A 57671-nucleotide genomic window follows, 5' to 3' on the forward strand; every position below is an offset into this window, starting at 1 on the left:
AATACTTAGTATGAGTTCGCTCTAGCGCATTTTCTATATCAGTATTAAGTTGCGCTTGACCCATATTTGCTTCGATATATTGAAGCATATCTAAGCTTGTTGATTTAATACCATAGGCTTGTGCATCAAGAATACCTGGATTAACTCTAACGGGTTTTCCCTCAGAACTATAACCAAAAGCATAGTTGTTAAGCTTATCCTTTGGTACATCGACAAACGTATTAGTCATACCGAGCTTAGGCAGGATGAGGGTCTCCATCATTTCCGTATAGTCTGACTTCATACTCAAGGCACCGATGTAGCCAAATAGACCAATACTAGGGTTTGAGTACTTCCTCTTAGTACCGGCTTCGTACTCCGGTTTCCACGTTTTGTAGTACTGCATCATTTCAGCGTCGTTCGTTACTTCGCTAGGGAATTGCAATGGTAGACCACCTGCAGTGTAGGTTGCGACATGAACTAGCTTGGTATTACCCAGGACACTATTTTCTAATTCTGGAATATAATCTTTGACCTTGTCATCCATGTTCAACTTACCTTTTTCTTGGGCGTACCCAGTCAAAGTAGCGGCAAAAGTTTTACTGATAGAGCCGAGTTCAAAAATTGTGTCGTTAGTGACTAAACTCCCCTTACTTTCGTCAGCGAAACCGTAATTGTAAAAATAACGCTTACCATCAATCGTTACTGCAACAGCCAACCCCGGAATGTCGTATTCGTTCATTAATCCTTTAGCACATTCATCAACTACGCTCTTTAATTGACTGCTAACCGTTGACTCCGTTTTCGCAAACGTGACGAAAGAAGTGAGCGATAAAATGGCCACCAAGGCATTGTTTAATTTCATTGAACCCTCAATTTTTAATTTTCACTTATAATTAATTTCTAGTTTATTCCAAGGCTTTTAGCTTTTTATATAAAAGTAATCCTGACTTGAAGAACTCCAATCGTTAACCCCCGATGAATAACACTGTGTCTTCAAATTTTTAGTGCGATATAAACAGGTTTAAACCTGATCACCGTTGATAGGTAGGCCGATTAGATACGAATGTAAGTAACATCCGTTTGCAAAATGAGGAAATAGTGTACTCAAATGCGCTTTCTCCATATCACGATAACGGTATACTAGGTAGATATACCTAATGTATACAGATCCACATCCTCACAACGCTTTAGAACCACTTTTCAACGTCTACAGAGAAAACGATGCCATTTTCACTACACTTCGAAACTGGAAAAGTCACCAGCCAACAGCTTTATTCCGAGATATACCAAGGGATATTAGAAGGCAGATTACGATCAAATGAGAGATTACCGTCGACTCGCATGTTGTCAAAAAAGTTAGGCATAGCAAGAAACACTGTCATTTCGGTGTATGAGCGACTTCAGTTCGAGGGGTGGATAGTAAAAAAGGCAGGGTCTGGCACGTACGTAAGTAATGCTCTAGAACAAACGGTGAATCAAGATAAGAGACCAATAAAACACTACCAACTAGGGGTGTTTGGCACTAACGCAGCGAAGAAGCCAGAGATCATCGCACCAAAGAATCTAGACTATGACTTCACTTTAGGCGTTCCTGATCATCAGAGAATAGCAAAGCATATTTGGCGACACTCAAGACTGAGTAGGCTCAATGCATTAACTCCAGAGTTTGCACATGGTGGAGATTTGCAAGGGTTAGCTTGTTTACGAGAGTCTATCTGCGAGTATGTAAGACATTCGAGAGGCGTAATCTGTGATCCTGAAGACATCATCATTACGCAAGGGTGCCAGCAGGCAATAATGACGACTCTCTTTACATTACTCTCTCCGGGGGACCTCGTGTCGACGGAAGATCCAGGATATCCTGTTTTTCGAAATCAAGCTCGATTGCTTGGCGCGCAAATAGGCACCGTGCCGATGGACGACCAAGGCGTTGTCGTTGAATCAATCCCTTCTAATACCAAAATTATGTATACAACGCCTAGTCATCAATTCCCTTTAGGCTTTAGCTACTCCGTTGAAAGAAAGTTAGAACTGTTGAGATGGGCAGAAGTTAATAACGCAATCATTATCGAAGATGATTATGATGCGGAATATCACTATCTCAACACCAGTAAGCAAGCTCTCAAGTCACAAGACAAAAATGACTGCGTCATTATGATAGGCAGTTTCTCTAAAATACTATTTCCCGGCATACGCATTGGATATATGATTCCACCAAAGTCTTTAATAGAGCCAATTTCAAATATGTTATGGCACTTGGGAAGAAGTACATCTGTAGTGTCTCAAATCCTACTTGACGAATTCATGCGTGACGGTCATTTCTCTCACCATTTACTCAATATGAATAAAATCTATAGCGAAAGGTATCATAAACTCACTCAATTAATTGACAACATAGATTGCTTACAACGTATTCCAAGCCAAGGTGGATTGCATATAGCAACTGAAGTATCGGGGTGCGCGACACAAATGGTGAATAAGCTTGCTTCATCCAATGTAGCGGTTTATCCATCATCGCATTTTTCTATCAACAATCATTCTAATGCCATCTTATTTGGGTTTGGCATTATCCCTACCCCAAAAATAGAAGAAGCATTTGATATTATTCAATCAGTATTGGATTAAACCGAGATAGTAGCAAGTATCTCATCCTAAAGCAGATATAAAATTGCCTCTTCAAAAATGTCATAAACCTAAAAAGCAATAAACTTATGAAGAGGCAATATCAAACTATCGTCTTGATAGGTATCAATTTATCGTCGTGTTATCACCAGCAGAGTCAGAGCAACTGCGAGCTTGGAACGCTTTTCAACTCAATAAGGGTTCACTACGAATTGTGTCGCTCTAACCCGCTTGTTTTGCTTCAGCCCCAACACTATATTTCTTCGACTGTAAACGTACTAGGTTCAAAGTAAAGCGACGTATCACGCATTAATCTCCAGTAATTTACCATACCGCTTCATGATCACTTGGGATACAAATTATCGAAAAATACCAAACCATAAATTAATACACTGATAACGGCCCAAAAAAATAACGAAGTTGTAGCGCAATTATATCAACATCATTTTCATGTAAAAAATAACGAGCGCCTTGGACACCGATCTCCCAATTATCTGAGAGGTTGTAGCCAACTTCTGCACCAATATATCCATCAAAACCATCCACTTCCGTCGTTATCTTGCTGCCTTGATACGTACTTTCAATATCGGTATCCCAAAACAAGCCCCCTAAACTCAGTTTTGCGGACCATGAATTGTATTGCCAGAACTTATAACCGATGTCGAAGCCTATGCCCTTAACAAGGAGTGGTGCTATAGATGCGACACTAACGTGATAGTCTTCTGGTGAAGTAGTCGCACTACGCAATGTTGCACTGCCTTCACCCATATCAATATAACGGATAGTTCCTGACCATTGCTCAGAAAAAGCATATCCAAGCCCGATAGAACGGTAGAGCCCGGTGTTGTCAGTAGAGATTACGTTATCACCTTTAACAGCATCACGCTCATCTGCATGGCTTGACCCCATTTGAACATCAACATACCAACCAGCTTGACTACTAAAACTAAACACAGCAATTAGTGCTAGAGCACTGTTTCTTCCATAACGTTTCATGGCTCCTAACAAAATCAAAAGCATCAACACCATGCCACCCAATGATCCTGCTGAAGTATTTTCAACCTTTACATCTCTTACCAACTTAACTGTCACTATAACTTTCCCTGTGTCTTGCAGGCCTTGGTTATCTTGAATGATATATGTCAACACATCATTGCCTTCAAACCCTGAGGTAGGGGTATAGCTCACGCTCTGATCTGCATTCATGACCACCTGCCCATACTGCGCTTGGACTGAAACCAACTTCAATGTGTCGTTATCCGGATCGGTATCGTTAGCAAGGACATAAACCGTGACAGGGGTACGATCATCGGTGGTAATATTATCGTCCACCGCATTCGGATTCTGACTGTTTACCACATTTACCGTCACCTTCGCCGATCCTGTTCCACCATTACCATCCGTTACGCTATAAGTGATCAAAGCTTCCCCGTAGTACTGTGGTTGAGTGACATAACTTAGTTTGTTATCAACCACACTAACACTACCAATATCTACAGAAGCGCGACTTACCTTCAGCCCATCACCATCAGCATCGGTATCATTGCTCAATACATCGAGCGTCACCGTACCATTGAGACTAACAAACGCATTGTCGTCAATCGCTTTAGGTAGTGCATTATTGTTTACACGAGCGGCAACGACGCCAGGGTCAACGACACTGCCATTAGCCAATCCGTCATCATCGTTCGGACCACCGTCTTCAATGGTAAGTTGTACACACCAGTCACCTTCAGTCAGACCCTGTGACCATGAACTGTGCCCTGGTGGCGGACAATAACCAGCCTCGCCAGCACTAGAAGAAACTGTATTTTGAGCATCCTCAATAAAGTCTATCCACCCCTGTTCAGCGTTATACTTTCGGTACACTGCATTTGCTGGAACAGGTAAACGCTGAGGCAAAACTAATTGATAGCTTTGGCCGGGCAGCGGCAAATTAGTTACTACAAAATCAAAGATTCCCCCGATGCTCTTCATGTTGATATCTTTAGGAAGCTCCTCATCTAGCAATAAAGCTCCTCCTGTTGTGTTAGTCAGAATGGTTATTCCTTTGCGTAAACAGACACCTGGCTGCCCCTCAATGAGGAAGCGATCTTTTTCTGACACAACCTGTTGAATTACGTTACAGTCAGAAATTGCGTCAAGATAGTCAGGAATGCCATCACCATCACTATCATTATGACCTTCTTGATCATCCGGGATTAAGTCGCCATCACTATCTTCACTTCCGAGCTCCGCCAATGTTTGTACCACTTCTAAATAGACATTCCGTGTCACTGATAATGGTGGAGTGCCATTGTCAGTCACTGTCAATTGCAAATTGTAAATCGCTGAACTCAGTAATTGCGGAGAGAAAGTCAATGTTTCGCTGTACATCTGCCCCGCAATCGCTTGGTTAAGTACATCGCTATCACTACTCCATCTGAAACTGTGTATATCGGACATATTTGCATCATTAACACTGCTTGTGATTGTGACCGGTTCAACACCATTTTCAATTTGGCTCCGCTGCTCCCCCGCCTGAGATACACTTACCGAGACCTTCGGAGCCACATTCTCTTCAAAGATTGTTAAGGTGTAACGACGCTTACTACCTAGATTAAGGGTGCTGTCCAAATCAATCACTAAGGTTTCAACGCCTTCACTTTGTCCATCATTAAGTAGTTCGAACGAAAGTTTGCCTTCGGTACCACTAGGTATCACCACTTCGCCAGAGGTGAGTGTGTGGTCATCACTGTCTGTGCTTCCTGAAACCGTGTAAGGTACGACTACTGGGTAACTCGGCGATGGGCCGTTAAGGTGTATCGTTACGCTATGGTTGGTGCCTTCCGTGGTTTGCGCATCTTTGGAGATACTTATCAGTGGATACACTGTTACCGTTTGACTAGCCTCAGCAACGTTTCCATCAGAGTCTTGAGTGCGCCAATAGACCGTATTAGTTCCAGGTCGGAAGAAGGTTGTGCTGTCCACCAATGAAACAGGTAATAGCTTGCCTGTGCTATCTCGGGCCACGGCAGAGCCTAATGCAACTTTAGTAAAGAGCGAACTTGCGTTCACTTCGATATCTGAAGGTGCGGTTATTGTTGGTGCGTCCAATCTCGCACTTTTAATTGTCACGATTGCTTTCGCGGTGGCCTTTCCTCCATTACCATCTTTCACACTGTATTGCACTGTCACTGTACCAATTGAGGTCGTTACCAATTGGATTTGACTGCCCACAATTGTTGCCGTTCCAGATGTAGGTTTAACCCATTCCAGTTGTAATGTGTCTAGATCAATATCGCTGTCGTTGCTGAGTACATCCAATAAGTAGCTACCATCGTTACTCTCGGTAAAGACATAGGTATCATTAACTGCCATTGGTTCATCATTGACGTTGATTACCGTGATGCCAAACGCTGCTAGAGAAGCGCTTAGCTCACCGTCAGAGACACTAATAACAATATTATTGGTGCTGCCAACATGCTCATTTTCCGGCGTACCACTTAGCAACCCAGTTGCTCTATCAAAGGTTGCCCATGATGGTTTATTGCGGATTGAAAAGCTCAAGCTACTACTATCAACATCCGATGCCTGCAGCGCAAAGCGATACGTACTGCCTTCGTTGACAGTAAGAGCAGGAGTGCCACTGATCACTGGCGCGTCATTGACATTGTTAACCACAATACTGAATCTATTGAGCATTGTGGTCGTGAGACCATCAGAAACCGAGATAACAATGCCTTGATATTTGCCAACATCACCATTATCTGGTGTACCACTGAGCGTGCCTGTTGATGCATCAAAGCTAGCCCAAGATGGCTTGTTCACGATACTGAAAGTAAAGGCTTGGCTGTCAACATCTGACACTTGTGGCGTGAACAGATAGGCGCTGTCTTCATTCACTTGTGTTGCTGGTGAGCCAGAGATAACAGGTGCATCATTCACGTTATTCACAGTAATCGAAAACGCTGACAATGAGGAAGAAATAGTACCATCGGATACGCTAATCACGATATCTGGATAAGTACCCACATCACTGTTACTTGGCGTGCCAGAAAGTGCTCCTGTTGTCTTGTCAAATGTAGCCCAAGGAGGCTTGTTAGCTATCAAGTAGGTCAGAGTATCCGCTGGGTCATCGTCCAATGCCGCGGGCACAAACTGATACACACTATCTTCATCCACTTGCGTCGATGGGGTACCCGTAATCACTGGCGAGTCATTAACGTTATTCACCGTGATGGTCACTAACGCCACTCCAGAGGTAAGTTCTCCGTCACTTACGCTGTAAGTGAAACTGTCCTGACCAAAGAAGTTACTGTTACCCGTATAAACCGCGTGATTGCCTGTGACGGTAACATTACCGTTGACTGGCGATGTTACAATTTGATAGCTCAAAGATGAGCCTTCTGCATCGTTACCATTTAAAGTAATGGTCAGCGGTATCTCTTCCTCTCCCGTAGCACTAACATCGGTCGCGGTTGGTGTATCGTTGACTGCATTCACCGTCAAATCGACACGAACCTCTGTCGAGTCGAGATCACCGTCGTTGACCTTGAACAAGAAGAAGTCGGAGCCATTGAAGTTCGCTTCTGGTGTATAGCGCCAACCATTATTGGTCAACTGTTCTAGCACGCCATGACTGACTTGCTCAGTGATAAGATACTGCAGAGTGTCATCATCGTTATCAATATCTGAACCAACCAACGTGATCACCAAACTATTGTCTTCATCAAGCGTTTGTGACTGTGCTTGCGCCATTGGTGCGTCGTTGACCGGTGTTACCGTCATGGTCACTGTTGCGACGTTAGATACAGCACCTGCTAAGTCTGCCACCGTATAGGTGAAGCTGTCTTCACCGAAGTAGTTCTCATTGGGGTTGTAAACAATCGCTCCTGACGCCGTCACGTTCACACTGCCATATGCTGGCGTATCGACGACTGTGACACTAGTGAGTTCAAAACTGTCTCCAGCATCGGCATCACTATCATTGCCTAATACGTTGACTTCAAAGGAGCCTCCCTCCAGTAGTTGTGCACTGTTATCAACAGCAACGGGGGCATCATTCACTGGAGTAATATTGAGTGTGACGGTTGCTGGCACGGAGACTGCCTGACCACTATCGGTTAACGTGTAGGTAAAACTATGTTGACCATTAACGTTCGCTGTTGGCACAATCTTTAAGGTCCCATCGGCATTGACACTGACCGTGGCAAAACTGTATCCCCCCTCTCCTTGACCAAGATCTTGCAGGGTAATACTACTCGGGGTGAATGACCCATCTTCGATATCACTGTCGTTACTTAAAACATCGAGTATCGATGTGACATCTTCATCAAAGGTAAAATTGTCTTCCTCCGCCACTGGTGAGTCATTGACGGAACCGATATTGACGCTGACCGTGGCCGCAAGAGAAACGCCGCCTTCACTGTCTGCGATCGTGTAAGTAAAACTGTCGCTACCATTTTCATTCGCATTCGGCGTATATACAAAAGTGCCTACAGTTTGATCAATGGCGACTTGTCCTTTTTGAGGCAAACTAACTAACGCTAAATCACCCGTTGGGATGCCATCTTCAACATCCTTCGCTTGACTACGCGCGGTGACTGCTGCGCTTGCGGTATCTTCGTCAGTGTTAATGGTCAGCGCTTTCGCGACTGGCGCATCATTTATAGCCATGATAGTGACGGTTACTGTCGCGTCTTGTGACTCCTGTAACAGGGCATCTTTCACGGTATAGGTAAAGCTATCCGTGCCTGTCTCATTACTATTTGGCGTATAGGTAACAACGCCGTTGCTGATTGACACCTGACCTTTAATTGGTTGCGTTTTAACCGTTGCAGAAGAAGCGACCATGTCATCATTAATATCGGAATCGTTCGCTAACAGATCAAATTGTTTCGCCGTATCTTCCTCAGTCGAGAAGCTATCATCAACTGCCGTTGGCGCGACATCGTAGCGTTTAGTCACCGTATCCGTCACTGCATCAGATGCATTGCCTGCGGCATCGGTTAACACCACGCTTACTGTCAGCGTCCCCTCTTGCAAACCAGTGACGTCAATGCCCGTTACTTGCATGGTCTCCGAGGAGATTGTTTGACTAGCGCCGTCAATGGTCGTGGTACCGTCGGTAACGCGATAAGTGAACATCGCGTTCACTTCAGCTGCTGCGAAGGTAAAGCTCATCGCTTGTTCGTTGGTTTTGTTAATGCTCTCCTGATCAATGCTGATGCTATGTCCAGTCGGGATCCCCGTATCCACTGAAATCAATAACTGAGTCGCTGCAGTATTGAGGTTGCCAGCTGCATCGCTAAATTGCTCTGCTGCAACATCAATAGTTGCATCCTCAGTGCTTTCTTCTGCAGGTGTAAAGGTAGCCGTGTAACTGGCGCCACTGCCCGCAAAGTTAGAAAGAGTTCCGCCAGCAACGGTCACATCGGCTTCGGAAAAATCAGTTGCGGCTTCACTCAAGGTAAACGTGAGTGTTGCCGTTTCACCCGCTTTCAGCGCAGCGCTGGAGCTAGTGATACTGACGGTTGGAAGCACAGTATCGATGCTGATGGAAAGTGGTGTTGCTGCACTATTGCTGTTACCAGAGGCATCGGTAAATGTGCCGGTGGCAACATCAATGGTGCCGCTCGCCACACTCTCTTCCGTTGGTGTAAAGGTCGCCGTGTAACTGCTACCGCTGCCCGCAAAGTTGGACAAACTGCCGCCAGTGACGGTGACATCTGACTCAGCAAAGTCACTTGATGACTCACTTAAGGTGAACGTGATACTCGCCGTTTCGCCAGAGATCAAATCGAGGTCTGAACTGCTCAAAGAAACAGTTGGCTGCACGTTATCTAACATAAATGTTTTGCTAGCTGCACTGGAGGTGTTGCCCGCAGCATCGCTCTGGCTAGCCGCGACCGTCAGGGTGCCGTTGTTAAACGCACTTACATCAAGCTCACTGCCGCTCAACGTCCAGTTGCCTGAGTTGTCGGCCGTCACCGTACGACTGGCATAATTGCTGTAGTCCGTGATGGTCACGGTCACGCTATTGCCTGCTTCCGCGCCGGAGCCAGCAATCAGCACGTCGTTGTCTTCTGCCGCATTGACGATGCCATCAGTTTCAATCGGCGTGGTGATGGTCACAGCTGATGGTGCGGCGTTATCCAGGGTAATGCTCTGGGTGGCGGCGGTGGAAGTATTACCTGCTATATCTGCTTGGGTTGCAGACACCGTCAGTGTGCCATTGTTCAGGCCACTGACATCAAGCTCGCTGCCGCTCAACGTCCAGTTGCCTGAGTTGTCGGCCGTCACCGTACGACTGACAAAGCTGTTATTGTCCGTGATGGTCACGGTCACGCTGTTGCCTGCTTCCGCGCCGGAGCCAGCGATCAACACATCGTTATCTTCTGTCGCATTGACGATACCGTCGGTTTCAATCGGCGTGGTGATGGTCACTGCTGATGGGGCAGCATTGTCCAGGGTAATGCTCTGTGTGGCTGCGGTGGAGATATTACCTGCTATATCAGCTTGGGTTGCAGACACAGTCAGGGTACCATTGTTCAGGCCACTGATATCCAGCTCGCTGCCGCTCAGCGTCCAGTTGCCTGAGTTGTCGGCCGTCACCGTACGACTGACAGAGCTGTTATTGTCTGTGATAGTCACGGTCACACTGTTGCCTGCTTCCGCGCCGGAGCCAGCGATAAGCACATCGTTGTCTTCTGCAGCGTTGACGATACTGTCAGCCTCAATCGGCGTGGTAATGCTCACTACGGATGGTGCTACTGTATCAATGGTGACACTTAACGCGTTGGATGCCGAGCTAACATTATCATCGCTATCAGACGCTTTAGCACTTATTGCATGTGTAATACCAGACGCCAACTCATTGGTTGTTATCTGCCAGTTTCCTCCAGTAGCAGTGCCTGTGCCAATAACCGTTGCACCTCCACCGACTTGATCACTGTATAAAGTAACGATCGATCCACTCTCGGAAATCCCACTAAACGTTGGAGTAGTGTCACTGGTAATATTATCAGTATTTAATGATCCGCTATCCGAACTAGCATCTAAATCGGGTGTAGATGGCGCATTTGGCGTGGTATCGACCGTAGTAAAGTTAAATGTGGCATCATCGCTGATCCCAGCAAAGCTATTATTTGCGGTGTCAGCCACGGCACTAGATTCAATATGAATGGCGTAAGTCCGGTTTCCTATCAGATCACTGGTTGGGTTTAAGTAAACTTTATCGTTGGTAACACTGATGCGGCCAGCGCCTGGTGAAGTTGTTGTGCCATCGCTTTCGGTGGCAACATTAAATACTTCAAAATCGCGACTGTCTGTAACATTACGAATGGTAATATTGCCGCTCTTCAGCTCAATATTCTCATCAAAGGCAATCTCGATGTTTTTGCTAACAGAAACATTGGTTGCATCATCAGTGGGGGTTGAGCTCGCACTGACAAAAGTAGGCGCGGTTGAGTCTGAAACCGCAGCGTCATCAATCTTGATACTTTTGATAAGATAACGAGAGTCAGCACCCGGACTTCGGGTAAACGCCATAGTCACTGTATCAACGTCCTGCCATGCAGAATCAGTAAAGTCTGTACCACGGGTCAGGGTAAACAAATCCTGTAACCCTGAGTTTGCTTCACCACCTTTTGGCAAGGTGACAGTTTCGGTCACTGTTTGAGTATCATTAGAGAAGCCAGTTAACACAAGTTGATACGTTTTATCTGAGTCTCGGGCCGACCCCTGCATAAAGGTAATTTCGTCGAAACTGAAGTTAGTACTTGATCGCTCAAAAAAGCGGAAGCCACGATTGTTGAACTCATTAATCATGGTATTTGAGAAAAAAACACCAGCTACAAACCCGAGGTCATTTAGGCCAGTAAACGGAGTGCTATCAGTGCTATTGCCGGCATCTAATACCATAGACACAGCACCTGCACTGGTAAGAGTGACCGAGGGCATACCCCCAGTGACGCCTGTCTCCACCTCACTAAAATTGGAACCTGAACCATTAGAGTAGTTAATCGTTTGCTGTGCGGCCCAGACTTCACCGGAAAAAAACGCTGAGGACACCCATGCTGTTGTAATTGCGATCGCTACCTGACGACGTAATCTCATTTTCCTCTCCTGAAGATGACGGCCTTATCAACATAGCCGGGTTATCATAATCAACTTAAATATTTAATTTTTTATAGGAAAGGATTAGCGAAAGTTTCAGCCAATTCTTTCTTGGTTGATTAGCTGCGCGGTGGGTATACTCCCGCAGTGGCAATTAACCAATTAATCGGCAATACCGGGCTCAAAATATTAAGTGGCTCTGAACCGCCTGTTTCAGTCACAGTTACAGTACCTCCTTCCGAGCCACCACCAGACACACTTAAGCCTTCGATCTCAGTCAAATCTGGTTGCTGAAACGTCGGTTTATAGAACCCAGGGGTAGAGTTTTGCGCTATATACGAATTACTATCGGGTACCTGCGTATTTGCAGCATTGGTAGCAACCTGCATCCTGCCTGTTACAGGTGCAGCAGTGCCAAGAGGGGTAAAAATTGCCGTATGTAAGTGTGCTGGCATTTGGGTTATATCAATAGTTACCAGTTCAGTACCCAATCTTTCTCCCTGATGATAATCCATCCCCCCAGGTCGTGTGCCTACACCAACTGGACTGCGGCCACGCAAATCAGGTAAACCAAAGGTAGTTCGGGCGTCACCTCCGTATAGAGTGCTAACTAGAGAGAAGAGTGCTGGATTATCTTCAATTGCCTGCATTTGCCCCGAGCACATTGCCCAATTTCTAATTGCAAAATTGCCGCCAAATGCGGTTAGTGTCCCAAGATACGGTTCTGTAGCCATACTGTTCTTCCTTTTAACGTATACACTTAAGTTAAAACCAACCCATAACGTAATTGGTGTGGTTGGTTAAAACTTTCCAATCTCGCATAACAAATACCGTTACGGGCTTCATTAATGCAGCAAAGAGCCGTATTGAGATATTTCTTTACTCGCAGGCTGAAGCGTGCTGAAGCAATGACATCCCAGCGTCCAGCCCAGCCATTTGCGCGTAGCGATAACCCGAAAACACGCCTTGCTGTGTAGCAATAACATCTATTGATATGGCGCTATCTAACGTTTTCACTTGTAACCCATGCTGTGGGCTGATCTCGAGAATGCTCCCCGCCTCAACACCGACTAAAGAAGTCTCCATTGCGCTTGCTTGCAAAACATTGGCGACACCATTTGGCAAGCTCAACATCGCACCACCGAAGTCATGATTGCCTGCTCGCACTAAGTTGACGATTTCGCGACTCGTTTGCACGTTCCAACGAATGTGCAGATCATGTTGGTTTACTGCTCGTGCCACTTCGTTGGGGTTTGATACTTGCTTATGCCAAACCAGCCCTTGCTTTTGTTGCGCGATGAGGAAGTCATACATCAGCTTAGCCGTCATTTGTGACGCTTTTTGCTGAGCACTGGTTAAGGTCTCAAACGGGTGAAATGGTACCTCTAACTCCATTCCTATAGCGCCAGAATCAGCCGATGCCTCAAGACGATGCAGGGTGAGGCTAAAGGTGTCTAAACCGTCTCTTAATTGCCAATAGAGAGGCATCGGGCCTCGATACTCGGGCAGCTTTCCCGGATGAATGTTGTACAAGTTTCCGTTGAAAAACTGACACAGCGAGGAATGAACTATGTGCCTGAACAAATAGATGACGCCATCCGTGACTCGCCAAGCATCGAGTTGCGCTATCAAAGCACTGCTGTCATTGGCGGTATACTGAGCAATATGAATCGATTGAGCGCTCAGATAGCTCTGTAGCTGCTGTAAGTCAGGATTTAGTTCTCCTTCCGGTACTACCACGCCCGCCAATTTATGCTGTTGTGCCAACAACTGAATAATGGGCAAGGCGTAACAACTTCCTGTAAAAACGACGTATTTTTGCTGCATATCGAAATCATCCATGGGTGGCGACAAAACCTGGCAATCCGGTTAACTGATAATAGAAACTGACCTTATCCCCTCCCTTCGCTTCAAAGTAATGGTGTTCAACAGCTTTGGGCTTGGCATCCACATAAAAAGTCATGTCGGGTTTAGGATGGGTAATACCAGAGTCGTATTGTCCGACCATCGCATCTCCGTAAGTATCGATATGGCTGTAAATGGCGAGGATACGTTTTGCCATATCTGGCACATCTTTCGGCAGCTCAATGGTGTTGCCTTGCAGCATTTTTATTCCACCATCTAGCTCAAAAATCTCGTTTTTGAGCAACATGGCTTTATTGACGTTAAGAATTTCTCCCAGATCAATTCGATCATCTATCGCTTCCGGCTGGCAATGGTTGGAATGTGCATACTCTGCTTTTTTCCATTGTTGATTAAATTCCGTCTCCCCGATGACCATCATGGCGCGCACAGATACCTGCTTGGGGATCATTTCGCCTTGAATATGTAAATATTGAACCAAATGTTTCGCGATGCTGAGGAACCCTTCCCGACTAAAGCCATGCTGCATCGCTTCAAGTATCAGGAGATCAAACGTTTGAGTTGGCGAAAATTGGGTAGCATCTTCTTCCACTAAGGCTTCAATGTAGTCTGCGATATCGAGATCCGCGATCAATTGATTGAGTGCTTTAATCGCTCCGGGGTGAATATCTACTAGTGTCACCTGAAGCTGCTCTGCGCTAATCCGATCACTTTGTTTGTAGTGAGCAAGTAAAGGCAGCAGCAACGGTGCAAAGGGGCCGCAAGCTGGATAAAGCACTTTAACCTGTGGCTTGTTGGCAAGCATTTGTTGGATAGCTTTGTTTGTACCACACGCAAAGCCTTTAATTCGGTACACATCTTTGATGGTGTGTTTACAGTTAAGTGGAGACATCACCAGCCCAGATGTGGAAATGTACTGTCGGGTCAGTTCCTCTTGAGTGAGTTTAGCCAGAGAAAGAGATTGGCAAGCGTTGCCATACATGCTCTGAAAGGCTTGCACCAGTGTTCGGTGCTCAACTTTCGTCTCCTTCAATACGAGCTCAACTGCCGCAGCGAAACTCTCTTTCAGTTGCCGTTGGCGTTCAGCCGTGCTGAGTTGGTTTTGGAGCATAGCCTCAAGTTGAGTCCGTAATGAGTACTTAAGCAGCTCATCCATTTCGGGTTCAGCAAAACCAAACTGTTGAGTTTGTTGCTGCACTTCTTCAATACCGACCGTCTCACGAGATTGAGGACGTTGCTGGTAGAATTCTATAGGTGAGCCCTTTTGCATAATTTATGAACCTCAATTGCCGCTGTAGCAGTTGTTAATGATGTAAACAAGCCTGTACTTGAGAAAAACATACGCCATAAGCTCGGCGTTATAATATCTGAGCTCACGGATCTAATTTCATAAACCGTACTGACAAAATTGGGCAGAAAAATTGAGATAAAAACAGTTCCAATTCTGGAAATTCAGAGAGTAGTAAATAGTTAGGGTAATAGGCCTTTCGATAGGATTCTTCTAAAGCAAGCGCTTGCCAATCCCCTCGATAACAAGATCGTTTGACATGTGGCAACCACGCAGTCTCCTTGATAGAGGTAAGCGCGGCATTCAAGTGTGGTGTAATATGAAATCCTTTTAACAGGCAGAAAAAGCCAATATCCATTGTATAAAGCCAACTATTTATAATATTGAAATTAAAATTATTTTTATCGGCAGTTATTTAGAAAGCGCCGATGTTTAATTTATAGACTAGAAAAACTTAACTCGCCAGAATAGAAATAAAAAAAACACTAAAAATAAAATTGTCAATTTATATCTTTAAAATTAAAGAATTTAATTGTTAAAGTTTAATATAAACCAATATAAGTTTAAGGTGTGCAATCTTTTAAAAGATATACATTTAAAGATATTTCAAAAAACTTATTAAGAAAAACATGAATTCACAACAATAATTATCAAAATTATTAATAACAAAAACACCACTAATACAACAATGAATTGAGGTAGTTTGAAGATTAAAATGCCCATTTCATTTTCGTATATAACATTTTAACTACTAGTATTATATGTGGTGAAATAAGATAAATTTATTCACTCAACATATCCAATCGATTCAGGTTTACTGGGAAAAGCTATACGTTACAACGGAGTGAAATATGGCAAATAGGGATGGAAGAATTCCACTCAACGTCTTACGACTCAAAGAACTGAGAAAGAAATTAGGACTCAGCCAAGAAAGACTGGCGGAAGAATGCTTTCAACAGGGTTTTGTCGTATCTATTGCTTCCATAAAGCGAGCAGAGTCTGGGGCGAATGTGCTGTATCGTACCGCATCCAATCTCGCGGAATACTTTTCTGTCCCCCTAGAGGACCTCTTAATAGATCGCGCCTCAGAACCATTACTTACAAATGTGTCTTCATCACCACCATATTTTTTTATTTTTGCAATCGAAGCAAAGTGTGATTTGACCGCAAAGACTCTGCAAACATTACTTTTCAGCCAAAACACTACACCCATAATAAAAAACCGGACGTTTGTTCTTACTTGGTCTTTACAGGAATCGGACGAATATGTTTTTGAACGAATTCGACAACTAGCCCTTCAATTACAGGTTGCTCTTTCGGCTTCGATTCGGTCTTTTATCAATGTGAAATACAAGCATCGAGTCACTGAGCTATCGGAACATCCGGATGCGATAACCCCAATCAATGAAATCCTAGTTAAAATCCCTTGGGGAGAAATAGCTGCTTGTCCTTGCTTTATCTCGTCCAATTGTGCCAGACCAATAAAACCGTTTCTAACAGGAGAGCCAGACTTCAACAACTGGCATCTTGTATCCTTACACCAAAGCCATACTGACTGTTTTGTAGGGCGTAAACTTGAACTAGAAACATTAAATAGCGGAATCAAGCGATGGCAAAAACAAGAAGCAGGCCAAACGTATTGTATTACTGGTACCGCAGGGATAGGAAAGACCAGCCTACTCAACCAGGTCATTGCGTCTTTGAATCGATCCTCGTGTTTAACCACAGAGATTCAAATCCTGAATCATGGCAGTGCTGATCTCTTGTCCCCTCAAAATATATTCACTCGGGCAATTTGTTCATTTACTCGTGAAGATACCGATGATTCTATTCGTCAGCAAACTGTCGAGTCATCAATTCCCTCTTCTTTCCACCTCTGCCTTTATTGGTTAATGGGGGTAGCACTCAACGAATCAGAAAAGCAGTTGCTGAACTTAATGGAGTTCCAAACGCTGAAACAAACGATAGAGCAATCTATCCCTTTCTTAATTCAACAACGGCAGACCAGCAAACCGCATTTGATTATTGTTGAAGATGTCCATTGGGCCGACGAAGTAATGTTGGCATTTCTTGAGACACTGCTACCTCATATCACAAAAACCAATATTTTACTCTTTCTGACGTTTAGGCAGCAAAAACGACTTAGTTCCAAACAATCTTGGTTTACCAACGTGAATCTAATCGAACTTAGGGAGTTATCATCTGAAGAGTCTTACGAGTTAGCTTGCTCAATCACATGCCAACAGAATAAACATATCAATGACTGTATAAAGCTTGCGAAAGGCCATCCTCTATACTTGCGCCAAACACTGCTTTGCTCTCAGTTTGATAAAGACGTTCCGGAGTCATTGGAACATTTAGTTTCGATACAATTAGCTCAACTTCCAGCCCAAGATCGCCAAGCACTCTGTACTGCCTCTGTGTTGGGGCAGTGCTTTCAACTGGAGCAACTGCGTGAAATCACCCGAATTCCCGGCTACGTGCCAGATAAGTTAGTCGACGCTGGCTTAGTAAAACTCAATGGCGATCAATACCTTTTCCATCATGATTTGATTTGTAATGCTGTTTTCCGTCAAATAGACAAGTCACAGTGTTCCAAAATACACATGGCCTGCGCAAAATGGTATGAGAACCGAGATCGATTCTTATATGCCGTCCATATTAATCATGCCAAGGTCGAAGGTGTATTTACTGTTCTTGAACAGACCGCCAAACATTACCTGAGTAATTATCAGTTTGAAAAAGCACTGACTCTTATTGAGTACGCTATTAAAGAGTCACCTAAAGAACAGATGGCGTATGCACTAAATATGAAAGGAAACTGCCTGTATTCGATGGGACGCATCAAAGAGAGTATTGAAGTTCTTGAGCAAGCGATTCATCACACAGAAAATGATCCTGAACGTGTTCAATACTATTTAGACCTCATTAGCCCCTATCGCTTAACCGACAACTTTGTACAAGCGATGTCGATTTTAGACCAAGCCCAAGCCCTGTGTGAAAAGCTGACGTTAAATAAATCTTTGTGTGAAATCCACTCGATGAGAGGTAATATGCTGTTCCCTACTGGGCAGCTAGACGAATGTGAGAAAGAACATTTACTTGCATTAGATTACAGTCAGCGAGCAAACTGTTTTCGCGCGAAAGCAAAATCGCTTGGCGGCCTCGGTGATTGTGCCTACGCACAAGGAAAAATGGCTCGCTCATACGAGCACTTAACCGAGTGTTTGCAACTGTGTGAAGAGCATCAGTTGCTTTCGATTGAAACTGCCAATCGCTACATGCTGGCAACAGTGATGATCTATCAACTGCAATCTGACGAAGCACTAAAACAGGCTCAGCATGCCTCGAATCTTGCTTATCTCACGGCAAACCGCCGAGCAGAAATTGTTTCCAGGCTTACGGCAGCATGGATCTTTCTCGACCGTAATGTATTGGTGCAAGCTGAAAACGAAATCTCGACCGCTCTGCAACTTTCAAAACAGCTTAATGCTCATCGATTTGTCGCTTTTCTTTTGGAGTCCAGTGCAAGATTGCACTGGTATCAGGGAAAAGAGGAGAAAGCCCTTTCGGACATCGACACGGCTCTAGAGCTTGTTCATATCAATAAGCTACACAATTTTATTGGTCCTTGGCTCGTATCTACCAAGGCACTTATTTGTGGCGATGAATCAACGGCCCTCTCCGCTTTGCGCACTGGTGAGGCTTGGCTAGAATCTACCTGTGTTGGTCATAACTATTTACGCTTTTACCAACAAGGAATCCAAGTAGCGTGGCAGTATAAGCAGCCTACGCTACTTCGAAAATATCGCGATAAGCTTGCTAACTTCACCCGAGAAGATCCGCATCCATGGGGTGATTTTTATATTGAACAAGCGAATCTGATGCTTGCCTTACTCGACCAGTCCAGCTCCGTCTCTGAGTTGTTAAACTTCAATCAGGCCGCGCGTAAGCATCAACTGAACCAGGCTCAAATAAGTGTTGATGAGCTCGACCATTGGCTCTTCACATCTACTCAACCATGAAATATTCAATAAACGAAGAAAGTCGACTAATTGCACCGTCAAATCATCTTGTTTGCTCGATTTACCTCGTCAAACACAGATATTCGAAACCATCGAATATCTGTGTTTTGGCACAGTGTCATCGCTGATTAGATTTATGCTGGCGCATGATCACTTTGCTCCACCTTAAAGTTTTCGATGCTAGGAACATGCTCAGGTAAAAGTAGAGTAACGCGTTGATTTGCTACTTCAACCCATTTACCTGAACTATTTTTATATCGATAGAATGCCACGCCTGACTTCCAATCATCATTAAGTAGGATGTTGAGCGTTACGTTGTGAAGATCTGCTCCTAAAGGAGCAATGCCTAGGTAAGGCTGGTAGCCCTGCAACGTCACCATGATATGACAATCACGCATCGTGCATTGATAGTTGAAACTGCCATTGAGATCAGACACCACATTTAACGGTGGGTTAATGGCCTGGAAGATATGTCCTTTACCCACTATTGATTTGTCTTCGCTGGCCACGAGTAGATTAACATCGAAGTTCACTCCTCCAGGTAAGCCGTTGCCAATTTGATAATGAGCAGTAAAAATTGCTTGTGATTCTTTTGATTCCATTTTCATTGTGTTCTCCAACTGAATTTATTGTCGTTAGTGACCCATTCAATGTAGATAACACGTCATTCAAGTTCAGTATCACTTTAGGCTCAGATCTACTTGACTACATAAATTATCTACGGTCACGCAGATGCCGCTCGTTCTTTTCATCAACCAGATATTATTGCTCTCTCGCTGATGCTTTTGGCGATTTGTACAGAACAACTGATACCAAACTGATATGGCGAACATATGCATGCGGATTAATATTTAAACAACTATTCAATACATAAGCCAAATGGAAAAAATAATGGAACAAGAATGGATGCAGGGAACGAAAGAAAACCAAGTGGTAGAACAGCACCCTAACCCTCAAATACAACGCCTCGCTGTACTTAACGCGTACTCAATCTCAATCAATAATGCCAAACTGTTTATTCAGAAAATGGATAAATGCGGTTTTCCTAAAGAGCGATTACTGACACCTCTTGAAAACACGGTTTCACCGGTTCCCGGTTTGAACCAATATCAAGTCGAGTCACTCATCTTCAATACTCGCTATCAACACCAACCCTTTGTCATTGTCATGTGCGAAAGTACGCAAGAAGTTCAGCAAGCCTATCTAACAGCAACTCGATTCAGTCTCCCGATTCGTGTTCGCTCAGGAGGGCATGATCACGCAGGTGAATGCAGTGGTGACAACGTCATTTTGATTGACGTGAGCAGAATTAAGACATTTCAATTGTGTGAAAATATTGCCACCATTGGTGCTGGCTATCGCTTCTATCAACTGACACCAAAACTTGCAGAGCATGATCGAATGATTGCACATGGAACCTGTGCCACAGTTGGGTTGACTGGCTATATTCAAGGCGGAGGATGGGGCCCTTGGACACGAAAATACGGCATGTGTTGTGAGCATCTAGTGAGTGCAACCGTGGTATTGGGTGATGGTACGATCACAGAAGTCTCAGCAGAGTCCAACCCTCACCTATTTTGGGCACTAAGAGGCGGCGGAGGCATGAGTTATGGCATTGTTACCGAGCTACGCGTAAAAACATTCCCTTTACCCAAAGAGATCCACCGCTTCGAGCTTCAGTGGAACCTCTATCCAAAAATCAACGGTATGCTTCAGCCAATACCAACGCACCCTACCATAGATGTGCTAAAAAATTGGGAGCAGGCTATAAAAAGCCTCGATACGCCTAAACTTCTTGGCACCAACTTGCAAATTGATGCTCTGCCTGAATCATCTAACCACTGTGATCTCGAAACCATCAGCCATCACTGCACTATGTACGGTTACTGGGAAGGAACAGTGCAAGATCTTGACCAATTTATAGCCGTTCAATTTGGCACCTGCTCCCCTGATTTAGTTCAAGTCTATGAAGCACATGGCACTGATTTTGACGGGAAGAAATACGATCACTCCCTGATGAGCACATGGGGGCGCGATTCTTTGTGTCAAAGCGGTTCTCCTTTCCCTCCAGATTATGACGCCCCAGCACCTCACAAAATCACTTCGCGATTGGTGTCAGAGCGAGGTCTTAAAGCAGAAGGCTATACTGCACTTTTGCAAAGCTTAACTTCGCCTTTGATAAAGCCAGAAAACCGCGATCAAGGGCTATTTAGTTACGTAACCTTAGGTGCGATCACTGGTGGCTTTTATCATCACTCAGACGACCTTGAAGACATATCTTTCCCCTACCGCCAGTGTCAATATACAGTCCAATACCAAACTTGGTGGAATGAAGAGATAAAGCAAAAACTAGAACTACAAAATAACCCAGTACTTGTTGATGTAAACAGAGCCATGGACTGGATTGATAAAGCCAGAGAAGCTGATATACCGGGAACCTATGGTGCCTTCATCAGCTTTAAAGATCCGGCAATTCCCACAAGCGTTTATTTTGATCGAAGCTACCGCGACTTAATCGGTATAAAAGAGAAATACGCTAAGGATAAGTTTAATCATCTTAGAACTAATAAGACCATCATTTAACATCAATATGCATCTTAAGAAGCATATATTAACAGACCGTCATTTGGCTTTTCTATCACGTATAGAAATTAAAAAAGAGGGAAAATTATGACAACTAAGGGGGCATTTTACGTTAAAAATAACTCCAGCGATAAAATCACCGGATATGTGAGATTTAAAGATTCTCCGGAAATGGAGGTCCGTTTCGACTTGAATACTGGCGAACAATCTGAATCTGCTAGTTTTGAATCCGGTGCCGCTACCCATGACTCCTGGTACTACAGTTTCAAAAAGGCAGGTGAAACCTATACTGGGGACAAGTCCTGTGCATACTATGCAAAAGACGAAAATAAAGGCCCCGTCGCTGTGGAAATCTTTAATGATAATTTAAAAATATCTCCACCACTTAGCGGTTCTTGTGAGAAAACTTTATAGCCGCTTACCCGATTCATCACTTCGCCCGAGACAGTTGCACAACTTCTCGGGCAGTTTCATTTCTCGGTATTTGGATTGAAGACTCTCCCTATTTTCAATCATAATCTGAAATTGTTAACTTTATGTTCTCACTTTATATCACCACTGCAAGATAATCGAATCAATAAAAATCACTTTTAAAACCAACTTTAAATCTAGAGTAACCAAGATTGAAAAAATAAATATATTATTTAGCTCTAAGATCAAAGAGTTTGACTTAATACATCACTTTTTATTTTAACTCTATCAACTGATACTAAACTGCTACTGACGTTTTTTGATTGAATGCTTAACTTAATAGCATGTGCTTATCTCAATGGCTAAAACCATTATTAAAGCGCAATTCTTCTATATCCACGTAATCTCTAAGCATTTGATTCAGAGAGTTTCTTGGATATGCATCATTCAAAATAAACAACGGAAAGCATGGCTATGTGTACAGATGTGAATATCAATTATGGTTGCAACAACCAAACCTTATCCGCTAGAACCATGGAGTTTGCAGTTAACCTTCAGACCGAGATTTGGTTTAGAGCCCAACAAACTTACCAAATTACGACCGTTACTTCCGACGGAAAAGCCGACCGTGTTTTCAATGGTCAGCCGCCAAAACGTCACAGTAAAGAATGTGAGTTTCGAGCAAATTGGCAGGGAGAGTTGAGCTTCATACACTGCAACGCCATTACCCACCCTCTTTTAACAGCTGATGGCATTAATGAATCTGGCCTTTCTGTTGGGTCACTGTACTTGCCCATTCTCAATCAAAATGTATCGACCTCTCACATCCCTGATGATGCCTTTGCATTAGGCAGCGGCCTGTTTGGTACTTTTATCTTGTCTACGTTTAATACTGTGGACGAGATGGTGACGTACTTCACTACTCACCTCGTTTACGTGTTTAACTCGACTATTTCAACTGGTGAAACAGAGAGTGACAATATGACGTTGGATCAGCATTTCGTGATTCACGATGCAAATAATGACAGTGCAGTCATTGAGTTTCTTAACGGTAATATGCATATCTATCGAGCATTTAAAGAAAGCGATATGTTCAGCAAAGAGGAAAATCAGCAAGCACGCTATCAATGTACCGAATATGACTTTGATGATTATAAAGTGGTTGTGGACCACTCCTACGTAGGAGTAATGACTAACTGCCCAAATTACCATTGGCATGTCAATCACCTCTCTTATTTTTCCAATTTGCGCAACTACAACCCAGAACCGAACAATGAAGTAACCATGCAACGTCATGTCCAAGTGCCTGGCCCACTTCAATCAATCAATGGCGCTGGCTTGATGGGTCTACCCGCCGACCCAACACCGCCGTCTCGATTTGTACAAACCTATGCAATTAAGCAGTTAAGCGAACAACCAACTAACTTCGACGAAGCCTTCTCACTCGGACAAAAGCTACTTAATCGCGTTGATATACCTTTGGGCATCATGGCGAATGAGCTTGAGACATCCGATAACCCTGAAGTCTTTTTTAGTGACATCACCCAATGGAGCGTTATTAGACATAACTGTCATCAATCACCCGCGTTCTATCTGCGTACTTACGGAGACATGACTTGGCGAGTCGCTAATGTCAAAGACTATATTGGATTAAATAGAGACTGTCAGATTTCAAGCGTTTTACAGCTCATGCCAGTTACAACATCATTACCGTTTGAACAAGTCGAATCTCGACCAACTATTAAAATCGCTTAGATTTAATTTTGAAGCGCAAACAAATGAGAAGCAAAAAGCCCCCGCTTTCTAAGCGGGGCTTTTAAAAGACAAAACTGCTAAATTCACTATTCTTAAATTATCTGGAACTAAACAAAAAAATCGCTATAAAGCTAATAAAAAAGCCAGAGTAAGAAATTAATCTCACTCTGGCTCATAGCTGCATATAGTATAGTTTTATCTGCTATAGATATAACGTATGGTTGCTTTTACACTTGTTACATTCAGTCGATTTACTCTTTACCGAACACGTTGTTCTCTTGTTCTTGAACGCGGATGAATGTAGTACGCTTGGTTAGCTCTTTAAGCTTTGCTGCACCCACGTATGTACAAGTTGAGCGAACGCCGCCAAGGATGTCTTGGATAGTGCCGTGAACGCTGCCACGGTAAGGTAATAGTACGGTTTTTCCTTCAGCTGCGCGGTAGCCAGCAACACCACCTGAGTGCTTCTCCATCGCGCTCTTAGAAGACATGCCATAGAACTTCATGAACTTCTCGCCGTCTTTCTCGATCACTTCGCCACCTGACTCTTCGTGGCCCGCTAACATGCCGCCTAACATAACAAAGTCCGCGCCGCCGCCGAATGCTTTGGATACATCACCTGCGCATGAGCAACCACCGTCACCGATGATCATGCCACCAAGGCCGTGCGCTGCATCGCCACACTCGATGATTGCAGAAAGCTGCGGGTAACCAACACCCGTTTTTACACGAGTTGTACAAACTGAGCCAGGGCCAATGCCTACTTTCACGATGTCTGCACCAGCGAGGATTAACTCTTCACACATATCACCAGTAACCACGTTACCCGCAGAAATCACCTTGTCTGGGAACTCTGCTCGCACGCGTTCAACATACTCGACTAAATGCTCTGAGTAACCATTTGCAATGTCGATACAGATGAAAATAAATTCATCTGAAAGCGCCATAATATCTTTGGTTTTTTGGAAATCCGCGTCAGATGTTCCCGTAGACACCATTACGTTATTCAGGGTTGCTTTATCAGCTGATTTAGCAAACTCAGCCCAATCTTCTACCGTGTAATGTTTGTGAACAGCAGTCATTACACCATGCTCAGCTAGCGCTTTAGCCATTGCAAAGCTACCAACCGAATCCATGTTTGCTGCGATTACAGGCACACCAGACCATTGACGACCACTATGCTTGAATGTAAAATCGCGGGTTAAATTTACTTGAGAACGGCTCTTAAGGGTAGAACGTTTCGGGCGAAACAGTACATCTTTAAAACCTAACTTAAGTTCTTGTTCGATACGCATTGTGTAATTCCTTGATTCATATGTATATGTGTCATCTCAGAGTGCGTAGTGATTTCGTTGGCAGACGAGTTCACTGTTCTTCGGACACAAAAAAACCGGAGCGTTGGCAGACGCTCCGGTTTTCAGCATTATAGGCTGTGATTTATTTCCTACAAGTCTGATATTTGAATTTTTTTTGTGATACCATCTTGATAATCGCATATCAAAAACACTCCTCAAGTCGTTATTTTTTCTCATTATTTATAATTATCAACAACTTAAGAAAACGTTCAAGTTAACCTATTGCGCAAACCTTTGCGTCATACCTTTAAAATGAAAACGCACAACCTCTCAAATCTGCCTAAAACTCAATCACCTAATACTAAGATGCCCTGCTAATTCGTAAAAAGTACTCAAAAAAATCGACCAATTTTCTCAACAATGCATGAAATATAATTAAGTTCGATAGAGCTCTTGGGTGATAGCGGTACGAAGAGTGCTAACGACATCACTTGCCAAAAGACCAATTTGACCATGCTGACTCACGTTTATATCGGCAGCATGACTGTGGAGTACCACACCTAAACGTGCCGCGATGGAAATGGGTAACCCTTTAGCTAGCAATGCACCAATAACACCTGATAGCACATCTCCCATTCCGCCCGTCGCCATTCCTGCGTTGCCCGCTAGGCAGACGTACATTCTCGTTCCATCGTAAATAAGCGTTCCCGCACCTTTTAAAACCACCACACCGCCATAACGCTCTTGCAGTTGTCTTGCAGCAGAATATCGGTCACTTTCTATTTGTTGAGTGGTCACATTTAATAGTCGAGCTGCCTCTCCAGGATGCGGCGTGATCACTCGCTGGTTGTCGCACACCAAAGTGCCATCACATCGTTGGCTTAGCATCGCTAGAATATTGAGCCCATCAGCATCAACAACTTTAGGTTTCTGTTCTTGAGCCAGATATTGATAGGCTTGATAAGCCCACTCATCATCACCAAAACCTGGACCAAACACCAATACTTCAGCCCAGCGAATGCGTTTGGTTAAGTCGTTCTCAGTATCCCTGAGTAAGTCAGCGGTGATGCTTTGGCTCATTACTTCTGGGCAGCCAATCTGTAGTGGAATAAGGCTACTCGGGTGAGTAATTGCGGCAGTTAAACCCGCTCCGGCTCTAACCGCTGCGGAGGAACATAAACGAATCGCTCCTGACATACCTTGGTTACCACCGACGCAAAGTAGTTTGCCATTGTCACCTTTGTGTGCTGTCGGGTTTGGCTTGGGCATTAACTTTGAAACAACCTGATGATCAATACCTAGTGCACTTTCTACTTCGATAGAATCAAACTCAACATTTACACCCAATCCACAAAAGTGGAGTTCACCAACTCGATCTCTCGCTTGTCCGGTGCACAAGCCTTGCTTAACACCAATGAAGGTTACAGTATGCTCAGCATGAATGGCATCGCCTAAAATAGCACCTGTATTTGCACACAACCCGGAAGGAATATCGACTGCAATCACTGGGGTGTGAATTTGATTGATTTGCTCAATGTAGCGACGGTACTCCGAACGAACCTCACCACTTAAACCAGTGCCTAACATGGCATCAATGATCACATCGGCTTCTAGCAATGCGGTATTCCACTCATCCCAATCATTGTTAACACCATCGATGGACTGCCAATCTTGATATGCGCGTAAAGCATCACCTTTGAGCGCAGTCACATCACCAAGTTGGAAAACCTGTACATTGAGTTGCGCTTGTTTAGCAAGCGAGGCAAATACGTATCCGTCACCACCATTATTCCCTTTGCCACAAATAACTAAGATATTTTTTGATTTGGGATACAAGTGTAAAAAACGCTCATACACAGCCATACCTGCGCGTTGCATTAGGCTATACATAGAAACACCAGCCATTTGCGCTGCCAGCGTTTCACCGTTTTTTACTTGTTCTGAGGTATAGAGTTTTAGGGCGAGATTAAAGTCCATCTTCACGTTCTGCGCATTAGGAAACACAATTATAAGTATACAAAAAAGCCAAGGCGAACCTTGGCTTTTGAGAAAGTTTTTTATCGCTACTGACTCTGAGACATCAATGCTTCAGCCGTCGCGTCTTGTATAGATAAAAACAACGAATTAATTTTTCCAGTCGGTGTACGCATGGGGTTCAGCGTAACGTTCTGGTACATAAACTCCGCTTGCTGAGTGACAGGACGTACGTTACGGCAGCGGAACAAGTAAGGACGCTGGCGCCACGTAATAAAGCTGCGGCAACCTAAATCATACACGGGCTTTGTTTTTAACTTAAACCATTCCTGCGGGATTTCAGGGAAGATATCAAAGATAGAACGACCAATTGCATCATGAGATTGCAAACCACTGTGATGAGTCATAAACCCATTCCACACTTGCACATTATAATCTCGGTCAATGACGACGAGCCCCATGTCGACGTTTTGTACCATGTCTACCATCCAATGGAATTGTTCAAACTCTGCTGGCATATTCAACATTAGAACTCCTCCATTAGATATGACAGTTTGTTATCGAGCAGCGGCAAAGATTCATCGACGAACATAAACAATAAATCACAACGGATTGACGTTCCCTCAATGTTGTAGCTCACCTCGAATGTCATGGTGCGGCTGAATGCGCCCGTCGTAGACTCAATGATCGAATCAATTGATATATGCTGACCAAGAAGCACTGGAGGGCTTTGGAAGAATCGCACTTCAGATTGTTCGCCCAAGCCATTTAAGAATGACCCCACCAAGATATTGGAAATATCCATGAGCAGCTCAAGCTCTTCCAGTTCGTCGCTATCAGCTGGCACTTTCATCAACTTCTTGAGATCCGATACGCTCGAATCGCTCAAAATCACCAGCGCTTCACCCGCAATACCTTCGCCACAAAAGCCCTGACAAACGCCCGATACGTTATCATGCGACGCTAAGTCACGGAGTGCCATGTGTAGTTCGCTCACTTCGAAGATATTAACGTTCGGAAGCGGTAATTGCACAAACACATCAAAATGACGCGCCAATGCATCTGCGGCTCGACCAATAGAGACGTTCGCCACTTCCATATAAATATCGCGACGACGTAAAATCGGTAACTCAATAGAAACAGGCGTGATAATTTGAGGACGAGGCTCTGGCTCAACCAACTCTTTAAGCGCATTCTTGAGTTCATCTTTGGCGATCGGTTTTTGAATAAACGCTTTTGCACCCAGTGCGAACACGCGCTCTTTCGCTTTAGGTTGGATATCCCCCGACACCACAACCACCGGAGTTGTATTCCCTAACCGCTGCATGTTTTCTAGTGTTTCAAAGCCATCCATTTCTGGCATGGTCAAATCAAGAAACATCAATTTAAACTCGTTCTTTTCGAGTTCTTCTAGCGCATTTTTTCCGTGGATAGCAAACGTAATATCGGCATTCAATGTGGCTGGTAGTGATCTCGCCATCTGTTTGCGTGCTAACGCTGAATCATCACAGATGAGTACGGGAAAAGACATTCAATCACCTTTTTATATTCCACAATCTGCGCCGGAGTCTAACAGATTGTTACAGCATGTAATACGAGAAAACTGACGAGTTTTTATTTCTTTTTTTATTCAATAAGCATACGCAATATGAATGGATGAGTGAACAAAATGGCGAAAAAGCAAACATCCCATTCGCTGTTTAGTGACATGAAACAAACATGGATAAAACGCCTCCATTAAAAATAAGCACAAATTTGCATTTTAAATTAAAAATCCGTTTTTACTTCCACTCTATCCGCTCAGTATGAGTACTGGGTAAATCGGTATCGCGTAGCAATAAAAAAGCACCCTTTCATAGGGTGCCTTGAATAATGTATTCATCAATAAAGTGTCACTTCTATGGCACACCGTGACCTTTAGAAGCCACCCATACGCGATACCATTGCTCACGAGTCAATTCGATATTCAGCGCATTTACTGCCGTTTGCACACGCTCAATCTTACCAGAGCCAATGATTGGAATTGGGTTAGATGGCAAACGGCGTACCCAAGCGTAAATCACTTGGTCAATGCTAGTCGCCCCCACTTCTTCGCGAATCGCTTCTAATTCGTTACGGACACGAACAGCTTGCTCACTGTCACCACTAAAAATTGAACCACCACCGAGGCAAGACCAAGCCATTGGTCGCGTGCGCAACATTTGCATTTGATCAAGCGTTCCATCGTGAGCAACCTCAAAGTTAAGTGGGTTGATTTCCACTTGGTTAGTAACCAACGGCTTACCCAAACGAGATTGCAGCAGTTCAAACTGGCGTGGAGTGAAGTTAGACACGCCAAAGTGCTTCACTTTGCCGACTTTGTGAAGCTCAGAAAATGCTTCTGCAACCTCGTCTGCATCCATTAACACGTCAGGACGATGAATTAAAAGTACGTCGATTTCATCCACATTCAAACGTTCTAGCGAGTTATTCACCGATTGGTAGATATGTGCTGAGCTCGTGTCGTAGTGATTGATCTTACGCTCTGGCGTTTTATCGCCACACAAATTGATGTCGCATTTCGTCACGATCTGAATTTGCTCTCGCACACTCTTATCGAGAGCAAGTGCTTCACCAAACAATTTCTCACACTCGTAATTACCGTATATGTCTGCGTGATCGACCGTGGTAATGCCTAACTCAATATGTTGCTTGAGGAATGACAAACGCTCTTGAGCAGTCATGCCCCAATCAACTGCACGCCAATATCCTTGGACCAGCTCTGAGAACTCAGGGCCTTTTGGTGCAGTCACAACTTTTGCAACCATGGTTTTTCTCCTTCAATTGATCTGCATTCATCGTAGTCTTGTTTTCACATCGGCTCAACGGGTAAACTTTGGCAATTCGAACTGGAGTACGAAATATGTCTTTTGCCCAACGCCTAGCCACCTTGATCGGAGAAGAAAGCATCAGCGGATTTGCACGACGCGTTGATGTGTCTGAAGCTTTAATACGCAAATATTTAAAAGGCAGTGAACCGAGCCTTACGAAAGCAAATCAAATTGCGATGCGAGCCAACTGCTCTCTTGAATGGTTAGCGACCGGATGTGGTTATTTATATCGCCGCGCTGAAGTCGTAGATATGGATGCGTACAAACTTGCATTTCAACACGTTATGAATCAGCCGTTGCCAGATGAGGCAGAAGAACAGCACCGTAAGCTCATCGCTGGCTATCAGTACCTGCGTGCGCACAAAAAATCGGATGGATTTTTAGACGAGTCTGCGATGGCGACCTTCCTATCTCTCCATAAAGAATCTAAAAACGAGTCACTTTAACATCGATAATTTCGCCATCGCTGTGCAATTCCACATTTAAAGACGGTGATGGCGACGAAAACTCGTCCGGTTTTACCCAAAATAAGCTTCGAATCGTTTCTTGCGGATAGCGGTTTATCAACAAGATAACTTCTTCATCGACGAGCTCAGAAGATTTCTTTTCCAGCGCTTCAACGACGTCATAGTGTTCTTGTCCGATAGTTATATTGCGTAAAACCAATCCGTCTTTTCTTAAATTGAGGATTAAGTCATTGAGACTTTGCCATTGATATTCGGTCAAAAAAGAGAACTGAGCACTGTCCTTTCCCAAAACAACTTCACCATACAGATGCTGCTGATAGTACGAAAAATCGTCCAAACAAAATGTGCTGAAATACGTTGAAGCATCTTGCTGCTGCACGTCACAGCGATACCAGCTTCCCTTTGTTTCTATACGCTCTCTTAAATTGGAGTACGGCATTGCAGACAACGTGTCCTGCCACCAACTCTGGGTTGAAAATGCTGGAAACGTTACCGAAAAACAACATAAAGAAAACAGGACTCGAGGATAAAAGCGCATGAATTACTCTGGTTGATTAACATCGACCCCAGACATTACCGACTAGTAGAAATTGTTCAAGATAAAAATAGTGGCAGGTAGTACGGAAAGTTGTAGAGCAGAAATTAAGAAGGCGCACATTTGCGTGCGCCTCTACCTCGTTACTCAATCGTGAGTGTGCGAATCGGAGATGTCTATTGATGCATCCCGAACATAAAACGAGGACTTACCGTAGGGTTTGAATCCATCCAAATTGTGTGTAAAACCTCACATCCCTCCTTCTGAAGCAGTCATGTTGCTTTACACCTAAAGCATGGTTCATTTTGCTCAAAAAACAAGTTTTTTATCCCAAATTATGAGAGCAATAGCACAGTCTTGGTGAATGAATGATATCGCGACACTTCGAACACTCAATAGTGAAAAGCTAAATTGCATCTTTATTGATTAGGTCTAGACTCTGCGAAGCGTATACTTTCTCGCGTCCCTTCCACCAGCAACAGGAGAACTTGTTAATGACCAAACGAGAGAGAATTGTGAAATCTGTGTTAGCGCACGTACCAAAAGATGCGATTAACCAGTTTGTCTCTCGAGGGTCCACACCATTTTCTGTCCTGATTATGGCCGCAATCGTTGGCACACTAGCTGGTTTTGTCGGCACTTACTTCGAACTTGCGGTTCATTTTGTTTCTGAAACCCGTACCGAATGGCTAAGAAGCGAAATCGGTAGCGTACTTCCTCTTTGGCTTGCTGCTGTACTGATCAGTGCTCTACTTGCTTTTGTTGGTTACTTTCTTGTTCACCGCTTTGCTCCAGAGGCTGCGGGCTCAGGTATCCCTGAAATTGAAGGCGCGATGGACAACATTCGCCCTGTGCGTTGGTGGCGAGTCCTGCCAGTAAAATTCTTCGGCGGCATGGGCGCACTTGGCTCCGGAATGGTGCTCGGTCGTGAAGGCCCAACGGTGCAAATGGGCGGTGCTGTCGGTCGAATGGTGACCGATATTTTCCGTGTGAAAGATGACGATACTCGTCATTCCCTACTCGCTTCAGGTGCCGCTGGTGGTTTGGCTGCCGCCTTTAATGCCCCACTCGCTGGCATTATGTTCGTTGTGGAGGAAATGCGACCTCAGTTTCGCTATTCTCTGATCTCAATTCGCGCGGTGATCATCTCTGCTATTATGGCCAATATTGTGTTTCGTGCCATCAACGGGCAAGACGCTGTCATCACAATGCCGCAATATCACTCTCCAGAGCTTCAGTCCCTTTGGTTATTTTTATTGCTTGGCGCATTGTTTGGCGTATTCGGAGTGATCTTCAATAAATTGATTACCGTGGCACAAGACAGTTTTGTCGCAATTCACAAAAACGATCGTAAACGCTATTTAATCGTGGGTTCACTACTTGGTGGCATTTTTGGTCTGCTTCTCTTATACGTGCCACAGCTAACTGGCGGTGGCATCGGCCTTATTCCTGATATTACCAATGGCAACTACTCGGTATCCGTTTTAGTTCTGCTTTTCTTTGGTCGCGTCATCACGACGTTGCTATGCTTTGGCTCTGGTGCGCCGGGCGGTATCTTTGCACCGATGCTTGCTCTGGGGACCTTGTTTGGCTATGCATTCGGAGCGAGTGCTGATGTGTTGCTTCCTACGCTTGATATCGAACCTGGCGTATTTGCTATTGCGGGCATGGGGGCCCTGTTTGCTGCAACGGTACGCGCACCGATCACGGGCATTTTGTTGGTGATTGAAATGACCAATAACTACTACTTAATTCTACCACTTATCATTACTTGTTTAGGTGCCGTGATTATTGCTCAGTTGTTTGGCGGACAACCGATTTACAGCCAGTTGCTACATCGTACAATCAAAAACGATAAGTTACGTCAGCAGGATCTTCCTGAAAACCAATCGACATAATTCTCGCTTTGTTATTATTTCGCTCCAAACTATCGAAGGGTTTGGAGTGATAAACTCTACATTTTTACATCTTTTCCAAAATATTCGATACCAAACTCACAAAAACACCATTCTCTGATATTTCCTCACCACCTTTCATGAGTAAGCACTCTCTAAACTTGCTAGTATTCGCTACTCAAATAGAGCATTTCATCCAAATCATCACGTTTCGTTTCATTCAGGCAAAAATCAAATGGAGTAGATTTGAACTGGAGAAGACTTGTGCAGTTTTATAGCGTTCCGCCGTCTCAAGCCGCGTTAGCGCTAGGTATGATAGGTTTAGGACAAGCTTGGGCACTCTATGTCCCTGAAATTGGTGAACCAATACGCCCATTTTTAGCGTCACTCGGCGCGCTTTTACTCGCCCCTGTGCTGATAAAATATGCCACGAATCCACGATTATTTATGGTCGACATTCGTCACCCATTGAGCGGTAGCTTAATGGCCCCCATGAGTATGGCGTTACTGATCCTTGCAGATTATCTTGCTTCTGTAGCGCCAATCATTGCTTATCCACTCTGGTTTATGGCACTTTTGCTGCATTTTACTATGATGGTACTGTTTTTTAGCTTTCAGCTAATGAACTTCAAAATGTCGAATATTGTACCTAGCTGGTTTCTCTATCCAGTGGGACTGATCAGCAGCTCATTAGCAGGCTCCCAATTGGGTCACAACCTATTCTCTGAAACCTTAGCGATGATGTGCATTGGCATTTATTTCTTTATGTTACCGCTGGTGCTCTATCGTTTGGTGTTTTTCGGATCTCTACCGAGACGAGCCAGGCCGACCCTCGCAATTATGGCCGCACCGGTAAACTTGTCATTGGCGGCATACTTGGTGAACTTTCCCCTGCCCGATCCGATACTGACTGGCGCATTAGCAGGGATTGCTATCACAATGACGTTATTGATCTACCTGTGTTACTTCCGCTTACTTCGATTGAAGTTTCAACCTTCTATCGCGGCGGTAACCTTTCCTTCCGTGATCAGTGCCATTGCGATGCACCGCTTAACCTCCTTTTTTGCCGAATCGCATCCACATTGGCACTGGCTACACGATTTTGGCTTTTTAGAGCTCAGCATTGCGACTGTGTTGGTGGTTTGGGTATCGGCAGGTTACGTCAAAATGTATTGGCCAGAAATCGTTAAGTCGCCCTCTAAATAAGCATAAAAAAACGGCCTCATCTGAGGCCGCTGTTTATCTCTATCAATAAGACATCAACCCACAAACTTCGCCATGAAGTTCCCAATGTTAGTCAAACTCGATGCCGCCATTACGATAACAATCGCTGCTCCAGTTAGCGTTAAGTACATTGGGTGTTGGTAGTCACCGACAATATCTTTGCGCTTTGTCGCAACCAATACAGTGCCCAAAACGATAGGAAGAATAATGCTGTTCACTAGGCCCGCTAGCATCAAAAGAAGAATTGGCATGTCCATGGTTACCGTGCCTAGCGAGGTTAGGATAATGAAACCAACACACCACGCTTTCTCGTTTCGCGCCACAACTGGGAAAAGCGTCTTAATTAATGAGATAGCCATGTAAGAGTTGCCAACCACAGACGTGATGGAAGCTACAAACAGTACTAAGCCAAAGATGAAGTAACCAAGCTGGCCAGCACCTTGACGGAAAGCATCCGCCGCAGGGTTAGCCGTATCCAGCGTTGCGCCTGTCGCGATAACGCCAAACACTGCCAAAAACAGTAGGATTCGAATAACCACCGCAATAGAAATACCAGCCCACGCTGTTGAGGTGATGGAAGGCACGTTCTCTTTGCCTTTCAAGCCGATGTCTACTAGGCGTTGTGCCCCCGTGTAGTAACCGCCAACTGCACCGCCAACGATAGTCAACGTAGGCAGAAGCAAACTACCAACATCCATAGGCATCACCGCTGCACTTAGTGTCTCTCCCATCGGAGGTAAGCTCGTCATAGCCACGTATGCGATCAGAACGATCATGAACAAGCCAAGGTAGCGGGCCATTTGGTCCATTCGTTTGGAGGCGTTATGAACCACAAACAACAAACAGCCAACGACACCGGTAAACAGTGCGCCCCATGTTGTGTCCACGCCCGTTAGCACATTGATGCCTAACGCTGCGCCACTCACGTTGCCAAAGTTAAACGCCACTGCACCAAGCGCAAGGAGAATACCAACACCATAACCCATGCCGGGTGCCACTTTGTTCGCAATGTCTTGGATTCGCATGCCAGAAACGCCGACAATACGCCACAAGTTCATCACAATACCAAACGTGATAAAAATGGAAGCCAAAACTGGAAATGCCATGTCGACTTTGTAGATATTTGTGAAGACTGCGGTTTGAGTCAAAAAGCCGGGACCCACAGAGGTTGTCGCCATCAAAAAAGCGACACTGAGCATGGCTTTCTTTTGCCAACTGCTTTCTGTAACTGGAGCTGAAATAGAGGAGGTGCTGATAGTGCTTTGTGTAGTCATGCCGAGTCCCAAATTAGTTGTCTTTCTATTATTAGAAAATAGAAAGACAACTGACCGAGATCAGCTGAACTTAGAGAAATATCTCTTTTTAAAACAAACGATTACAAGTTGTAGCCGTTCATTGGGCGCATATATTAAGAGCAACGAATGTGACTGTCAATACACAATTGCATAATTACTATTTATTGCGACTCACTTGACGATGATTTGGATATAAAAGATATAAAAAAGGATGGCAACTCGCCATCCTCTCTCAATTTTATTTGTCGATTTGATTAACGCAGACCATGCAGAAATTCAGCACGGGTCGCTGGGTTGCTCTTAAAAATACCACCTAACGCTGTAGTCGTGGTTTCACTGGTGGCATCCATCACACCGCGTGATTTCACACAGTAATGCGTCGCGTCGATAGTCACCGCTACATCGTCAGACTCAAGCAATGTTTGCAAAGCAACAAGGATTTGCTGGGTCATACGCTCTTGAACTTGAGGGCGTTGCGCAAAGAAACGAACAATACGGTTGATCTTAGACAGGCCAATGATCTTACCGCGAGGAATATAAGCAACAGCGGCTTTTCCGTCGATTGTCACAAGATGGTGTTCGCACGTACTGGTCACAGTAATGTCTTTCACGCGAACCATTTCGCTCACGTTCATCTTGTTTTCGATAACTGTGATCTTGGGGAAGTTGGAGTAATCCAAACCAGAGAAAATCTCGTCCACGTACATTTTTGCAATGCGGTGTGGCGTTTCCTCTAAGCTATCATCCGTAAGGTCGAGCTGAAGCAGACCAAGAATCTCACGCATGTGGTATTCAATCTTTTCCTTCTTCTCTTCACGGCTAACGGCATTAGGGCGCATTGGTGTTTCTAACCCGCGTTGCTCTAGCGCTTCTTTCACTAACTTTGCTGACTCGCTAAGACCTGACATTCCACTTCCTCTTTTGTAACTACCACTCTCGGTGTGAAATACAATTGCCGTGTTTTCATCCCGTAGCGTTAAAGTCGCTCAGTCCGATGTTTATAACGCCAAGGCACATAACAAGAATACACTGAGCTATTTTCTCATGCTCCGTAGGAACTTTACCCCTTTCGGATGGGTGACAAGGATACTCGGATTTTTGAATAATTACACCCATATTTTATAGGTGGACATTCTTACTCGGTCCCCTTTTATGGTAGAGTTGCCACAAAACAAAAGAACATAGGATTATCTCAATGGGCTGCTGCGACGCACCTGGCTTGATGCCAATTGAAGAAGCGATGGATAAGATGCTATCGCGAATCAAACCTATCCAAACGACACTTTCTCTTCCTCTTGCTGACGCTCTGGGTTTTGTGCTGGCTGAAGACATTTTATCGCCAATTCACGTGCCCCCTTTCGACAATTCAGCGATGGACGGTTATGCCATTCGTATTCAAGACCTAGAAGTGTCTACAGTGTTGACTCTGGCAGGTAAATCCTTCGCAGGTCAGCCTTTTGAGGGTGAATGGCCGGCAGGCACTTGTGTTCGAATCATGACTGGCGCGAAAATTCCGGAAGGCTGTGATGCCGTTATCATGCAAGAAAATACGGAAGTGACCGACGCTGGTATTCAGTTCAACCAAACGGATGTGAAGCCGCAAAATAACATCCGCCCTACGGGTGACGACATCAAGCAAGGCGATATTGTATTGGCAAAAGGCGCGCGCCTGACACCGCGCGATATTCCAATGATTGCCTCTCTTGGTGTCAGCCATGTCACCGTCGTGCGTAAGCCAAAGGTGGCATTTTTCTCCACAGGTGATGAACTTAAACCATTGGGTGAGCCACTCAAGGCTGGTCAAATCTACGACAGTAATCGTTACGGTATTAAGCCGCTGATCGAAAACTTTGGTTGTGAAGCGATTGATCTTGGCATTATCCCTGATTGCCCAGAAACATTAAAAGCAACGTTTGAAAAAGCACAAACGCTTGCGGATGTGGTTGTAACGTCTGGCGGTGTCAGCGTTGGTGAAGCAGATTACACCAAAGACATTCTTGAAGAACTTGGCGAAATCGGTTTCTGGAAACTGGCAATCAAGCCGGGTAAACCTTTCGCATTTGGCAAGTTAAGTACTGCTTGGTTCTGTGGGCTACCAGGTAACCCTGTATCTGCGGTACTAACAATGTACGTACTTGTTCAACCAATGTTGGCTAAATTGGCTGGCCATACTGAATGGAAAGCACCTGAGTCTATCCCTGCTACGACAAAAACTGCATTTAAGAAAGCGCCAGGCCGCACGGACTACCAACGCGGTATCTATACTCTAGAAAACGGTAAATTTGTCGTTGAAACCACTGGCAACCAAAGTTCAGGAGCCTTTCGCTCAATGAGTTTGGCAAACTGCTTTGTTGTGTTGGAACGTGAGCGTGGCCGTGTGGAAGTAGGCGAAACGGTTCAAATCCAACTGTTTAACTCAACGTTATACTAGGAACGTACCGTGGATATTCTTTCCGATCAGGAGATGCTGCGCTATAACCGCCAGATCATTCTTCGTCAGTTCGATTTCGAAGGGCAAGAAGCGCTCAAACAAAGCTCGGTGCTTATTTTGGGTGCTGGCGGTTTAGGTTGCGCTTCTAGCCAATACCTTGCCACGGCTGGTGTTGGCAATATTACTTTTATCGATAACGATATTGTTGAACTCTCCAATTTACAACGCCAAGTATTGCACCACGACGCCGATATTGGCCGTAAAAAGGTTGACTCCGCGGCGGATGCGTTGCGGGAACTTAATCCTCATATCGAAGTAAACACCGTCGCTAAACGCCTTGACGACACTCAGCTTCAAGCTTTGATTGAACAACACACTGTGGTGGTCGATGCTTCAGATAACGTCGACACTCGCAATCAACTCAACCGACTCTGCTTTGCAACAAAAACACCGCTTATTTCTGGTGCAGCCATTCGTATGGAAGGCCAAGTGAGTGTGTTTACGTACGACGACCCAACTCAACCGTGCTATCAGTGTTTGAGCTCGCTATTTGGCAGCAGTGCATTGAGTTGCGTTGAAGCTGGCGTAATGGCGCCTGTTGTGGGTATTGTTGGCGCTGTACAAGCGATGGAAACCATCAAGGTGATTGCAAATTACGGCCAACCCAAAAAAGGGAAGATCCTCATTCTCGATGCGTTTAGCATGTCCTGGCGGGAAATGAATTTGATGAAAATGCCGACCTGCCCTGTTTGTGGCTAAGTAACGCTGTCAGCTTATCAATGAAGATTCTCAAAAAGCTCAACGTAACGTTGAGCTTTTTCTTATTCTGAGATTCATATTTCGAACCAAATAACTTACCGACATAAAATTCATTATAAACAGTAAGTTAAAAACTGGCACATTCCTTTCATTGCATATCATACAAACCAATGAGAGGGCGAATCATGAAAAGGACATCACTATTACTTGGATCTCTGTTCGCAAGCGCATACGTAAGCGCAGCGCCATTCGACACTTGTCCGAGCAAAGCATATTTATTCCAATCGACCCCAGTGCAAGTTTACGGCGTTAATCTGGTTACCGGATCAACCAAGTTACTGACCGACGATGTGGGCTTAGCATCTGGTATTAACGGCGTCGGTTTCAACTTCACTGATCGATACATCTATGGTTACGATACAACCAACTTGAAAATCGTACGTTTAGGCCAGGACTTTCAAGCAGAAACTCTCAACGTACAAGGGCTTCCTAGCCATACGTTTTTTGTCGGCGACGTGTACAACCACGTATACTACTTGTATCGCAAAGGTAAAGGGCTGTTTTCCATTGATCTGTCGCCGTTAGATACGGACCCAAATGCTACCTTAATCCTGAATAAAATCACATCAAATGCAAGCGTGAGTTTAACCGATTTTGCGTTCCACCCTGGCGACGGTGCGCTCTATGGTATCGATAATGGGTCTGGCGTATTGTATAAATTCGATACAAAAACAGGCCAAGTAACCGCGATCGGCAATACAGGGGAAACGGGTACCTTTGGTGCAGGCTACTTTGATGTAAACGGAAACTACTACGTATCGCGTAACCAGGACGGCAAAATTTATCGCGTCGACTTATCAGAAAATAACGCCGCCAATATCGCTGCGGGCATTGTTCCTGCTGTAGAGTTTGTGTCTAACGGTCCAAGTTCCAGCCAAAATGACGGTGCCCGATGCGCGAACGCTCCTGTTATTGACGAAGACGAGCCAATTGACTTTGGTGACGCACCTGACACTTACGCTACCTTGCTCTCTTCTAACGGACCACGCCACGCTGTTGATGGTGTAACTTGGCTTGGCACAATTGCGCCAGATGGTGATGCCGATGGACAAGTGGCTCCGTCTGGAGATAACAAAGTTGGTACAGCAGATGAAGATGGCGTCGGCTTTGTTACCGCACTCGACCCAGGGTTAAGTTCACTAGTGAGCGTAACTGCATCGACATCCGGCTACTTGTCAGCTTGGTTTGACTGGAACCGAGATGGTGACTTTGCTGACGAAGGTGAGCAAGTATTCACCGATGAGTTACTCTCTGCAGGCAGCAATACGCTTCCATTTGTCGTCTCTGAACTGGCAACCGCAGGCCCTAGCTGGAGCCGATTCCGCTTTAGCCAACAAACTGGTCTGAACTTCGATGGCGGATCAACATCAGGTGAAGTAGAAGATTACCCAATCACAATCACTGAAAACGGCGTATCCGTACAGCACTTCCCAAGTGCCGATTCCTACGCAACGGTCGCGTATGAAGACAACTGGCCTTACACCGCTGACTACGACATGAATGACGTAGTCATTAAGTTCCGTATGACTGAAACACGTATGGACGGCACGGTGGAAAATATCCAAATTAGCGGAGATCTGGCCGCCTATGGGGCTGGCTATAAAAATGGCTTTGCTATTCGTCTACCTGGCGTTTCGAAAGCAAGCATTGAAAACGGCTTAACAAAGCTAACGTTTAATGGCAAAGGACAACCGACCAACGGTCTAGAAGCGATATCAGAAGAAGCCATCTTCATTATCAGTGACGACCTCAGTCAGTATGCGCAAAGTCAATGTGCGTATTTTCGAACCCAAACAGGTTGTAATGATAACGTCGCGTTGTCTTTCACACTGACCATCTACTTTAAGGAAGGAGCCGACCGCTCAGCGCTACAGGCCATGCCTTATGACCCATTTATCTTTGCCACCCCCAATACATATCACGGCGATGGCATCACCTTTCAACCAGGTAGAAAATGGGAAGTACATTTGCCAGACCAAGCACCAACTGAGCAGTTTGATGACGCAAACCTATATGGCGTGGGCGTAGACGCAAGTGACCCGGCTCGAGGCGTGTACTTCAAAACAGCGAACAACCTCCCTTGGGCATTGCTTATCGTCGAAGAGTGGAATTGGCCGCTAGAGAAAGTTGACTTAGTTGACGCTTACCCAGAGTTTGCCACCTACGCCGAGTCTGGTGGGCGAGAAGGAGCAAACTGGCATACCCAACCTAAAGCAAACAAACGTTACATTCCATAGGAGAAACATCATGAAAAACTTAATCACAATCATCATGGGATTAGCGTTAACAGCCTGCGGCGGTGGCGGTGGCGGCGGTGGAGACAAAAGCAACGATAGCGCTACTCCACCTCCAGCTCAAACTACCGTTATTGTTGAAGAGCCAAGCATGCAAAATTTAGACGTACCAGATGGGTTCGATTATGACCCAAGGTTAGAAAGCTCACTTGCGGTAGATATTAGTGGTTACTCTTTACAGCGCGCACATCTGAGCATTTATAAGGAGTACCGTGAAGATGCGTCTGGAACCTACCAAGCGAAATATTCGAGCAATATTGCTTCTGCTGCGCTGACGAGTGGGAAAGCTAAATTAGACTTCTCCACCTCGGACAGCCAAGATAACCTGTTAGTCGAAATTTGGTTCTACGATGGCTCAGAACCTCTTCAAAAAGTCGTCTCAACCGGAAATACGACATGGCGCATGTAAGATGCTCTATTGGTGAGCATTGATACTCGGGACTGGCGCAAGCCACAGGTTTTAAGACAAAATCGCATCGTTCTTTGAACATGCGATTTTTTTGTTGTAAAACAAAATGATTACTTGAAACAATAGCAATGGAGCGCAAATTGGATAATCCCAAAACCTATATGTTGGTCTTCAGCGGTTTCATTGCCCTACTTGTGCTCTTGTTGCTCATTAAGCAAACGGATGAAAACACGGTTTCAGCCACCGTCATTAGCAACACTTTAACTCAGTCCCTTGATGGTCAACGTCGGTACCTCACTATTAATTCACCTGAGATAGAGCAACAACGAGTGACGGTTCCAGTGTCCGCATCTTGTCCAGTGGGCTCTATTGCGTTGTTCCACCAAGCATCCCGCTCAAGTTTTGACTCATCCCTTTCATTCATTCGCTGTGACTAAAGATACTGTGCGAACTTCCCAAATCAGAAGGATTTAACCATGCAAGCATTGATCGATGCCAAAGAACTTCATGCTTTATTAGACCAACCAAATGTAAAACTTCTAGACGCGAGTATTCGTTTTCAAATTCCTTCCGAAGGGAAAAAGATCACCAATAAGTGGATTCCAGGCTCATTGCGTTTCGACTACGACAATGACTTTTGTCTGCCAGATACCAATCTCCCTCATATGATGCCAACAGAAGAAGGGTTTAATCACAGCGCTCAGAAACTTGGCCTGAACAACGAAGACCTTATTATTGTTTATGACAACTCTGGAACACTCGCCTCTCCGCGCGCATGGTGGATGTTTAAGGCAATGGGACACGATAATGTCAAAGTGCTTAATGGTGGCCTCCCGGCTTGGATTGAGGCTGGATTGCCTGTCACGGATGCCTTGTCAGAAGCTAAGCAGCTTGGAAACTTTACCGGGAAATTAAATAAACATGCTTTTTTGGACGCAAATGCAATATTAGAGTACTCAAACAATTGCAGTGCAAACATTGTTGACGCTCGCTCACGTGCACGTTTTTTAGGCGAGGTACCAGAGCCAAGAGAAGGACTGCGTTCTGGTCATATTCCTAATTCTGTTTGCCTCCCTTTCCAAACATTATTGAGTAATGGCTTTATAAAGGCAGACTCGGAATTGAAACAAGCATTTAGTGCACTAACGTTATATAATGATAAATCAATCATTTTCAGTTGTGGCTCAGGTGTAACGGCCTGTATTTTGCTGCTAGCAGCATACCAGTTAGGTTGGCGTGATTTATCGGTCTATGACGGGTCATGGACAGAATGGGGCGCAGACCACTCATTACCCATTACTCGCTAATCTAGGAGCTATCGAAGCGGCATGGTCAGGTTAAAGAAGAACATTTGGACACTATACATGGCGCTACTTACGATAAGTGCCGTGCTGTTCGTGTTGTTTGGCCGCTACCATTATGAGTCAACCCTGAATAAGTACAAAGATAAGCAGCTCCTACAATTGGAGCTGTTTGCTTCTTCTGTCGAATCACTTCTGAAAGGACAAGAATCGCTACTTGAAGTCATTGGTCATCAGTTGGTCGAGAGAAATGACTTTACTCGTACAGCAGCAGTTCAAACTCGCCCGATGCTGGACAAACTGCTCAGTATCCATCCGGCGATTATTGGATTCGGCCTAACCAACCCCGATGGAGACTACATCGCCGTAAGCTCCAATTTGATCTTGGCAAAGCTGCATAATCTAAAACAAGATCCACTGACTCGTGATACCTTTTTGGCAGCACTCAACTCCGACCGAATGATTATAGGTCGAACGTATTTTATGCCAGCTCAAGATTCACTTGTGATTCCGATCCGAAAAGCAATTCCAAATAAAGATGGTGTTGTACAAGCAGTGATGACGGCTGGCTTTAATATGAATTCATCTTCGGTTTTTCGTAACGACATCCATGCCAATGAGCACAACCGGGTCACATTGATACGCAGTGATGGCTACCTTACTTTTAGCTCGTCAGAAGACACAACCCTAGAAGATTACCTAAAACCTGCCAATGATTTAGATATAAAAGCCGTTATGGCTCAAATCACAAAAGATTCAGGCTGGGATATGGCGCAACTAAAAGACCTCACACGAGCGCTCAATATTGTTGTCGACAATTCTCGCCTGAGTGAGTTAATCACATTGAGATACCTTCCTGATTATCATCTTTGGGCCTCTTCCTCGACAGATTTGAATTTTATTAAGCGCGGATTTTACAAACAGTTTGCACTGTACTCGATTGTTTTTCTTATCGTCCAAGGTGCTTTTTACGCTTTATTCCGCTCCATTGCGAACAATGAACATAAAACAAAACTGCGTTTGCTCTATCAAGCGAACCACGATCATCTCACTGGATTACCAAACCGAGAGTACCTACGCGCAAACATTCGACACTGGCTTTCTGGGAAAGGGAATCCTTTTTCTTTGATGTTTATCGATATTGATAATTTCAAATCAGTCAACGACACACATGGTCATGACTTTGGCGACGAAGTTCTAAAACAAATATCTATCCGCTTAAACACCTTTGTTAACGATGGCCGATTAATCATCCGTGAAGCCAGTGACGAGTTTATTTTTCTAACGAATCGAATTGATGAAGTAAGCGTTAAAAGACTAGCGAGCGACTTAATAAATGCGCTATCAGAACCCTACGAAGTCAATGACAGTCAGTTCCTGCTCAGTTGCAGTATTGGTATTGCCTGCTATCCACACCATGGTGAAACATTAGATGAACTGCTCCTTTCAGCCGATATTGCGATGTATCAAGCGAAAAAACAACGCAACGTATACAGCCTGTTCAATCAGCAGATGCAAGCTACACACCTGCGTAAAATGAAAATTGAGCAACGCTTGAGGCTCGCGATAGATAAGCAAGCGCTTCATATGGTTTATCAACCTCAGTTAAACCTAGAAGGCGATATTTATGGTGTCGAAGCGCTTATTCGTTGGAGTGATGATGAGCTCGGCTTAGTCCCACCAAGTGAATTTATTCCCGTCGCAGAAAGCACTGGGTTGATGGTTCGTATTGGTGAACAAATCATTGAAAATAGCCTGACAGATATGGCTAAACTGACTGGTAATATTGATACATCTATCCAGATGTCTATTAACATCTCGGTCAAACAGTTTGTTCACGCCAAATTCATTACTAATCTTATGAATGCTATTGAGAAACGCGGCATCGAATGTTCAAAGATTACCCTAGAGATCACCGAAAACCTGTTTATTGAAGATCTTGAAAAGTTCACACCAATTTGCGAGCGCTTGCATGCTCTTGGCTTTAAAATCTCGCTCGATGATTTCGGGACTGGCTACTCTTCATTAAGCATGTTGCGTACGCTACCTATTGACGAGGTGAAGATTGACAAGAGCTTTGTCGATCACATTGAGCATGACAAAAAAGCGCTGAATATGGTTAAGAATATCATTTCTATCGGCAAAAACTTTGAAATGAAAGTACTAGCTGAAGGAGTAGAGACGCTGCAACAACTGAATGAGTTAAAAGCTTGCGGTTGTGATTTGATTCAGGGCTACTTCTACTCTAAACCTTTATCGCTTGAAGACTTGATCGCTTTTACGAAGCAGAACCAAAGCAAAGAAACCGTAGTTGAATAACTACGATCGCTTTGCTTAGAAGGTTTTATTTATTCATTTCTTGGTACATCACCTCCACCAACTCGCCTTTCGGGTCGCCTGATAATTCCCAGGTAAAAATGCCACCTAAGTTCGCCTGTTTAGCCCAATTTGCTTTGGCTTTGATCGAGCGTTGATCTTCGTAAGAGATAAAGACTTTCTTTACAGGATGCCACAAGTAAGGCGCTTGAGATTGCTCATCATACTTGTACTCGTAGCCCTGCTCCGCTCCATAGTTCTTCACCAAATCCCAAAACATGAAATAGCCGTTCTCACCCGTACCAAACTGCGCTCCTTGCTCGGATACAAGATCTTGCGTTGGTAAGCCACCCGAGAAGTCTTTGGTGCCTTGCCAGCCACGCCCGTAAAACGCAGCGCCAATCACCAGTTTCTCACTTGGAATACCGAGCTCGATCATCTGGTTGATGAACACGTCTGCGCCCATGCCCCACCAGCTTCGCTCAGTCGCATGCAAGTTGGTAGTATGCCCGGTTTGCTGCCCCCAACCACCAAGGAAGTCATACGTCATTGCAAACATGTTAGTTAGGTACGGCTCCGCGGCTTTCCAATCGATACCTGCTGCTTTTGGACCAACGCCTACAGCAGTAGAGAGCTCGTATTCACGTTTGGTTTGATTTGTGAGTTCATCTAACTCTGCACGCATGGTTTTCACCAAATAGGTAAAGGCCTCACGCTCAGATGCTTTTTGTTCATCAGAAAGCTTGGTGTCAGGGTTCCAAGGCGACGTTGTTAAACCGCCACCACCTGGGTATTCCCAATCCAGATCAATACCATCAAAGAAATCATACTGAGCAATCAACTTAACGGCAGTTTTTGAGAATTGATCCATCGCTTGTTTGCTTTTCGCCATAGCATGGAACGGTTCGGACATTGTCCAACCACCAAAAGAAGGGAGCATTTTAAGATCAGGATGTTGTTTCTTCATTTCAGCAAGTTGAGCGAAGTGGCCTTTGTATGGCACGTTAACGGAGACATCGCCAAAGTCCTTTTCTAATGCTGCTTCGGTATCGACAATGATCGCCGTATACGGATCTTTTCCTTCACATTGTTCGGCAACCAGTTTTTGTACCGTTTCAGAAGCACCGGTATGAGGGCCGCACATACTAAGAAACGCGTAAATCACGTGCGTCAGTTTATCGGCGGGAATATCGTTCACCGTGTATGGGTTTTCTGCATTTGCGTACTGCCAATCCGCAAAGTAACCCGCTACGACTTTTTGCTCGGCGTGCGCCGCACCAGTTAGCCCCATAATCAGTGCAGCAAGAAGTGTCTTTTTCATTGTGTTCTCCAGAGTAGATGTACAAATTTAAAGCTACTCCTAGAGAATATTTTTAACTTGAAAACGAAATCAGGCTGCGAGTCATTTATAACTCCTCGCAGCCTGATTACATAAGTTGCATATTATTTGTGCTAACTCTCAGATGCCGCGTTACCGTGCATCTGCTCATCCAAGTTCAATACTGTCAAAGCGTTGCTTACACTGGTAGCAATCACGTCGATTGCACCGGTACGTAACGCACCAAGTAATGCAAGCGGTTTACTGTTTTCAGCAGCGATAGCAATCACTTCTGCGATTGGCCGAAACTCTTCAATTCCAAGGCCAATGACACGGTCACTCATTACGGTGTTGGCAACGTTACCGTGAATATCAAAGAAGTCATAACCCGCAAAGTCCCCTACTACACCTTGTTTTAGTCGGGATTGAACCACTTCATCTGGTGTAAACCACCCTAGATCGACCATGTAGCTGTTTTCGCTCATATCACCAATACCAACTAAAGCGACATCGGCTTTACGTGCTAGGTCGAGCGTTTGTTTCACGGTTGCATTTTGCATGAAAGCCAACTTCTGTTCTCTGTTCTCTGCATAAGCCGGCGCATAGAGAGTTTCGGACGTTCCACCGTACTTTTTCGCTAACTGACGACAAATGTGGTCGGCGTTATACATACCACCACGTGGGTGAATACCGCCGATACCACATACAAATTTACAGTCACGCGGCGTAATAACACCAATATGGTGAGCGACGGACGACACGTTGCGCCCTTGTCCGACCGTCACCACCATGCCGTTTTTAAGCGTGCTGGTGAGGTAATTGGACACCAATCCCGATACCTGTAGTCGTTGTGCTTCTTCATTCGGCTGATCAAGAGCAACAAGCGCGCGCTTAACGCCGAATCGCTCGATCAAACGTTGTTCAATCTTGGCGCTAAACACCGGGTGGTATTTAACGGTAATTTCAACGATGCCTTCATCACGCGCCTGCTTGAGCATTCGCCCGACCTTTGCGCGTGATATGGCAAATTTTCTCGATATCTCTTCCTGAGTCGCACCGTCTTGATAATACGCGACGGAAATCTCTGTCAACAAATCCGTGTTTTCAATGGAAATATCTTGATTAGAACTGCTCATGGTTTCTCTCGCCCTTTAAGAGGATCGATATTGTATGCAATAAGTGAGCATATGCTCATCGACTTAGCATATGTTCTTTATCAATTTAAACGCTACATTTGCTCATCGCAATAACATTTTCTCACTACAATTTTTTACCCTCACGTACAACGCTCAACCTTTGAACAATAAGGGCAAACGTTTATTTGGGTTAACCACTAAACACACAGTAAAAAAACGTTGATGAAGTTCACTATAAGTCGATTTCAGCGATTGACTTTCAGCATAGATAGGATAAATATGGACACATCATTTACTCAGCTATCGATCAAATGTTCATTGCATTTGTTCGGTAACGAAATTTTCCGTAGTTGGCTGAGCAGATGTCTCATTAAATGCGATGAGACGATTAGCTAACTCGCTTGCAAATGCACAAGCTGTGATAACAAAAATCACGCTTAAGCCCATTTAAATAGGATGATCGATTATGAGCAACAAGTTAGAGCAACTTCGTAAACTAACGACTGTAGTAGCAGACACTGGCGAAATTGATGCAATCAAAAAGTATCAACCAGAAGACGCAACAACTAACCCTTCTCTTATCCTGAAAGCCGCTCAAATCGCAGAGTACGCACCTCTAATCGATGCTTCAATCGAATATGCTAAAGCACAGAGCAACGACAAAGCTCAACAAGTTCAAGACACTTGTGACATGCTTGCAGTAAACATCGGTAAAGAAATCCTAAAAACTATTCCAGGTCGTATCTCTACAGAAGTTGACGCACGCCTATCTTACGATATGGAAGGAAGCGTAGCGAAAGCACGTCAACTAGTAAAAATGTACAACGATGCAGGCATCACTAACGACCGCATCCTTATCAAACTAGCGTCTACTTGGGAAGGTATCCGCGCAGCAGAAATCCTAGAGAAAGAAGGCATCAACTGTAACCTAACGCTTCTATTCTCATTCGCTCAAGCGCGTGCTTGTGCAGAAGCTGGCGTATTCCTAATCTCTCCATTCGTTGGCCGTATTATGGACTGGTACAAAGCGAAAGAAGGCCGTGACTTCGAAGCTTCAGAAGATCCAGGCGTACTGTCTGTAACTAAGATCTACAACTACTACAAAGAGTACGGCTACAAAACGGTAGTAATGGGCGCAAGCTTCCGTAACATCGGTGAGATCCTAGAACTGGCTGGCTGTGACCGTCTAACTATCGCTCCTGCTCTACTTGCTGAGCTAGAAGCGGCAGAAGGCGAAGTGGTTGAGAAGTTGGTTGACTCTAAAGGCGCAGCTGAGCGTCCTGCACCAATGACTCATTCTGAGTTCCTATGGGAACACAACCAAGACCCAATGGCGGTTGAGAAACTGGCTGAAGGCATCCGCAACTTCGCCGTTGACCAAGGTAAACTAGAAGCGATGATCGAAGCTAAGCTTTAATTGCTTACCAAAAGCGAGTAGCCCGTCTACTCGCTTTTACCATCAGCGCTTATTCAAGATTTTCTATTTGAACTTGTTTCGACGAGTTCCCTCTATTTAAACCCTTATCGAGAAGTAATCACTATGGATCGTAAATATCTAGCAAATGCAATTCGTGCGCTAAGCATGGATGGTGTTCAACAAGCTAACTCTGGTCACCCAGGTGCACCTATGGGCATGGCTGATATCGCTGAAGTTCTTTGGCGCTCTCACCTAAACCACAACCCATCAAACCCAGAGTGGGCCGACCGCGACCGCTTCGTACTGTCTAACGGCCACGGCTCAATGCTAATTTACTCTCTACTGCACTTGAGCGGTTACGAGCTATCTATCGATGATCTGAAAAACTTCCGTCAGCTTCACTCTAAGACTCCAGGTCACCCAGAGTACGGCTACGCGCCTGGTATCGAGACCACAACGGGTCCTCTAGGTCAAGGCATCACTAATGCGGTTGGTATGGCTCTAGCTGAGAAAGCGCTAGCAGCACAGTTCAACAAAGAAGGCCACGACATCGTTGACCACTTCACTTACGTGTTCATGGGCGACGGCTGTCTAATGGAAGGTATCTCGCACGAGGCATGTTCTCTAGCAGGTACGCTAGGCCTAGGCAAACTGATCGCATTCTGGGATGACAACGGCATCTCTATCGATGGTCACGTTGAAGGTTGGTTCTCTGACGACACGCCTAAGCGTTTTGAAGCGTACGGCTGGCACGTAATCCCAGCAGTAGACGGTCACGATTCTGAAGCGATCAACGCTGCAATCGAAGCGGCGAAAGCGGATCCACGTCCTACACTTATCTGTACTAAGACAATCATCGGTTTTGGTTCACCAAACAAATCTGGTTCACACGATTGTCACGGTGCGCCACTAGGTGCAGAAGAAATCGCAGCAACACGCAAAGAACTAGGTTGGGAGCACGGTCCTTTTGAAATTCCGCAAGAAGTCTACGCAGAATGGTCAGCGAAAGAAACAGGCGCAGCTAAGGAAGCAGCGTGGAACGAGAAATTTGCAGCTTATGAAGCAGCGTACCCTGAGCTGGCAGCTGAATTTAAACGCCGCGTAAACGGTGAGCTTCCTGCACAGTGGGAAGAGAAAGCAAGCCAAATCATTGCTGATCTTCAAGCAAACCCAGCAAACATTGCATCACGTAAAGCATCTCAAAACGCTCTAGAAGCATTTGGTACTCTACTACCTGAGTTCATGGGCGGCTCTGCTGACCTAGCGCCTTCTAACCTGACCATGTGGTCTGGTTCTAAGTCTCTAGAAGCAAGTGACTTCTCTGGTAACTACATCCACTACGGTGTACGTGAATTCGGTATGACGGCGATCATGAACGGTATTGCGCTACACGGTGGTTTCGTTCCTTACGGCGCGACATTCCTAATGTTCATGGAATACGCTCGTAACGCAATGCGTATGGCGGCTCTGATGAAGATTCAGAACATCCAAGTGTACACGCACGATTCTATCGGTCTTGGCGAAGATGGCCCAACTCACCAACCGGTTGAGCAAATGGCATCGCTACGTCTAACGCCAAACATGAGCACATGGCGTCCATGTGACCAAGTTGAATCAGCAGTGGCTTGGAAACTAGCGATTGAACGTAAAGATGCACCAACTGCGCTTATCTTCTCTCGTCAGAACCTAGCGCAACAAGAGCGTGATGCGGAGCAATTAGCAAACATCGCGAAAGGTGGTTACATCCTGAAAGATTGCGAAGGCAAGCCAGAGCTAATCCTTATCGCAACAGGTTCAGAAGTTGAGCTAGCAGTAGAAGCAGCAGCACAGCTAACTGCTGAAGGTAAGAAAGTACGCGTTGTTTCAATGCCATCAACAGATGCATTTGACAAGCAAGACGCCGCTTACCGTGAAGCCGTTCTACCATCAGACGTAACAGCTCGTATCGCTATCGAAGCAGGTATTGCTGACTTCTGGTACAAGTACGTAGGCTTCGACGGTCGCATCATCGGTATGACTTCATTCGGTGAATCTGCACCGGCTGGTGAACTGTTCAAAATGTTCGGTTTCACTACTGAAAACGTAGTAAATACAGCAAAAGAACTACTAGCATAATTGCAGTAAAAAGATATCAGTTTTCTCTATTGCGAATGTGAAAACTGAAAAGCCCCGCCAGCAATGGCGGGGCTTTCTTTTATCTCGAATTTGTTTGGGATATTTGGCGGCGCTGAAAGGCAGCTTTACGACTGCTTATCTTCAAATCGAAGCGCGAGCTGATAGAAATCTTGTACTTGCTCTTTCAACTGACGGCTGTTTTGCTCTACGGAGTGCGTTGCTGCCAAGTTTTGCTCTGCCGTAGAAGCAATAGAGTGAATATGCTGATTTACATCGCTGGATAGCTTCAGCTGATTATTCGCCGCTTCCGCCACATCGACCATCAACCCACTCATGCTTTGCATCATCTGTTCAACCTCAGACAAGCGAAGCGCGCTTTGTTCGGCAACCTGAGAACATGTATCCGTTTGCTCTTTGTTTGCCAGAATGTCTTTTTGCCAACTTTGTATCGTCGCCAACATAGCAGAGATAGACGCTTGGATTTGTTCAGTTGCATTGGATGTGCGACCAGAGAGCGCGCGCACCTCATCGGCAACAACAGCAAAACCACGCCCTTGCTCACCCGCCCTCGCCGCTTCAATTGCCGCGTTAAGTGCCAGTAAATTGGTTTGTTCTGCGATCCCGCCAATCTCTTCCATCAAATGATTCACTTTCTGCGCCTGATCACTCAGTTGATACGTCGTTTCCGTCGCTTTTTCAGCTTGAAGGCTCAACTGCGTTAGATTGGTGTGCGTTTGATCGATCGTCTCTTTGGCCATCATGCATGACTTCAATGTGTCATCAATTAGCATATGGGCATCATTGGTGCTAGAAGAGACTGAATTCGCCGAAGACTCCACCTCTTGAGTCGCATCACGTACGCGATGAATATCGGTGTTTTGCTGATTTAATGCAGCCGAAACTTCTGCGGTGGTTTGGCTCAATTCTTCAGCACAATGCTGCAACGGCAGTGCGGAGTCAGTCATTCTTCCCAACACGGTTCGAATTCTTGCGGACAGCATTTTGATATGGAAATCGGCAATCGAAAATGCCGTATTACCAGAATAGATCAAGCGACTCACGCTGTCGTATTGCTTTTGTAACTTTTTCAGTTGTTGAGGCGTATCAATTAATTCTTGACGGAATAACAGCGCTAGAACACTCGCAGGTAGTGCACTTGCAAGCCAAGCTAATGGACCTTCAATAGACAATGCATATGCGGCTGCAGGTGCGGTCAATGCGCCAAGTAGAATCGCATAGCGAATGGTTTCATTGAGTTTCAACGACCAAGTACGACCTGATTTCTCGGCGGCGCGCATACTCTTGTAGGCTTTCGTGGCTATATCAACCCACTCTCGCTTTGGCTTCACGCGCACAGATTGATAACCAACAACGTGGTTATTTTCATAAATAGGGGTGACATAGGCATCAACCCAATAGTAACCGCCCGACTTAGTGGCATTCTTAACCATGCCGCGCCAGGCTTTGCCTTGCTTAAGACGTGTCCACATATCGCCGAAAGCGGCTTTAGGCATGTCATTGTGGCGAACGATATTGTGGTTCTGACCGACGAGTTCTTCGTGAGTGTACTCAGCAACACGGCAAAAGGCGTCGTTACAATACGTAATAACACCTTGTAGGTTCGTTGTTGAGACGAGTTCCTCAGACTCCCTCACGAGAGTTTCTTGAGCTTTATGAGAAATATTGGCTGACATAGACGAAACTTCTGTAGTTTTTATTGATTTTCGGCAAGATATATACAGGATTTTTATTTTTATTACAAAAAGTTAGATAAAAAGTCTTATCAAATCGACATTTTTAGTGTGGGAATTCACATTATCAATAAAAATATAAAGAAGAAGTTGTGGAGTTGAGCTAATAAACAAAACCCGACACGTTATGCCGGGCTATGTATAGAAGATCTAATCAAGCAGTTTGGGATTCCGTTTCTTTGTTCGTTTTCAAAGCAAACATCACGATGACGAGCAACACAAAAGGAAGAACGTACAAATTAAGGTTTTGCCAACCTACGGTGGATTCAAGCCAGCCAGATAGTAATGCAGTGATAGTGACACAACTGAACACGAAGAATTCATTAAATGCTTGAGCCTTGCTCCTGTTTTTCGCTTCATAGCTTTGACTAAATAACCCAGTTGCCGCGATAAACATAAAGTTCCAACCAACGCCTAACAGAACTAAAGCAAGACTAAAGTGCCAAATGGACACTCCATGTATGTTAATTCCGATGCAAGCAACAAATAGCAATCCACCGGCTAAAATCATATTCTTCGCGCCAAACCGCTCTATCAAGCGTCCCGTGACAAACGCCGGTGCAAACATGCCCAGCACATGCCATTCGATCACTCCTGCCGCTTTGTCAAAATCAAAGCCACAACCAATCATCGCCAGAGGCGTTGCTGTCATTAAAATGTTCATTACCGCATACGCAACCATTGCGGCGATAACCGCTAGCATGAAATTAGGTCGACGGATAATGTGCCCCACTTTATCCGCTTTAGTATGTAGAACTTGTGTGTGTGCTGGTGGAAAACGAATCGTTTGCAGCACGATCAACGCAGTTATATAAAGTCCAATAAGCACGGCAAAAGCACTAATGTACAAACCATCATCTGACCATTGCTGCGAATACACCGCCAAATTAGGGCCAAGTATCGCCGCTAGTACCCCTCCCGCCATAGATATCGAAATCGCCCTGTGTCTTGCCGACTCTTCACACACTTCAATAGCAGCAAATCTGTATAGCGTTCCGAAGCCAATACCAACACCAAGCAAAAAGGTAGAAACACAGAACAGATAGAAGTTCTGTTGACTTAACGCATACGTCGCTAGGCTGGCACCCAAAATGCCAATAACATTACCGAGACTAAACCCAAGTCGACGTCCCAACTTGCCCATAATTAGTGATGCTGGGATCGTCGCAGCCATCAGTCCTAAAAATTGCAGCGCAACGGGCAACGTAATAAAACTTGATGACGGCGCAAGTGTTTTGCCAATAAGGGCAATAACAGATATGAGTAAAATATTCCCTGTCATTAATAGGGCTTGGCAAAGGGATAATAGCCATACATTACGATTCAATTCCAAATTCCTTTTGGTTACAGCGCATACAGATAACATATAGGAAAGCAGAAACAATAGAAAGAGATGCGAGTAATTCTCAATAAAAAGAGCCAGAGACACAATGCCTCTGGCTCTTTAAAAAAGTTCTTTCTGTTGAGCTTATTTGTTACGGCGCGCTTTTACTGCATCAGAAAGCTGACGAAGTACGGTTTCCGTATCTTCCCAACCGATACATGCATCGGTAATCGACTGACCATAAGTGGCCGCTTTGCCATCTACTAGGTCTTGGCGACCTTCAACTAAATGAGACTCAATCATCACACCAAAAATTGCTTCTTCGCCACCAGCGATTTGCTCTGATACGTCATCAGATACCAACATTTGACGTTTGAACTGCTTCGAGCTGTTAGCGTGGCTAAAATCAATCATCACTTTTTTCGGTAGCCCAGCGCCATCTAACTCATCTTTAATTTGAGCAACATGCGCTGCACTGTAGTTTGGCTCTTTACCACCACGGAGAATGATATGGCAATCAGGATTGCCAGCGGTTTCTACGATCGCAGAATGACCGTATTTTGTTACTGATAAGAAGTGGTGAGAAGCACTTGCAGAACGAATCGCGTCGCTCGCGATCTTAATGTTCCCGTCTGTACCATTTTTAAACCCAACAGGGCAAGAAAGGCCAGAAGCAAGCTCACGGTGAACCTGAGATTCTGTCGTACGAGCACCGATAGCCCCCCAACTGATCAGATCCGCCACGTACTGAGGCGTGATCATATCTAGGAACTCACTCGCGGTCGGCAAGCCCATATCGGTAAGATCAAGAAGAAGCTTACGTCCAATACGCAGACCATCATTCAGCTTGTAGGTATCATTTAGGTAAGGATCGTTGATCAGACCTTTCCACCCTACCGTTGTACGCGGTTTCTCAAAATAAACTCGCATCACAACTTCTAGTTGTTCACCAAGTTCATCACGTAATACTTTTAGCTTTTTACCATATTCAACCGCAGCTGCAGGATCGTGAATGGAACACGGGCCAACAATTACAAGTAATCGGTCATCTTTTCCTTCAAGAATATTGTGAATGGCATTACGGCAATCAAAAGTGGTCGAAGAAGCGGTTTCAGTCGCTGGGAACTTCTCTAATACTGCTACAGGTGGCAATAACTCTTTTACTCTATTTATTCTTACATCATCAGTTTGAAACATTACTTCTACTTCCTGGTTTTTATTTCCGACCCAATTTTTTGCCAACTGAACTCATTGCAACATTGTTCACAAAGCGAGCAGCATCAAGGGCTCTGGTCATTTTCTGTCTAGCGTTTAAGTAACTTATCGGCTTAGGCGTAGACTTGCAATCAGTTTTTGCAAATAAATGCAAATAAAAACCACCTGTTAACCACCGCGCACAATGTAAAATAAAGTTTACGAAAAAAAGTTCAAAATAATCATCAATTTTCTTATGACCCTAAAAATCTTTACTACAATGTAAGAAATATCAGAAGTTTGTGAGGTGTTATTGGTTAGTAAATGTTGATCAAGTTCAAAGATATTGTTGCTTGATATGAAATGATTAGAATATTAAACTAATTTCTTATAAACGCTGGTTTTTTCTAATTTTTTGATAAAACGAAGTAGAAGTTAATATGCAATCAATACAAGGAAACATTATGAACAAAGTAGCAATTGCAGTAGCAGCAGTGGTAGCTGGTAGTAGCGCGCTTTTAAACTCTGCTCAAGCTGAAATGTATATCGGGGGCAAAGTAGGCATGACTACACTTGACGATGCTTGCTATCTAAATAGCCCTTGTGATGATGAAGCTTTTGGTGCTGGACTACATATCGGTTATGACTTCACCGATATCATCGGGCTAGAGTATGGTGTCGACTTCTTAGGCGATTACAAAGCTAACTTTAAGTCAGGGGCTAATACAGTTAATACGATCGACGGCAATTTAACGGCTTTAACTCTCGCACCTAAATTCAACTGGCACTTAAACGAATCTTGGAACTTATTCGCTAAGATCGGTGGTGCTTACATGATGTCTGATGACGAAAAAGATTTCGTTCCAACTGGCTCGCTAGGTGCTGAATACACTATCGACAGAAACTGGAGCGTACGCGCAGAATATCAACGCTATCAAGACCTGTCTGATGACGTATGGGACGACATGGACGCTAACTTCTTCGGTATCGGCTTTAACTACAAATTTGCGGCTGCGCCAGTGGTTGCGGCAGTTGTAACAGAAGAAGTGGTTGAGCCAGATCCAGAACCAGTGATGATGAGCAAAGTGCACAAAGAAGAGTACGGTACAGGTACGTTTGAATTCGACAGTGCTAAGCTAACAGACTCTGTTTCGGAGCGTCTAGACAACTTCGTATCATTCTTGAACGAATACCCTCAAGCTCAAGTAGAGATCACTGGCTACACGGATAGCTCTGGTCCTGCGACTTACAACCAAAAACTGTCTGAGCGTCGTGCTCAATCTGTTGCGGATTACCTAACTGCTGCAGGCATTGACTCAGATCGTTTAACTGTGAAAGGCATGGGTGAAGAAAACCCAGTTGCTGACAACAGCACTCGTGAAGGTCGTGAGAAAAACCGTCGCGTAGAGGTTGTGGTTCCTTCGTTTGAATACCAAGAGCTAGTTCAACCTGAATAAACATTTATGATACTTTATCTATGATGTTGTAAAAGTTAATGGGGTGCGTTTGCACCCCATTTTGATCTCGCTTTATCGCTCTTTTTACTATGGTTTTGGAAAAAAGATTAACTCGTTATCTTGCACCATAACGCAATCCATACCCGCTGCATGCGCCGCTCGTTTACCTAGCTCGGTATCCTCGAATACAAGACATTGTGACGCTTCCAACCCAAGGTGCTCGGCCGCCACCAAAAAGGTATCCGGAAAAGGCTTATGGTTCTCTACATCACTTGCAGTTACCACAACATCCAACTTGTCCAATAAACCGGAGTGGCTCAATAAGCGCATGGCACTTTCTCGTTGACTGCCAGTCCCGACCGCTATTTTCTTGTGGCCTAAATATTCTTCTAACACGATATTAGTGCACGGAATAACGTCCCCGTGCAGCTCCATAGCAGCGAACGTTTCCATTTTAAATGTAGCGACGGTTTTAGGATCTAATGAAAGCTCATGCACACGGTTTAGCTCCTCAACAATTTTAAAGCTCGGCATGCCCCCTAAACTGTGAAACCACTCCTGACAAAACGGAAAATCAAAACGATCTGCGGTTGCTTGCCAAGCAGCCAAATGGGCTGGCATGGTATCTATTAAAGTACCATCCATATCAAATATGAATCCCTCATAGGGCCTAAAATCAATCGTGCTCATGTCTTTTCTTCTATTTGTACATCTGTGATGTTAATTTATCAGCTCTTTCAATCGTCCTTACCGGCATTTACTTATCATGCTCAAAATTTCGAACTCCGTCACAATTCAAGAGTGGGAAATTCAATTATCCCCAATTAGAGCTCAAGGAAATGGTGGCCAGAACGTTAACAAGGTAGCGTCCGCTATACATTTACGCTTTGATATCCGACATTCCAGCTTACCTGACTTCTACAAAGAACGATTACTTGCTCTTTCTGACAGTCGTATAACTAAAGATGGCGTGATCATCATCAAAGCGCAACAATTTCGCACGCAAGAACAAAATAAGGAAGACGCCCTGAATCGGCTTCAAGCTTTAATTAAAGCTGCCGCCTTACAGGAGAAGAAGCGTATTAAAACGAAACCAACCCGCGCTTCTCAACGCCGAAGACTTGATACCAAGAACAAGCATGGAGCGAAAAAGCAGCAACGTAAGAAAGTGCTGTATTAATGCATGTCGTTTTCTCGACATGTTAG

At 44.7% G+C, this 57671-nt stretch carries 39 protein-coding genes (1 of these 39 only partly in view); 19 read left to right on the plus strand and 20 right to left on the minus strand.

Annotation, left to right across the window (positions count from 1 at the left end; all coding sequences use genetic code 11):
• Window positions 1-844: the 5' portion of a class C beta-lactamase gene (gene ampC, locus R2S67_RS05250; protein WP_317342713.1), read on the minus strand. It extends 308 nt beyond the left edge of the window; 844 of the gene's 1152 nt are visible here — the first part of the coding sequence; its start codon is at window positions 842-844; its stop codon lies off the left edge, out of view.
• A 359-nt stretch (window positions 845-1203) separates the two neighbouring features.
• Between ampC and R2S67_RS05255 the strand changes: the two genes are divergently transcribed.
• Window positions 1204-2607, plus strand: coding sequence for a PLP-dependent aminotransferase family protein (locus R2S67_RS05255; protein ID WP_317342714.1), 1404 nt, complete (start codon window positions 1204-1206; stop codon window positions 2605-2607).
• A gap of 381 nt (window positions 2608-2988) precedes the next feature.
• Here R2S67_RS05255 and R2S67_RS05260 read toward each other — a convergent pair whose 3' ends face one another.
• From R2S67_RS05260 to R2S67_RS05275, 4 genes are all read right to left on the minus strand, one after another.
• A complete protein-coding gene (locus R2S67_RS05260; protein ID WP_317342715.1) occupies window positions 2989-11703 on the minus strand; it encodes an Ig-like domain-containing protein in 8715 nt (2904 codons plus the stop codon).
• 119 nt (window positions 11704-11822) lie between these two features.
• Window positions 11823-12437 (minus strand): phage tail protein, encoded by a 615-nt coding sequence (locus R2S67_RS05265; RefSeq protein ID WP_176319268.1) that lies wholly within the window; start codon window positions 12435-12437, stop codon window positions 11823-11825.
• A gap of 145 nt (window positions 12438-12582) precedes the next feature.
• Window positions 12583-13530 carry a formyltransferase family protein gene (locus R2S67_RS05270; protein ID WP_317342716.1) on the minus strand — a complete coding sequence of 316 codons (948 nt, stop codon included), beginning with the start codon at window positions 13528-13530 and terminating at the stop codon, window positions 12583-12585.
• Window positions 13531-13537: 7 nt separating this feature from the next.
• Window positions 13538-14836, minus strand: coding sequence for a hypothetical protein (locus R2S67_RS05275; RefSeq protein WP_317342717.1), 1299 nt, complete (start codon window positions 14834-14836; stop codon window positions 13538-13540).
• A gap of 869 nt (window positions 14837-15705) precedes the next feature.
• On the opposite strand from R2S67_RS05275, the gene R2S67_RS05280 reads away from it, so the two are divergent.
• On the plus strand, window positions 15706-18879 hold the full coding sequence (locus tag R2S67_RS05280; RefSeq protein WP_317342719.1) for an AAA family ATPase: 3174 nt from the start codon (window positions 15706-15708) through the stop codon (window positions 18877-18879).
• A gap of 134 nt (window positions 18880-19013) precedes the next feature.
• Here R2S67_RS05280 and R2S67_RS05285 read toward each other — a convergent pair whose 3' ends face one another.
• Entirely contained in the window at window positions 19014-19487 is a 474-nt protein-coding gene (locus tag R2S67_RS05285; RefSeq protein ID WP_104972385.1) for a DUF1842 domain-containing protein, read from the minus strand.
• A gap of 283 nt (window positions 19488-19770) precedes the next feature.
• On the opposite strand from R2S67_RS05285, the gene R2S67_RS05290 reads away from it, so the two are divergent.
• The 3 genes from R2S67_RS05290 (at window position 19771) to R2S67_RS05300 (ending at window position 23628) form a co-directional block, all read left to right on the plus strand.
• Complete coding sequence (locus R2S67_RS05290) at window positions 19771-21462, plus strand: FAD-dependent oxidoreductase (protein ID WP_317342720.1); 1692 nt, start codon at window positions 19771-19773, stop codon at window positions 21460-21462.
• A gap of 87 nt (window positions 21463-21549) precedes the next feature.
• Window positions 21550-21876: a hypothetical protein gene (locus R2S67_RS05295; RefSeq protein ID WP_262638351.1), complete on the plus strand. Its 327-nt coding sequence runs from the start codon at window positions 21550-21552 to the stop codon at window positions 21874-21876.
• 465 nt (window positions 21877-22341) lie between these two features.
• Entirely contained in the window at window positions 22342-23628 is a 1287-nt protein-coding gene (locus R2S67_RS05300; protein WP_317342721.1) for a linear amide C-N hydrolase, read from the plus strand.
• Between the two features lie 251 nt (window positions 23629-23879).
• Here R2S67_RS05300 and R2S67_RS05305 read toward each other — a convergent pair whose 3' ends face one another.
• The 5 genes from R2S67_RS05305 to R2S67_RS05325 all read right to left on the minus strand — a co-directional run bounded on the left by R2S67_RS05305 (window position 23880) and on the right by R2S67_RS05325 (window position 29704).
• Window positions 23880-24923: a GMP reductase gene (locus R2S67_RS05305; protein WP_005396079.1), complete on the minus strand. Its 1044-nt coding sequence runs from the start codon at window positions 24921-24923 to the stop codon at window positions 23880-23882.
• A 435-nt stretch (window positions 24924-25358) separates the two neighbouring features.
• The gene (locus R2S67_RS05310) at window positions 25359-26900 is read right to left on the minus strand and encodes an NAD(P)H-hydrate dehydratase (protein ID WP_317342722.1); all 1542 of its coding nucleotides are present in this window, start codon (window positions 26898-26900) and stop codon (window positions 25359-25361) included.
• 86 nt (window positions 26901-26986) lie between these two features.
• Window positions 26987-27424 carry a PAS domain-containing protein gene (locus R2S67_RS05315; protein WP_005396081.1) on the minus strand — a complete coding sequence of 146 codons (438 nt, stop codon included), beginning with the start codon at window positions 27422-27424 and terminating at the stop codon, window positions 26987-26989.
• Window positions 27424-28428 (minus strand): response regulator, encoded by a 1005-nt coding sequence (locus R2S67_RS05320; protein ID WP_006741121.1) that lies wholly within the window; start codon window positions 28426-28428, stop codon window positions 27424-27426. The genes R2S67_RS05315 and R2S67_RS05320 overlap by 1 nt, the downstream gene beginning before the upstream one ends.
• 367 nt (window positions 28429-28795) lie before the next feature.
• Complete coding sequence (locus R2S67_RS05325; protein WP_047008144.1) at window positions 28796-29704, minus strand: aldo/keto reductase family oxidoreductase; 909 nt, start codon at window positions 29702-29704, stop codon at window positions 28796-28798.
• 95 nt (window positions 29705-29799) lie between these two features.
• On the opposite strand from R2S67_RS05325, the gene R2S67_RS05330 reads away from it, so the two are divergent.
• On the plus strand, window positions 29800-30213 hold the full coding sequence (locus R2S67_RS05330) for a helix-turn-helix domain-containing protein (RefSeq protein WP_005396084.1): 414 nt from the start codon (window positions 29800-29802) through the stop codon (window positions 30211-30213).
• Here the strand turns inward: R2S67_RS05330 and R2S67_RS05335 are convergent.
• Window positions 30194-30673: a hypothetical protein gene (locus tag R2S67_RS05335; protein ID WP_317342724.1), complete on the minus strand. Its 480-nt coding sequence runs from the start codon at window positions 30671-30673 to the stop codon at window positions 30194-30196. The two genes, R2S67_RS05330 and R2S67_RS05335, sit on opposite strands and share 20 nt — an antisense overlap.
• A 590-nt stretch (window positions 30674-31263) precedes the next feature.
• Here R2S67_RS05335 and clcA point away from each other — a divergent pair.
• A complete protein-coding gene (clcA, locus tag R2S67_RS05340) occupies window positions 31264-32667 on the plus strand; it encodes a H(+)/Cl(-) exchange transporter ClcA (RefSeq protein WP_005396086.1) in 1404 nt (467 codons plus the stop codon).
• 261 nt (window positions 32668-32928) lie between these two features.
• Window positions 32929-33870 carry a TDT family transporter gene (locus tag R2S67_RS05345; RefSeq protein ID WP_167394206.1) on the plus strand — a complete coding sequence of 314 codons (942 nt, stop codon included), beginning with the start codon at window positions 32929-32931 and terminating at the stop codon, window positions 33868-33870.
• 53 nt (window positions 33871-33923) lie between these two features.
• Here the strand turns inward: R2S67_RS05345 and R2S67_RS05350 are convergent, their stop codons facing one another.
• Both R2S67_RS05350 and folE read right to left on the minus strand, forming a co-directional pair.
• Complete coding sequence (locus R2S67_RS05350) at window positions 33924-35162, minus strand: NRAMP family divalent metal transporter (RefSeq protein ID WP_054868071.1); 1239 nt, start codon at window positions 35160-35162, stop codon at window positions 33924-33926.
• A 275-nt stretch (window positions 35163-35437) separates the two neighbouring features.
• Entirely contained in the window at window positions 35438-36091 is a 654-nt protein-coding gene (gene folE / locus R2S67_RS05355) for a GTP cyclohydrolase I FolE (protein ID WP_006741127.1), read from the minus strand.
• Between the two features lie 287 nt (window positions 36092-36378).
• On the opposite strand from folE, the gene moeA reads away from it, so the two are divergent.
• From moeA to R2S67_RS05390, 7 genes are all read left to right on the plus strand, one after another.
• The gene (gene moeA / locus R2S67_RS05360; protein WP_317342725.1) at window positions 36379-37614 is read left to right on the plus strand and encodes a molybdopterin molybdotransferase MoeA; all 1236 of its coding nucleotides are present in this window, start codon (window positions 36379-36381) and stop codon (window positions 37612-37614) included.
• A 9-nt stretch (window positions 37615-37623) separates the two neighbouring features.
• Complete coding sequence (gene moeB / locus R2S67_RS05365) at window positions 37624-38373, plus strand: molybdopterin-synthase adenylyltransferase MoeB (protein WP_317342726.1); 750 nt, start codon at window positions 37624-37626, stop codon at window positions 38371-38373.
• 185 nt (window positions 38374-38558) lie between these two features.
• A complete protein-coding gene (locus R2S67_RS05370) occupies window positions 38559-40670 on the plus strand; it encodes an LruC domain-containing protein (RefSeq protein WP_317342727.1) in 2112 nt (703 codons plus the stop codon).
• Between the two features lie 10 nt (window positions 40671-40680).
• Entirely contained in the window at window positions 40681-41136 is a 456-nt protein-coding gene (locus R2S67_RS05375) for a hypothetical protein (RefSeq protein ID WP_047008137.1), read from the plus strand.
• Window positions 41137-41276: 140 nt separating this feature from the next.
• Window positions 41277-41573, plus strand: a complete 297-nt coding sequence (locus R2S67_RS05380; RefSeq protein ID WP_317342728.1) for a hypothetical protein — start codon at window positions 41277-41279, stop codon at window positions 41571-41573.
• Between the two features lie 39 nt (window positions 41574-41612).
• On the plus strand, window positions 41613-42443 hold the full coding sequence (locus R2S67_RS05385) for a sulfurtransferase (protein WP_005396103.1): 831 nt from the start codon (window positions 41613-41615) through the stop codon (window positions 42441-42443).
• A 21-nt stretch (window positions 42444-42464) separates the two neighbouring features.
• On the plus strand, window positions 42465-44756 hold the full coding sequence (locus R2S67_RS05390) for an EAL domain-containing protein (RefSeq protein ID WP_317342730.1): 2292 nt from the start codon (window positions 42465-42467) through the stop codon (window positions 44754-44756).
• Window positions 44757-44781: 25 nt separating this feature from the next.
• Here R2S67_RS05390 and R2S67_RS05395 read toward each other — a convergent pair whose 3' ends face one another.
• Complete coding sequence (locus R2S67_RS05395; protein ID WP_048624843.1) at window positions 44782-46074, minus strand: glycoside hydrolase family 18 protein; 1293 nt, start codon at window positions 46072-46074, stop codon at window positions 44782-44784.
• 131 nt (window positions 46075-46205) lie between these two features.
• The gene (locus tag R2S67_RS05400; RefSeq protein WP_317342731.1) at window positions 46206-47207 is read right to left on the minus strand and encodes a sugar-binding transcriptional regulator; all 1002 of its coding nucleotides are present in this window, start codon (window positions 47205-47207) and stop codon (window positions 46206-46208) included.
• Window positions 47208-47673: 466 nt separating this feature from the next.
• Between R2S67_RS05400 and tal the strand changes: the two genes are divergently transcribed.
• Together tal and tkt are read left to right on the plus strand one after the other, a co-directional pair.
• Window positions 47674-48624: a transaldolase gene (tal, locus tag R2S67_RS05405; RefSeq protein WP_005396118.1), complete on the plus strand. Its 951-nt coding sequence runs from the start codon at window positions 47674-47676 to the stop codon at window positions 48622-48624.
• Between the two features lie 123 nt (window positions 48625-48747).
• Window positions 48748-50739 (plus strand): transketolase, encoded by a 1992-nt coding sequence (gene tkt / locus R2S67_RS05410; protein ID WP_268844568.1) that lies wholly within the window; start codon window positions 48748-48750, stop codon window positions 50737-50739.
• A gap of 125 nt (window positions 50740-50864) precedes the next feature.
• Here the strand turns inward: tkt and R2S67_RS05415 are convergent, their stop codons facing one another.
• The 3 genes from R2S67_RS05415 to aroG form a co-directional block, all read right to left on the minus strand.
• On the minus strand, window positions 50865-52433 hold the full coding sequence (locus R2S67_RS05415; RefSeq protein WP_317342732.1) for a PAS domain-containing methyl-accepting chemotaxis protein: 1569 nt from the start codon (window positions 52431-52433) through the stop codon (window positions 50865-50867).
• Window positions 52434-52644: 211 nt separating this feature from the next.
• Window positions 52645-53817 (minus strand): MFS transporter, encoded by a 1173-nt coding sequence (locus tag R2S67_RS05420; protein ID WP_046875894.1) that lies wholly within the window; start codon window positions 53815-53817, stop codon window positions 52645-52647.
• 141 nt (window positions 53818-53958) lie between these two features.
• A complete protein-coding gene (aroG, locus tag R2S67_RS05425) occupies window positions 53959-55011 on the minus strand; it encodes a 3-deoxy-7-phosphoheptulonate synthase AroG (RefSeq protein ID WP_005396134.1) in 1053 nt (350 codons plus the stop codon).
• A 461-nt stretch (window positions 55012-55472) separates the two neighbouring features.
• On the opposite strand from aroG, the gene R2S67_RS05430 reads away from it, so the two are divergent.
• Window positions 55473-56465: an OmpA family protein gene (locus R2S67_RS05430; RefSeq protein ID WP_005396135.1), complete on the plus strand. Its 993-nt coding sequence runs from the start codon at window positions 55473-55475 to the stop codon at window positions 56463-56465.
• An 87-nt stretch (window positions 56466-56552) separates the two neighbouring features.
• On the opposite strand, the gene R2S67_RS05435 is transcribed toward R2S67_RS05430, so the two are convergent.
• The gene (locus tag R2S67_RS05435) at window positions 56553-57155 is read right to left on the minus strand and encodes a beta-phosphoglucomutase family hydrolase (protein ID WP_031780520.1); all 603 of its coding nucleotides are present in this window, start codon (window positions 57153-57155) and stop codon (window positions 56553-56555) included.
• Window positions 57156-57231: 76 nt separating this feature from the next.
• On the opposite strand from R2S67_RS05435, the gene arfB reads away from it, so the two are divergent.
• Window positions 57232-57645, plus strand: coding sequence for an alternative ribosome rescue aminoacyl-tRNA hydrolase ArfB (arfB, locus tag R2S67_RS05440; RefSeq protein ID WP_005396137.1), 414 nt, complete (start codon window positions 57232-57234; stop codon window positions 57643-57645).
• The last annotated feature ends 26 nt before the right edge of the window (window positions 57646-57671 follow it).

Source organism: Vibrio sp. T13N (assembly GCF_032970445.1).
Taxonomy (GTDB): Bacteria; Pseudomonadota; Gammaproteobacteria; order Enterobacterales; family Vibrionaceae; genus Vibrio; species Vibrio diabolicus.

Excerpts from the sequence above, each read along its gene's own strand:
- R2S67_RS05395 (WP_048624843.1), bottom strand. The coding sequence starts at position 46,074 with ATGAAAAAGACACTTCTTGCTGCACTGATTATGGGGCTAACTGGTGCG.
- arfB (WP_005396137.1), top strand. The coding sequence starts at position 57,232 with ATGCTCAAAATTTCGAACTCCGTCACAATTCAAGAGTGGGAAATTCAA.
- aroG (WP_005396134.1), bottom strand. The coding sequence starts at position 55,011 with ATGTTTCAAACTGATGATGTAAGAATAAATAGAGTAAAAGAGTTATTG.
- R2S67_RS05370 (WP_317342727.1), top strand. The coding sequence starts at position 38,559 with ATGAAAAGGACATCACTATTACTTGGATCTCTGTTCGCAAGCGCATAC.
- R2S67_RS05280 (WP_317342719.1), top strand. The coding sequence starts at position 15,706 with ATGGCAAATAGGGATGGAAGAATTCCACTCAACGTCTTACGACTCAAA.
- R2S67_RS05415 (WP_317342732.1), bottom strand. The coding sequence starts at position 52,433 with ATGTCAGCCAATATTTCTCATAAAGCTCAAGAAACTCTCGTGAGGGAG.
- R2S67_RS05295 (WP_262638351.1), top strand. The coding sequence starts at position 21,550 with ATGACAACTAAGGGGGCATTTTACGTTAAAAATAACTCCAGCGATAAA.
- R2S67_RS05400 (WP_317342731.1), bottom strand. The coding sequence starts at position 47,207 with ATGAGCAGTTCTAATCAAGATATTTCCATTGAAAACACGGATTTGTTG.
- R2S67_RS05390 (WP_317342730.1), top strand. The coding sequence starts at position 42,465 with ATGGTCAGGTTAAAGAAGAACATTTGGACACTATACATGGCGCTACTT.
- R2S67_RS05435 (WP_031780520.1), bottom strand. The coding sequence starts at position 57,155 with ATGAGCACGATTGATTTTAGGCCCTATGAGGGATTCATATTTGATATG.
- R2S67_RS05275 (WP_317342717.1), bottom strand. The coding sequence starts at position 14,836 with ATGCAAAAGGGCTCACCTATAGAATTCTACCAGCAACGTCCTCAATCT.
- R2S67_RS05285 (WP_104972385.1), bottom strand. The coding sequence starts at position 19,487 with ATGAAAATGGAATCAAAAGAATCACAAGCAATTTTTACTGCTCATTAT.
- clcA (WP_005396086.1), top strand. The coding sequence starts at position 31,264 with ATGACCAAACGAGAGAGAATTGTGAAATCTGTGTTAGCGCACGTACCA.
- R2S67_RS05315 (WP_005396081.1), bottom strand. The coding sequence starts at position 27,424 with ATGTTGAATATGCCAGCAGAGTTTGAACAATTCCATTGGATGGTAGAC.
- R2S67_RS05300 (WP_317342721.1), top strand. The coding sequence starts at position 22,342 with ATGGCTATGTGTACAGATGTGAATATCAATTATGGTTGCAACAACCAA.
- R2S67_RS05290 (WP_317342720.1), top strand. The coding sequence starts at position 19,771 with ATGGAACAAGAATGGATGCAGGGAACGAAAGAAAACCAAGTGGTAGAA.
- R2S67_RS05330 (WP_005396084.1), top strand. The coding sequence starts at position 29,800 with ATGTCTTTTGCCCAACGCCTAGCCACCTTGATCGGAGAAGAAAGCATC.
- R2S67_RS05350 (WP_054868071.1), bottom strand. The coding sequence starts at position 35,162 with ATGACTACACAAAGCACTATCAGCACCTCCTCTATTTCAGCTCCAGTT.
- R2S67_RS05305 (WP_005396079.1), bottom strand. The coding sequence starts at position 24,923 with ATGCGTATCGAACAAGAACTTAAGTTAGGTTTTAAAGATGTACTGTTT.
- R2S67_RS05270 (WP_317342716.1), bottom strand. The coding sequence starts at position 13,530 with ATGCAGCAAAAATACGTCGTTTTTACAGGAAGTTGTTACGCCTTGCCC.
- moeA (WP_317342725.1), top strand. The coding sequence starts at position 36,379 with ATGGGCTGCTGCGACGCACCTGGCTTGATGCCAATTGAAGAAGCGATG.
- tal (WP_005396118.1), top strand. The coding sequence starts at position 47,674 with ATGAGCAACAAGTTAGAGCAACTTCGTAAACTAACGACTGTAGTAGCA.
- folE (WP_006741127.1), bottom strand. The coding sequence starts at position 36,091 with ATGTCAGGTCTTAGCGAGTCAGCAAAGTTAGTGAAAGAAGCGCTAGAG.
- R2S67_RS05260 (WP_317342715.1), bottom strand. The coding sequence starts at position 11,703 with ATGAGATTACGTCGTCAGGTAGCGATCGCAATTACAACAGCATGGGTG.
- R2S67_RS05255 (WP_317342714.1), top strand. The coding sequence starts at position 1,204 with ATGCCATTTTCACTACACTTCGAAACTGGAAAAGTCACCAGCCAACAG.
- R2S67_RS05320 (WP_006741121.1), bottom strand. The coding sequence starts at position 28,428 with ATGTCTTTTCCCGTACTCATCTGTGATGATTCAGCGTTAGCACGCAAA.
- R2S67_RS05265 (WP_176319268.1), bottom strand. The coding sequence starts at position 12,437 with ATGGCTACAGAACCGTATCTTGGGACACTAACCGCATTTGGCGGCAAT.
- R2S67_RS05335 (WP_317342724.1), bottom strand. The coding sequence starts at position 30,673 with ATGCCGTACTCCAATTTAAGAGAGCGTATAGAAACAAAGGGAAGCTGG.
- R2S67_RS05430 (WP_005396135.1), top strand. The coding sequence starts at position 55,473 with ATGAACAAAGTAGCAATTGCAGTAGCAGCAGTGGTAGCTGGTAGTAGC.
- R2S67_RS05310 (WP_317342722.1), bottom strand. The coding sequence starts at position 26,900 with ATGGACTTTAATCTCGCCCTAAAACTCTATACCTCAGAACAAGTAAAA.
- R2S67_RS05375 (WP_047008137.1), top strand. The coding sequence starts at position 40,681 with ATGAAAAACTTAATCACAATCATCATGGGATTAGCGTTAACAGCCTGC.
- R2S67_RS05385 (WP_005396103.1), top strand. The coding sequence starts at position 41,613 with ATGCAAGCATTGATCGATGCCAAAGAACTTCATGCTTTATTAGACCAA.
- R2S67_RS05325 (WP_047008144.1), bottom strand. The coding sequence starts at position 29,704 with ATGGTTGCAAAAGTTGTGACTGCACCAAAAGGCCCTGAGTTCTCAGAG.
- tkt (WP_268844568.1), top strand. The coding sequence starts at position 48,748 with ATGGATCGTAAATATCTAGCAAATGCAATTCGTGCGCTAAGCATGGAT.